Origin of the sequence: Dactylosporangium sp. NPDC005572, from assembly GCF_040605515.1 — a bacterium.
Classification (GTDB): domain Bacteria; phylum Actinomycetota; class Actinomycetes; order Mycobacteriales; family Micromonosporaceae; genus Dactylosporangium.
Window position 1 is genome coordinate 1 of sequence record NZ_JBEXCY010000084.1, and the last position, 45,586, is coordinate 45,586.

The window sequence follows — 45,586 nt, forward strand, 5'->3', positions numbered from 1 at the left end:
GGATGCTTCCCGCCAGGGCGGTTGCGGGCAGTGTCGTGTCGGTCACTTGTTCTCATGTCGCGGGCCAGCTCGGCGGCCCTGCCGTCGTTGCCCAGGCGCAGGTGGGCCTCGGCCAGCCCGAGCCGCCACGGCACCAGCTCCGGCAGGTCCAGTTCCCAGGTGGCCAGGGTGTCGGCGCAGACCTGGAAGTCGTGCAACGCGTTCTGGAGCCGGTTGGTGGCCAGGTAGTGGTGGCCGCGGGCGAGCACGTAGTTCAGCCCGGCCGGCGAGGCGAACAGGCCCGGCGGCGCCGCCTCGGGCAGCGCGAGCACCGCGGCCGCCGCCTGGTGGTTGTCGAGCTGGGTCAGGGTGCGCACCAGCGTCGCCAGGGGCCAGCCGAGGGCCACGCCCCAGCCGTTGGGCTCCAGCAGGGTCAGCGCCTGCCCGGCGTCGGTCACCGCCCGCTCGAGGTCGCCGCGGCGCAGCGCCAGCTCGGCGCGGACCGCCGCGGCGAACGCCGGCCAGATGTGCGGGCAGTGCCGTCGCAGCCGGTCCTGTGTCCACTGTGGATCGTCGCCGAGCCGGTCGGCGAAGGCGGCGGTCAGCAGGGCCGTGACGCTGAGCGCGGGCGGCTCCTCGTCGGGGCAGCGCGCGAGCGCCGTCAGGGCGGCCGTGGCCGGGTCGGCGCCGTGGCCGTGCACCGGGTACAGGTACGCCAGCGACGTCCCGGCCGCGTGCACGAGGGCCTCGGCGTCCGGGTCGGCGAGCGCGGCCAGCCGCGCGGCCGGCAGCAGGTCGAGGGCCTCCTCGGCGCGGCCGTGCCAGAGCAGGTACGCCACCACCGCGGCGGCGTCGCGCCCGTCGAGCCGCCCGGCCTGCAACGCCGCGGTGAGCTCCGGCAGGTGGCGGCGCACGTCGGCCGGGTTCGCCGACCACTTGGCCCGGGCCAGCGTCGCGGCCAGCCCGGCGCGCTGGATGTCGTCGGCCGGCACGGCGTGCGCGGCCCGCACGTAGCTGTGCGCGTGTTCGAGCCGCCCGGCCCGCACGGCCTGCTCGGCCGCGTCGCGCAGGGTGGGCCCGGCCCAGGCGGCGTCGACGATGCCGGCCTCGACGAGGTGCGGGGCGATCGCGGTGGCCGACCGGCCGTCGCGCCACCACTGCTCGGCGACGTCGCGGTGCAGCCCGGCCCGCGCGTGCGGGCTCATCGTCGCGAGCGCGGCCAGGCGGGCCTGCTCGTGACGGAACCAGCCGTGGTGCAGCAGCCCGCCGCGCTCCAGCAGGTGGGCGGCGCGGGCGACCAGGGTCCCGGGCAGGTGCAGGACCCGGGAGATGTCGGGCAGCGCCGCCGGGTCGCCGAGCACCGCCAGGGCCCGGGCGACGCGGCGGGTGTTCTCGTCGCAGCGGTACAGGAACCCCACCACGGCCTCGATGAACGCGTCGCCGACGACCGGGCGGTCCGCCTCGGCGCCCCCGGCCAGCCGGGTGTCCTCGATGAGGGCGTGCAGCAGCAGCGGGTTGCCGCCGGACAGCGCGTGGTAGTGCGCCGCGGACGGCAGCGCCGGCTCGCCGGTGGACCGGGCGAGGACCTCGGCGACGCCGGCCGGGGTGAGCGTCTCGACCGGGATGCGGCAGATCCGCCCGAGGTGGCCCTTGGGCGTCGGCAGCGGCACGCCGAGCACGGTGTCCGACGGCACCAGGGGCATGCTCTCGCTGAGCAGGACGAGCAGCGGGTGGGCCGCGGCGTGCCCGGCGAGGTACCGCAGGCAGCGCAGCGACGCGTCGTCAGTCACCTGGGCGTCGTCGACGGCCACCACGAGCGGCTCGGACCCGGCCGCACCGAGCAGCGCGTCGCCGACCCGCCGGGCCGCGGCCTCGGCCATCTCCTCGTCGGTACTCCACGCGCCCCGCACGCGGGCCACGACGTCGGTGACCTCGCCGGCGACGGCGGGCGACACCCCGGGGCTGGCGACCAGCCGCTCGAGGACGCCGAGGGGCAGGTGGCGCTCCGGCTCGGCGCCGTGCGCGCTGAGCACGAGCGCGCCGCGGTCCCCGGCCATCATCAGGAACGTCTGCAGCAGTTCGGTCTTGCCGGTGGTGGCCGCGCCGCACACCACCCCTATCCAGCCCGCCCGGCGGGCCGAGCTGGAATATAAACCGTCGAGTAACTTGAGTTGTCGGTCCCGTCCGGCCAGTCGTGCACGCGCCGAGAGCATCCGAGGTTCCCCCGTCTGTGGCAGAAACGTCGTGCAAGCCCGATGCATCCGACGCCGGATGATGGGCGTTGATCGATCTGCGACTACCGCGGGAAATTATTCAGGAGCGATCTCGCTTCTTTCATCAAGACTTCGTCAAATTCTGTTTTCCAACACCCGACCGGACGGCGCGTGCCCCGGGGCCAGGGGCTCCCGGGGCACGTCGGTCCTGCTCAGGAGGTCGTGACCGGCCCGACGTGGACATTGCTCTGCGTGGTGACGCGCGTCACCGGCGTGTTGTAGCAGTCGCCGGCGTCGATGGAGAGGACCTGGGCGGTGCCCTGCATGTCGCCGGTGATGCCGCCCTGGCTGACGTACGAGCCGATCACCAAGGCGATGCCGCCCGCGATCGGCACCCGGACCGCGAAGTAGCCCGTGCCGTACAGCACGGTGCAGCTCGCCGTCTCCGTGGCGTGCAGGCCGACGACGCCCGGGCCGGTGACCCGCCGGCCGTTGACGGTGCCCGTGCACGTGGCCGTGCCGGTCAGGCCGCCGGAGTCGAACGTGCTCACGGTCAGGGTCGGCGTGATGCCCGGCGTGATGTTGCTGGTCACGACGAACACGCACTGCATGTTGACGCCACCGCCGCCGGCGTCGGTGGTCGCGGCGGCGGCGGGCGTGGCCGGCAGTACCGCCGCCACCGGGGCCAGGAATGCGCCGGCGAGCGCGGCGCGGCGTGCTAATTTATTGCGCACGGTTCCTCCGAACTGGACGGGAATAATTGTGCGGCGCCTATTCCTGCCGCATTCGTTCGTTTCCCAACGTTAATGACGTACAGTTCGTAGGGGGTACCCCTAACCGTTACGCGCGAGTGGATGGTCCGATTCGGGGTCGGTATGTCGACATTCCCGGCTGCTACCGATATCCGGTGATCATGCGGTTTTCCGCACGTCGGCGGCATCTGTTCGAGGTCGGCGCACCGCAGGTCCGGCGCCGAGTCGTCGCCACTGGTTGCTGCCGCTTCGTTGCTCTCAGCGAAGGCGCGACGGCTGCCTTTGTCGCCGCCGAGTTGTCGGCATCCCTTGAGGTGCCCATTGTCGACGGCACACCGAAAGAGGCAGCGCACCGCGGCGACGCGGTTATCCTCCGTCATCTGCGGGATATCCGGCGCATCGCAGAAGGGGTGTAGTCGGGGACTGTCTATGTGCCGTCGCGCAGGGAACGGATCATCCTCTTCAGGGTCCGGAATGCGTCTGACTGCTCGGTCTCGGTCAGGCCGGCCAGCATTCTCACCTCGACGGACCGGACCGCTGCGGACGCCTTCTCGAGGCTCCGTTGGCCGCGCGGCGTGAGCCGCGTGGGAAGCACCTTCCCGATGGGTGCCTCCGCGGGCCGGGTCACGTAACCGTCTCGTTCCAGGGCCTGGAGCAGCACGTTCATCGACTGCCGGGTCACGAACGCGCCCCGCGCGAGCTCGGAGTTCGACAGGCCCGGTCGTTGAGCCAGCAGCTCGAGGCAGGAGTAGTGCGTCACGCTCATCCCGAGCGGCCGCAGCACCTCCTCCATGGCTACCCGCAGGGCGCTCGACGCCTCTTTCAGCAGGTAGCCCAGTGACGTCTCCAGGTCGACGCCGGCACCGTCTTGACTCATGTCAGCATTCTGACATAGGTTGACTCGTGTCAGAAAACTGACACGAACGGAAGGAGCATCATCATGCCCGCCACTGGCCCCGACTTCATCTCGCTCCAAACCCGCGACCTCGACGCTGCGCAGGCGTTCTACGAGCGGTACCTCGGCCTCGTCCGGTCGCCGGCCGGACCCCCGCACGCCGTCGTCTTCGACACCAAGCCGATCGCGTTCGCACTCCGCGACATCGTTCCCGGCACCGACCTCGCATCCGTTGCCCAGCCCGGCATCGGTGCCGCGATCTGGCTCCACGCCACCGACGTCCAGGCCATTCACGACGTTCTCGCCGCCGACGGTCACACCATCGTCGCCGCACCGATCGACGGCCCCTTCGGCCGGACATTCACCTTCGCCGACCTCGACGGCTACCAGATCACGCTCCACGACCGCGCCTGACCCAGGCAACGTTGCACCGTCCGACAGGTGAGCGCCAACCGTTGCAATCGGTCACGTGCGGGGTCGGCCGGTGATGCCGTCCAGGACGGTGATCAGGTTGTGGTTGAAGGTCTCCTCCGCATTGAGATGGGCGCCGTCGATGACGAGCCGGGCGACGGTGGGGTACCGGCCGGTGTTCAACATGCGGGTGAGGTAGGGGCCGAGGCTGGCCTGAAAGGCGGCTTCATCGGTGCCGGTGGAACGGGCGGTGCGCCGCTCGGTGATCTCTCTGCGGAGCGCTCCGACGATGAAGGCGTTGAGGGCGCCCAGGGCCCGCTGGAGCTCGTCGATGTCGCGCACGCCGGGGGACTGGCTCAGCGCCGCCGCGGTCGTTTCGCCCACGGCGAGCGCGTGCGGTCCCAGGTGTGGCCTGCCGCCGAGCAGGTCGGAGAACCACTCATGGTCGAGGGCGGCGTCGCGGGTCGCGCGGGCGACCGCCAGCACCGTGGCGCGCCACCCGGACTGCTGGCCGACCTCGGCGATCCGGGCGTAGACGACGTCGACCATCAGGTCGAGCAGTTCGGACCTGTTGGTCACGTAGTCGTAGAGCCGCATCGGGCCGACGCCGAGCTCTTTGGCGATCTTGCGAAGCGACAGGCCGTCGAGGCCGTGCGCGTCGGCAAGCCGGATCGCCGCAGCGGCGATCTTCTCGCGGCTCAACGGCACCGGCGCCGCCCGGGGCAGAGGTTCGGGCCGTTCCCAAACGGGCAGCGGTTCGCTACCGTACGGTGTATCCACAAATACAGTGTACGGTAACGGGGTGAACATGCGCATCGCGATCGCCGGTGGTGGTCTTGGCGGGCTGACGCTGGCACGGGTCCTGCATCGGCACGGCATCGATGCGGTGGTGTACGAGCGCGAGGCGAGCCGATCCGCGCGGACCCAGGGCGGCTCGCTCGACCTGCACCCGGAGTCCGGCCAGCACGCCCTGGCCGAGGCGGGTCTCGCCGGCCGGTTCCGGTCGCAGGCGCGGCCCGAGGGCGAGGAGCATCGCATCGTCGACCCGGCCGGACGGACCCTGGTCCACCATGAGCCGCAACCCGGCTCGTTCTCCGGACGTCCCGAGATCGACCGGAGCGCACTGCGTGATCTTCTGCTCGACTCCCTCCCCGGCGACACGGTTGTCTGGCGGCACCGGCTGGTCGCGGCGACCCCACGACCCGACGGCGGCTGGGAGCTGACGTTCGACGGCGGCCACCGAACCGGCTGCGACATCCTCGTCGGCGCGGACGGTGCGCGCTCATTCGTCCGGTCGCTGCTGACCGACGTCCAGCTGTCCTACGTGGCCACCGTCGTCGAGCTGAACATCAAAGACGTCGACCGGCGCCATCCCGGTCTCGCCGAGCTGGTCGGCCCCGGGAACCTGTGGTGCGTCGGCGTGAACCAGATCCTGGCGGCGCAGCGCCTCGGCGACGGCAGCCTCCGGGTCGGGATCTCGCTGCGCGCAGACGATCGCCCCATCGACACGTACCGGAGCAAGCGCGCGCTGCTGGACATGTTCAGCGGCTGGGACCCGCGGCTCACCGCACTCATCGAGGCCGGCGACGGCGTGCCGTTGCCGCGGCTGATCGAGACGATGCCCATCGGTACGCGCTGGGCCGGCCGGCCGGGCATCACCCTCATCGGCGACGCCGCGCACCTCATGCCGCCGGTCGGCGAGGGCGCGAACCAGGCCATGCTCGACGCCGCCGAACTCGCCGTCCGGCTCGCAGCGAGCCCCGCCGACCCGGACTCGGCGATCCGCACGTACGAGGAGGCGATGTTCGCCAGGACGCACCCGATCGCCGAGATGTCCGCACGGGTCCAGGCGATGATGCTGTCCCCGACGGCGGCGGAGGACATCGTCCGCTTCTTCACGCCCCGGCCCGCCGAACCGGCACCCGCAGACTGAGCACGCGCCGGCGCCGAGCGGCGGAGGTTTCGGGAAAAATCTTCCGGCGTACCGTCGGATCCGGGGCGAGTCGTTCGTAGCACGGGTCAGAGGCGGCCGGGGAGGCCGCCGGGACGAGGGAGTGATGGGATGCCGCGGCCGACGTCCTCCACTTGCGTCCTGTCGCGCTAGCTTCTCTGGGCGAGGCGCTGGGCTTGCCCGTTGTGCACGTCGCTCACCCACTCCCAGCCGGGCTTGGCGGATGGGCCGACCCGGGGGTCGCCGGGGTCGTGGCCGTCGCGCAGGGCGAGCACGTACGCCCGGTCCTGGTCGATCCGTGCGGGTACCTGATCGGCTGCGCCGACGGACCCGTGGCCGGGGACGACGACACCGACATCGTCGGCCACGCCGGCGAGCAGTTGCAGCGCGGCGAGGTAGTGCTCGATCGGGTCGGCGGTGCCGTTGAGGTCGAGCATCGGGATCAGGACATCGGACAGCATGTCGCCGGCGACGAGAACGCCGCGCTCCGCAACCAGCAGCGCCGCATGGCCCGGGGCGTGCGCCTGATGTTCGATGATCCGGACCTCAGGGCCGTCCCACGGGATGCGGGCAGCATCCGCGGGCAGGCCGGTGATGAGGCCGAGCAGGTCCAGTGGTACCTCGTCGGGGATGCCGAACCGGCGTGCATCGATCCCGTTCGACAGTCGGTCCCTGGCGGTGTCCGCGCAGCGGGCCGTGCCGTAGCGGGGCGCCTCGCCGAGCCCGGGGTGCCACAGCAGGTGATCCCAGTGCGGATGGGTCGAGAAGCCCATCACGACGGTCTGGCCCGAGCCGGACAGGTCGTTCGCGAGGCAGGCCAGTTCGTCGCCGTGCACCCCGGCGTCGATGAGCAACACGCCGTCGCCGCCTTGCACGACAACGGCGTTGCTCTGGCAGAACCCGCTCTCGTGGACCAGCACACCGTCCGCGATCCGCCTCAGCACGAGCTCGCCTCCCTTACGTCCTGGATGGCGTAACGGTGCAGCGTGACGCCCTGCTTGAACGAACGCTGCTCGAGCAGGTCGAGGTCGATCGGCATGTCGTAGTCGTCGAACAGCGGCCGGCCGAAGCCGAGGATCGCGGGGTGGGTCCAGACCATCAGCTCGTCGAGCAGCCCCGCCCGGAGCAGCTGCGTCGCGAGCGCCGCGCCGCCCACGCTGATGCTGCCGTCGGTCTGGGCCCGCAGGGCGGCGAGCTGCTCGATCGCGTCGTCGCTGCCGATGATCCGGGTGTTGTGGTCGGCGTCGTGGCGGGTGCGGGAGACGAGCACCTTGGGCTTGGAAGTCCAGATCTCGGCGTACTCACGCATGTAGTCCGGCAGCGACGCGTCCTCGCGCGCCCGTGGCCAGTACTCCTCCATGACCTCGTAGATGACCCGGCCATGGACCATGAGCGCGAGCGTCCGCGTACGCGCGTTGGCCTCGCGGTGCACTTCCTCGTCGATGCGCAGCCACTCGCCCGCGCCGTTGTCCCCGGGAACTTGCTCGATCAGCAGGTCGAGGGACACGTTCATCGAGTAAACGAAGCGGCCCATCCTCTTCCCATCCCATAGTGGTTGCGTTCTGCAATCACTATATTGAGGGCGAAGTACCTGTCAAGGAGGAGTCGTGGAACCACGGTCCGGGTGTCCGATCAACGCCGCCGTCGAGGCGCTCGGCGATCGCTGGTCGCTGCTCGTCCTGCGCGACATCATCTTCGGCGACCGCCGCTACTTCCGGGCGCTGCTCACCGGGTCGATCGAGGGCATCGCCTCGAACATCCTCGCCGACCGCCTGGTGCGGCTCGTCGAGGCGGGGATCCTCACCCGCGGCACCGCCGCCCGGGGCCAGCGTGCCCGCTACAGCCTCACTGAAGCCGGCATCCAGACGCTGCCGATCATCTACGCCCTCGGCAACTGGGGCCTCGACTGGCGCCCCGGCAGCGACGAGCTCCGGAGCCGGCAGCAGCTCATGCGCGACGAGGGTCCGGCGTTCGTCGAGGAGCTCATGGACGAACTCCGCGTCCGCCACCTCGGCGCCCCGCCGAAGCCGCACGACGGCCCGGGCCCGTTCGAGCGCCTCGATGCCGCCTACACCGCAGCCGCCGAGCAGGCACACGCCGACTAGGTAGGACAGCTCGCGGTAGAGCGCCTGCTTGGACCCGGTTTCGCGGCGCCGGCTCGGCATTGTCGATGACGCAAGTCGCTGGTTGGCGGGGGCTACGCTGTCGCGGGGAGGGGCAGGGCCTGGGTTTCCGGGGTGCGACTGTCCAGTTTGTACATCCGCGTGTTCATGGCCACCCGGGCTGCCCAGGGGAGTCTGGTCATCACGTTGTCGATGAAGTTGGCGTCGGCGCCGAGGTAGTTCTTGTATCGCGGTTTGGGCTTTTCGACGATGCGGTGGAGCTTGCGGGCGAGCTGCTCCGGGCGGGCGAGCATGGAGTTCGACGCCGAACTCGCGCCCAGGTTCGCGTAGTGATCGAGGAGGTTCTGGTATCGCGCCCGGCCGGCCTCGGGCATGGCGCTGAGGGTTGCGGTCAGGTCGCCGGTGGTTTTGGCCAGCAGCGGTGTCTTCGTGAGCCCGGGGATCGCGAGGACTGTATGGATGTCAAGGAGTCGCAGGTCGTAGAACATCGACTCGGTCAGGCCGATCAGGGCGAACTTCGATGCGTTGTAGAAGCCGATGAACGGGGCTGACATCAGGCCGGCCCACGACGCGATGTTCACGACCCGCGCCTTCACCTTGTTGTCACGGTTGTGCGCGACGAGCAGCGGGATGAACTTCTGGGTGATGCGGTACGGGGCCATCAGGTTGACCTCCATGACCTGCCTCGCGCGCTGTTCGTCGGCGAACTCGAACGGTGCCGAGTAGGTGGTCCCAGCGTTGTTGAGCACGGCGTAGAGTCCGCGTGCTCCCACCTTCGCGGCGACTGTGGCGTATGCCCGGTCGAGGTCGGCCGGGACCGTCACGTCCATCTGGATCGGATGAACGTTGGCGATGGCCTCCAGTGTGTGCCGGTCGGTTTCCGATCGGTAGGTGGCGAACACATCGTAGTCGTGCGAGGCGAACTCAACCGTTGCCGCGCGTCCAATGCCGGACGTGGCACCGGTGATGAAGACCGACTTTTTCATGGCCTGTTTCCTTCTCGTTGGTAGGGCTCGGTCAGGGGTTGCAGACGAACCGGATGACCTGGCGCATCTGGTCGAGGTATTCGGGCATGGACGAGACAAGGTGCTTGAGTCCCGCAGAGGTGGCATAGAGCATCGTCGCCACCGATTCCGCGCTGTCCCCGTTGCGCCGCCACGGGCTCGAACGTTCCGTCTGGTTGAGAGCCGCCGCGAACTCGGCGATGATCATCCCCTCGAGTTCCTTCGCCGGCCGCCCGGTGAGCCGCTCCGCGATCTCAAGGACTTCGTCCAACCGCGATGCGAGCGTCTCGCCGGCCATCGATGCGAATGCGTTCAGAATCCGCTCCTCCAGCGGGACTCCAGCCGCGACCAGCGCGGCGCGGGACGAGGCGACGCTGGTGGTGAGCAGATGATCGATCGTCGCGGTGAACAGCGCCTCCTTGGTCGGGAAGTGCAGGTAGAGGCCCGCCCTTGAGATCTCGGCCAAGCGTGCGACCTCGTCCACCGATGCCTTCCGGTATCCGAATCGCAGCAGGGTCGCCGCCGCCGCGCCGAGGATCATCGACCGGCGATCGCGGCCCGTTCCTGTTGCACCATCGTCTTCGCTCACATCTACAAGGTAGACAATATGTGCCGACACTGTCAAGTATGACGAGGAGTGGACTGCTACTGGAGGTGGTGAGCCCAGAGGCGGTTGACCTACGTCTCCGCAGGTCGACCGCGCCACAAGACGGATCGGATCGCGTGCGGCGCGGTGCTACCGGCACCGCGCTGCACGCACGCGTGAACACACCCGGCTGACAGGTGCCTCGACAGCGGGTCCGACCTTGACTGCCCGGTCCAGCGGACGAAGCGGCGGCGTCGGGGACGAGGCGGATGCCGACACCGTGGGAGGCGCCGAGCTGGTGCCGGGACCGTAGCCGGATGTCGTGTACGTGGGAGAGGTCGGTATCCGGACAGGGCAGCGGTCGAGCGTCAGGAGATGCCGGCAACGAAGAGCAGTCCGGCGGCGACGAGACCGGCTTCGACCAGGATGACGAACGCGCGGTCGCTGACGCGGCCGACGATCTTCTTGCCGGCCCAACTGCCGGCGAGTGTGGCAGGGGTCAGAGCGGCCCCATACAGCAGCACTCGCGTGGTGAGCAGGTCACCGGTCCCGTATGCCGCAGTCTTGGTCAGGTGCATGGTGACCGCGGCGGCTGCCTCGGTGCCGATGTAGGCGGCCCGGGTAAGGCCGTAGGCGAGGAAGAACGGTGCGGTCAGCGGGCCGACCGAGCCCAGGAGTGCGGATCCGAAGCCCGAGGCCGCGCCGACCCAGACGAATGCGTGGTCGCGGGGCGCGCCGGGTCGCCGGTGGAGGCGACGCCAGACGACGACGCCGATCAGGAAGAGCCCGAGGATGCGTTTGAGCGGGCTCAGCGGAGCGTGTGCCAGGAGCAGTGCGCCGGCCACGGCGGATGCCGTCGCGTTCACTGGCGGGACCTGTCCGAGTAGCGCGGTGGCGAGACCGGCCGCGGTTCGTGTACGGCGAGCCCCACCGCCGCGCCCCCGCTTTGCGGTCTATACCCCCGGGGGGTATGGTGGGACTGAGTGAAGGGAGGGCGCCATGTCCGACGCGACCAGCAGGACGCACGTGCACAGCGGCCATCACGACCATGGATCGCCGCCAGACGCCCACGCCGGCCATGCGGTCCACCACGGTGGGCACCAAGGGCACGACAAGCATGCCGGGCACGACCCGGAGATGTTCCGGCGCAAGTTCTGGCTGAGCCTGGCGCTCACCGTGCCGGTGGTGCTGACCAGCGAGATGGTCATGGACTGGTTCGGCTACCGGCTCGACTTCCCCGGCGTCACCTGGGTCGGACCGCTGCTCGGCTCGGTCGTCTTCCTCTACGGCGGATGGCCGTTCCTGGTCGGCGGCGTCCGCGAGGTCCGCGACCGGGCGCCGGGCATGATGCTGCTGATCTCGATGGCGATCACCGTCGCCTACGTCGCCTCGGTGGCCACCAGCGTCGGCCTGTTCGACCTCGACTTCTGGTGGGAGCTCGCCGCCCTCGTCACGATCATGCTACTCGGGCACTGGCAGGAGATGAAGGCGATCGGCCAGGCCCAGGGCGCGCTCGCCGCGCTCGCGGCCCTGCTGCCCGACGAGGCCGAGGTCGTCGCCGCGGACGGCACCGTCGCGGCGGTGCCGGTGGCGCACCTGCGCGTCGATGACGTGGTCCTGGTCCGCTCCGGCGCCCGCGTCCCCGCGGACGGCCGGGTCGTCGACGGCGAGGCCGACCTGGACGAGTCGATGATCACCGGCGAGTCCCGGCCGGTGCGCCGCGGCCCCGGAGACCGCGTGGTCGCCGGCACCGTGGCGACCGACTCCGCGCTGCGGGTGCGGGTCGATGCGGTCGGCGATGACACCGCCCTCGCCGGGATCGGCCGTCTGGTCGCGCAGGCGCAGGAGTCCTCCGGGCGGGCCCAGGTCCTGGCCGACCGGTTCGCCGCGGTGCTCTTCTACGTCGCGACCGCCGCCGCGGCGGCGACATTTGCGGTCTGGTGGGCGCTCGGCAACCTTGACCAGTCGGTGGTCCGCACCGTGACGGTGCTGGTGATCGCCTGCCCGCACGCGCTCGGCCTGGCCATCCCGCTGGTGATCGCGCTGTCCACGGCGGTCTCCGCCAAGGCCGGCATCCTGGTCAAGGACCGCCTCGCCCTGGAGCGGATGCGCACGGTCGACGCGGTGCTGTTCGACAAGACCGGCACGCTCACCCGGGGCGCGCACGTGGTCGCCGGTGTCGCCGCCGCCCCGGGCGTGCCCGAGGACGAGGTGCTGCGGCTGGCCGGCGCCGTCGAGGCCGACAGTGAGCACCCCCTGGCCAGGGCGATCGTCTCGGCCGCAGGCGACCGCGCGGCCCGGGCCGCGGAGTTCCGCTCCCTGACCGGGCGCGGCGTGCAGGCCACCGTCGACGGGACCCGCTACGCGGTCGGCGGCCCCGCCCTGCTGCGCGAGCTCGGCGCCGAGGTGCCCGGCGAGCTCGTCGAGCAGACCGCCGCGTGGTCGGCGCGCGGCGCCGCGGTGCTGCACCTGCTGCGCGTCGGTGACACCGGCGCCGAGGTGCTCGGTGCGCTGGGACTCGAGGACGAGGTACGTCCGGAGGCCCGGCAGGCCATCGCCGAGCTCCGCGCGCAGGGCGTCGGCAGACTGGTCATGATCACCGGGGACGCCCGGCCGGTCGCCGAGGCGGTCGCCGCCGACCTCGGCCTGGACGAGGTGTTCGCCGAGGTGCTGCCCGCCGACAAGGACCAGGCCGTCGCCCAGTTGCAGGCCCGTGGGCTCACCGTGGCGATGGTCGGTGACGGGGTCAACGACGCACCGGCCCTGGCCCGCGCCGACGTCGGCATCGCCATCGGCGCCGGCACCGACGTGGCCATCGAGTCCGCCGGCGTGGTGCTGGCCTCCTCCGACCCGCGCGGCGTCACCGGGGTGATCCGCCTGTCCCGCGCCTCCTACCGCAAGATGATCCAGAACCTCGCCTGGGCGGCGGGGTACAACATCGTCGCGATCCCGCTCGCGGCAGGAACGCTGGCCTGGGCGGGCATCACCCTCAGCCCCGCGATCGGGGCGGTGCTGATGTCCGCGTCCACGATCGTCGTCGCCCTCAACGCCCAGCTGCTGCGCCGGGTCCGGCTGACGCCCGACCTGACGTAGTCCGCGACTCTCTGGTGGTGCCAGCGCCGCGAGGCCCTCGATGGGGCCCCGCGGCGCTCGGCGTTGACGGCGGCGTGGCGGGCGGCCATTTCCGAGCGGTTACCGAAATGTGTCCTTGACCTTGGGAGACCCGCGTGGGACTTTGTATCGCAACTTAATGAAGTAGGTGGACGAAGTGCCGTTAGCGAAGCATGGGGCCGGGCGGGACCTCTCCCGGTCGGCGGTGCTCGCGCTCCTCGGGAGCCGAGGGCCGATGTCCCGCGCGGACATCGCGCGTGAGCTCGGGCTCAGTCCCACCGCTGTGTCGCAGATCATGCGCCGGCTGCTGGAGCAGCGGATGGTCGAGGAGGTCGCGCAGGCGCCGTCCAGCGGTGGGCGGCCCGGGTCGCTCATCGGCCTCGTGGGCGGGGCCGGCCGGGCGCTCGGGGTCAAGGTCGCGGCCGACCACCTCGTGATCGTCAACGTCCGGCTCGACGGGCAGATGCTCAGCAGTACCACCCTGGCGTTCGACGCGATGGCCCCCGACGCACTCGCCAGGCTCGCCGCCGAGCTGGCGCCGCACACGCTCCTCGACCCCGGGCTGCCCAAGCTTCTCGGCGTCGGCGTGGCGGTGCCGGGCGTCGTGCCGCAGCCCGACAAGGGCATCGTCGACGCCGACGTGCTGCAGTGGCGCCGGCTGCCGGTCGGCCGGCACCTGCGCGGTGCGCTCGGGCTGCCGGTCGTGGTGGAGAACGACGTCAACGCCCTCGCCGTCGCCGAGGTGCTCTACGGCCACGGCCGCGAGGCGGACGACTTCCTCGTGCTGACCATCGGCCGCGGCATCGGCCTGAGCATCGTCGCCGACCGCTCGGTGTACCGGGGCGGCAAGGGCGGCGCCGGTGAGTTCGGGCACGTGCCGATGGACGACCAGGGGCCGCTGTGCCAGTGCGGCCGGCACGGCTGCCTGGAGGCGTGGCTCGGCGAGCCGGCGCTGGAGCGCATCGCCCGCGCCGGTGGCGTGATCGGCCCGCGCCAGGGGTTCGCCGCGCTCGTCGCGGCCGCCGACCGCGGTGACGGGCCCGCCGTCGAGATCTTCGCCGACGCCGGCCGGCTGCTCGGCCGGGCGGTCGCCGGCGCCGCGAACATGCTCGACCCGGCGCGGATCGTCCTCGCCGGCGAGGGAGTCGCGCACTGGATCCACTGGGACGCGACGTTCCGCGCCGAGTTCGCCCGCCGCCAGGTCCGCGGCGGCGACGGGATCGACGTGGTGGTGCACGACTGGGACGACAGCAGCTGGGCGCAGGGCGCGGCGGCGCTGGTGCTCGCCGCGCCGTTCGACCTCGACGGGTTCGGCGGCGAACAGGCGAACCTCGTCGTCGCCCGCCTGCACGGCTCCGGCGGCGCCGACGGGACGGTGGAGTGATGGTCGGCCCGCGCGGGGTGCGCAAGGCCGCCGTCGTCGCGCTGTTCCTGCTGCCGAGCGCCGTCCCGCTGCTGCTGTTCACGATCGCGCCGATGTTCGGCGCGGCGTGGATCAGCCTGCACGACTGGAACCTGCAGTCGCCGATGCGGTGGACCGGCCTGGACAACTACACCCGGCTGCTCGGCGACGCCGCCACCCGCGACGCGCTGCTGCACACGCTGTACTTCCTGGGCTTGTACCTGCCCCTGGTCTACGTGCTGGGCCTGGCGCTCGCCGTCGGGCTCAACCGCCGGTTCCCCGGGCGGAGCCTGGTGCGCTCGATGTACTTCCTGCCGGTCGTCACCAGCTGGGTCGTCGTCGCGCTGACCTGGAAGTGGCTGCTGAACCCGGCCAACGGCCTGGTCAACCACGCCCTGGAGGCAGTCGGCATCCCCGGGCCGGGCTGGTGGGCGTCGGCGGGCTGGGCGATCCCGTCCGCGGTCGTCGCGTCGGTGTGGAAGGACGCCGGGTTCGTCATGGTCATCCTGCTGGCCGGCCTGCAGAGCATCCCGGAGGAGTACCTCGAGGCCGCCCGCCTCGACGGCGCCTCGGCGTGGCAGACCTTCTGGCGCGTCACGTTCCCGCTGCTGACCCCGTCGAGCTACTTCGTGGTGGTGATCTCGCTGATCAGCGGGTTCCAGGTCTTCGACCAGATCTACGTCATGACCGGCGGCGGGCCGGCCGGCGCCTCCCGGCCGCTGGTCCAGCAGATCTACGACCTGACGTTCCGCTACGGCGACGCCGGCGGCGCGTCGGCCCTGAGCCTGCTGCTGTTCGCGCTGATCCTGGTGGTCACCGTCGTCCAGCAGCGCCTGCTGCGCCGGTGGGTGACCTATGTCTAGGCGCCTGCTCGCCGCGGTGCTCGCCGTCGGCGCACTGCTCATGATCTTCCCGTTCGTCTGGACCTTCGTCACCTCGATCACCGCCGGCGGCGACGTGCTCACCACGCCCCGCCTGATCCCCGAGCAGGCCGGCCTCGACGGGTACCGCAAACTCTTCGAGGTCCTGCCGTTCTGGCGGATCACGGTGAACAGCCTCGTGCTGGCCGTGGTCTCCACCGCGCTGCTGCTCATCACCAGCTCCACGGCGGCCTATGCCTTCGCGCGGCTCGACTTCCCCGGCAAGAACGTCGTCTTCGTCGCGTACCTCGCGACGCTGATGATCCCCATGCAGGTGCTCGTCGTGCCGCTGTTCATCGAGGTCCGCGCGTTCGACCTGGTCGACACGTACGCCTCGCTCATCGTCCCGACGATCGCCTCCGCGTTCGGTGTGTTCCTGCTGCGCCAGTCCGTCGCCGTGCTGCCCAGGGAGCTCGACGAGGCGGCGTTCGTCGACGGGGCCGGGCACATCCGCATCTTCCTGCGGATCACGCTGCCGCTGATCCGCCCCGCCCTGGTGACCTACGGCCTGTTCGCGTTCATGTCCAGCTGGAACGCGTTCCTGTGGCCGCTCGTCGTCATCCGCTCCCGCGAGTTTATGACCCTGCCACTGGGCCTGGCCAGCCTCAGCGGCGAGTACACCGTCCAGTGGAACGCGATCATGGCCGGCTCGGTGGTGAGCATCGTTCCCATCCTCGCCCTCTACGCCGTGGCGCAGCAGCACATCGTGCAGAGCGTCGCCCAGGCCGGTCTCAAGTAACCAGACACCCCGCACACCCCGCACACCCCCCGATTGTGAGGACCAGCATGTCCGCTCGACCCTGGCTCCGGTTACACCGGGCCGCCGCCCTGATCGCCGTCGCCGCGCTCGCCCTCGCCGGATGCTCGAAGGGCTCCGCCACGAAGGACACCTCCGAGGGCGGCGTCACCACGGTCCGCTACCTGACGTTCTCCGCGGCGCCGGACCACCTCGACGACCTCAACGGCATCGTCGCCGCGTTCGAGAAGGCCAACCCCGACGTCAAGATCTCCGTGCAGACCGCGCCGTACAAGGACTACTTCACCCAGCTGCAGACCTCGATCGCCGGCGGTACCGCGCCCGACGCCTTCGAGCTGGACTACCAGAACTTCGTCACCTACGCCCAGGCCGGCTCCCTCGCCGACCTCGCCGGCCCGGCCGCCAACGACAAGACGTGGCAGCCGTCGGTGCTCTCGCCGGCCGCGCTCGACGCGTTCAAGCACGGCGGCAAGCAGTACGGGCTGCCCGAGTCCTTCTCGACCGTCGTGCTCATCTACAACAAGGCGCTGTTCGACGCCGCCGGCGTGGCCTACCCGACGGCCGACTGGAAGTGGTCGGACGAGACGGCCGCCGCGCAGAAGCTCACCGACAAGGCCAAGGGCGTCTACGGCGACTACCAGCCGGTCAGCTTCTACGAGTTCTACAAGGCCGTGAACCAGGCCGGCGGCACGTTCCTCAGCGCCGACGGCAAGTCGGCCACGTTCAACAGCCCGCAGGGCGTCGCGGCGGCGAAATGGCTCATCGGCAAGCCCGGCGCGACGATGCCGACGCTGACCGAGATCGGCAACACCCCGGACTTCGACACCAACCTGTTCAAGGCCGGCAAGCTCGCGATGTGGCACAACGGGAACTGGCAGTTCGACACGCTCAAGAGCGTGCCGTTCGGCTGGGACGTGGTGGTCGAGCCCGGCGACGCGCAGAAGGCCAGCGCCGTGTTCCAGAACGGCGTCGCGGTGTCGGCGAAGAGCAGCCACCAGGACGCCGCGTTCCGCTGGCTGAACTTCCTCACCACCTCCGAGCAGACCGTCACCGCGCGGATCAACTCGTCGTGGGAGCTGCCGCCGCTCGCCGACGCCTCGAAGCTGTCCGGCTACCTCGACAAGACGCCGCCGTCGAACCGCAAGGCGGTCATGGACGCGCTGGGCAAGCAGTCGCTGCTGCCGGTCATCGCCAAGGAGCAGCAGATGCAGGACATCGTCAACGACGCCCTGACCAAGGCGGCCGGCGGCGCGGACCTGCAGAAGACCCTCGACGACGCGGCCAAGCAGGTCACGGCCCTGCTCTGACGCCCCTCCTCTAGCAGCGTAAGGGACAGCACATGCGCGACCTGGTCGAGCACAGCATCAAGGTGATCACCCGCGAGCAGGCGCCGAGCGGCGCCTACCCCGCCTGTTCGAACTTCCCCGTGTACGGCTACGCGTGGCTGCGCGACGGCGCGTTCGTCGCCGACGGTCTGCGGGCGCACGGCATCGTCGACGGGCCGCGGGCCTTCCACGAGTGGACGGCCCGGGTCGTCGGCGAGCGCGCGGGGCGGATCGAGGCGGTCGTCGCGGCGCTCGCCGCCGGTGAGGACGTCGACCAGGCGCGTTTCCTGCCCACCCGCTACACCCTCGACGGCGCGGACGGGTCGGAGTCCTGGTGGGACTTCCAGCTCGACGGCTACGGCACCTGGCTGTGGGCGCTGGAGCGGCACCTCGCCGGCGCCTCCGACCGGGCGTTCGCCGAGGCGGTCGCCCTCACGGTGCGCTACCTCTGCGCCGCGTGGCGGCTGCCCTGCTACGACTGGTGGGAGGAGCACGCCGAGCGGGTGCACGTCGCCACGCTCGCCTCGGTCGAGGCCGGGCTGCGCGCGGCGACGCGCACCGGGCTGCTCGGCGACGCCGACGCCGGCGCGGCGCTGTCCGCCGCCGGCGAGATCGCCGCGGTCATCGCCGGGGAGGGCAGCGTCGACGGGCGGCTGCGCAAGTGGCTCGGCTCCGACGCCGTCGACGGCAGCCTCCTCGCCGCCGTCGCGCCGTTGCGGGTCGTGGACGACGCCACGGCGGCGCGCACGGTCGCCGCCGTGGAGCGCGACCTGCTCGACGACGGCGGCGTGCACCGGTTCCGGGCCGACGTGTTCTACGGCGGCGGGCGGTGGCCGGTCCTGGCCGGGCTGCTCGGGCAGGCGTACCTGCGGCTCGGCCGGCCCGGCGACGCCGGCCGCCAGCTCGCCTGGATCGCCGGCACCGCCGCGGCCGACGGTGACCTGCCGGAGCAGGTCAGCGACCGGCTGCTGCACCCGGAGCACCGCCGGGAGTGGCTCGACCGGTGGGGTCCGGTCGCGACCCCGCTGCTGTGGTCGCACGGCGCGTTCCTGTCCCTCGCCGCCGAACTGGAGGTAACCCTGTGATCCGGCACCGGCCCTTCGGCTCCGGCCACGTCTACCAGCCGTCCATCGACCAGCGACTGCCGGTGCGGCCCCTCGCGGGCGAGCCGGTGAACCTCGGCGTCGCCGCCGCCGCGTCCGTCGCCTCGGTGCGCTGCGAGTGGGACGGCGGCGGGTTCGACCTGCACCGCGAGGGCGCGCCGACCGGGCCGACGGCCGGGGCCGAGGGGCACCTCGCCACGGCCGCCGCCGGGCAGCGGGGCCGCAGCGTCCGCTGGGCCGCCGACAGCCCGCCGCTGCCCGCCGGCCGGCGGGTCCGGTACCGGTTCGTCGCCACCGACGGCGCCCGCACCCGCCGCACCCGGTGGTTCGAGGTGGGCGGCGCCGCCTGGTCGCCGGCCGGGGGCACGCTCACCACCCACGGAACGAGCCGCCTCGTGCCGGACAGCACCTCGTGGCTCGTCGGCCCCGACGGGGTCCACAAGGTGCGGTTCGCGCTGCGGCTGACCGCCGGCGAGCACCTGGTCGGGTTCGGGGAGCGCTTCGACCGGCTCGACCAGCGCGGGCACGCGCTCGACGCGACGGTCTTCGAGCAGTACAAGGGCCAGGGCACCGCCGGGCGCACCTACCTGCCGATGCCGTTCGCGCACGTCCTCGGCGGTTCCGGGTGGGCGTTCCACGTCGACACCGCCGAGCGGACCTGGTTCGACGCCGGCGCGGACCTGTGGGTCGAGGCCGACGTGGTGGGCGGGCGCCTGGACGTCCGCTTCTACGACGGCACCCCCGGCGAGATCCTGCACCGGTGGCTCGGCGAGGTCGGCCGGCCGCAGCCGCTGCCCGACTGGGTGTTCCGGCTGTGGGCCAGCGGCAACGAGTGGAACACCCAGGAGCGGGTGAGCACCGAGATGGCGCTGCACCGCAAGCACGACATCCCGGTCGGGGTCGTGGTCGTCGAGGCGTGGAGCGACGAGTCGACGTTCGTGGCGTTCCGCGACGCGCGGTACGAGGTCCACGACGACGGCCGCCCGCACCGCCTGGCCGACTTCACCTTCCCGCCGGACGGCGCCTGGCCGGACCCGAAGGGCATGGTCGACGACCTGCACGCCGACGGCGTCAAGGTCGTGCTGTGGCAGATTCCGCTGCACAAGATGCGCCCCCAGCCGACCGGCCAGGCCGCCGCCGACGCCGCCACCATGGTGGCCCGCGGCTACGGGGTGCGTGAGGGCGACGGCCGGCCGTACCGCAACCGTGGCTGGTGGTTCCCGACCGCGCTCATGCCGGACCTCACCGGCGCCGAGGCGCGTGACTGGTGGCTGGCGAAGCGACGGTACCTCGTGGAGGACGTCGGCATCGACGGGTTCAAGACCGACGGTGGCGAGCACGCGTGGGGCCACGACCTGCGCTACGCCGACGGCTCGGTCGGCGTGACCGGCAACAACCGCTTCCCGGTGCACTACGCCGCCGCGTACGGTGACCTGCTGCGCTCCTGCGGCAAGGCGCCGGTCACGTTCAGCCGGGCGGGCTTCACCGGCTCGCAGGCGCACGGCGTGTTCTGGGCCGGCGACGAGGACTCCACGTGGGAGGCGATGCGGTCCTCGCTGCGGGCCGGGCTCACCGCGGCGGCGTGCGGGATCGTCTACTGGGGCTGGGACCTGGCCGGGTTCTCCGGGCCGGTCCCCTCGGCCGAGCTGTACCTGCGGGCCACGGCGATGTCGGCGTTCCTGCCGATCATGCAGTACCACTCGGAGTACAACCATCACCGCAGCCCGTCACGCGACCGAACCCCGTGGAACATCGCCGCGCAGACGGGCGACCCCGAGGTGCTGCGGGTGTTCCGCCGGTACGCCCACCTGCGGGAGCGGCTGGTGCCGTACCTCGCCTCCTCGGCGGCCGGGGCGGTCGGGACCGGCTGGCCCATGCTGCGGTCGGTGTGCCTGGTCGCGCCGGACGACCCCGGCGCCTGGCAGCACCCGTACGACTACCTGCTCGGCGACGACCTGCTGGTCGCGCCGGTGGTCGCGGAGGGTGCCACGACCCGGTCGGCCTACCTGCCGCACGGACGGTGGCTGGACCTGCGCACCCACGAGGTGCTGGACGGCGGCCGCGTGGTGGAGGTCCCGGCCCCGGTCGACGAGATCCCGGTCTGGTGCCGCCTGGAGTCGGCGGACCGCCACCGCGACCTCTTCACCGCCGGCTGACCGGGCAACCGCTCAGTGGACGTCAGTGGATGTCAGGTGGGCCGGGGTGCCGGAGATCTTGCGGCTCCGGCTCGGCCGGGCTGTACATCGCCGGTGCGGCACCGTCGGCGAGGGCGGCCGGCGAGTCCGACAGCCGGAACCGGTTCCTGACCCGCCCGAGGAACTCGTGCTCCGCCAGGCGCAGGAGCTTGGCCCGTCGGGGCCCGGCGTAGACGGAGAACCAGTCGCCGGGGTCCAGCACGCCGCGGAGCTGGCCGTCGAGGGTGACGGCCACCTGCCCGGACCGCTCGAGGACCCGGACGCCGACGCGCTGGTCCCGCGCGGCGAGGACGAGGCTGCGGTTGAAGACCATGTGCGGGGCGACCGGCGTGAAGACCAACGCGTCGAGGTGCGGTGACACGATCGGGCCGCCGGCGGCGAAGCTGTACGCGGTCGATCCGGTCGAGGTCGCGATGATCAGCGCGTCGGCAGAGTAGGAGGCGAAGAGCCGGCCGTTGACGTAGACGGCGAGGCTGGCCTGGCGATCCCGGACGAGTTTCTCGAAGACCACGTCGTTGAGCGCGACCACGTCGAGCGGCACGCCCCAGCCCACCTGCATCGGATCGCTCGGACGAACCTGTGGCGGTGGCAGGGCCGGGCCCCGGCCGTATCGCAGCAGCACCTGCATGTCAGCGGGGATCTCCAGCGGGCGCGAGGCCCGCATGGTCAGGGTCAGCCGGGCGTCGACGCTGAACCGCCCGGTGTGCACGGCGTCGAGCGCCGCGGCGACGTCGCTCGCCTCCACCTCCGTGAGGAATCCCACCCGACCGACGTCGACGCCCAGGACCGTCGCGTCGATGGCGGCCGCGACCCGGATGCCCCGCAGGAACGTGCCGTCGCCGCCGACGGTGACGATGAGACTCGGGTCGCCGGCACGCGCGGCCTCCTCCTCCGGACTGAGGCGGCCGGCCTCGGGCGCTGAGCTCCACACGTCGATGTCGGCACACGGGATGGCCCGTTCGCCGGCCCAGCGACGGACGTCCCCCGCGGCCGAAACCGCTGCCGGCCGGCCGCCGTGCACCACCAGCCCGATCCGATCGATCATCGACGCTCATTCCCCTGCTCGTCGCGGTGAGCAAGGAGAAGTACCCGTTCCGGCCGAGCTCATCCGTGGCATCCCAGAGTCGATGCGCCTCGGGACATCCGGCCTTTCGCCGCGACCAAGAACGACACCGGCCGGTGTGTCCCCCGTCACGGTGTGCCGACGGCCGGAATCGGTCGGGGATCGGCGAGGTTCGCGCTGACATGACGACGATCGGACTCATCGGTAGCGGCAACATCGGCAGCACAGTGGCGCGGCTGGCGGTCGCCGCCGGTCACGACGTGGTGCTGAGCAACTCGCGTGGCCCGCAGACCCTCCAGGACCTGGTGTCCGAGCTGGGGCCGAAGGCGCGCGCCGCGACCCCCGCGGAGGCGGCCGCGGCCGGCGACATCGTGGTGGTGACCGTGCCGCTGCGGGCGTACCGGGACGTCCCGGCGGAGCCCCTCGCGGGCAAGGTGGTCATCGACACCAACAACTACTACCCGGAGCGCGACGGCGTCTTCGACGAGCTGGAGGACGGCTCCAGCACCACCGGTGAGCTGCTGCAGCAGCACCTCGCGGAAGCCCGGGTGGTGAAGGGGTTCAACAACATCTGGTCCGAGCACCTGCGGACCCTGGTGCGCCCGGCGGGCAGCGCGGACCGCTCGGCGCTGCCGATCGCCGGTGACGACGCAGCCGCCAAGCAGGCGGTCACCGAGTTCTTCGACAGCCTCGGCTTCGACACCGTGGACGCCGGCCCGCTCGCCGAGAACTGGCGTGCACAGCGGGACACCCCGGTCTACGTGCGTCCCTACGGCGCTTTCGGGGCAGTTCCCGGCACACCGGCGAGCGCGCAGGTCGTCCGCGAGGCGCTCGCCGCGGCGAAGCGCACCGCGGCCTGAGGCGTTCCTCCGGCCGCGGCCCGGTGCGCGTCGGCTACATCTCCTTCACGCGGTCGGCCGTGCGCTGCAGGTGCTCGCGCATGATCGACAAGGCCCGCTCGGCGTCGCGGGCCTCGATCGCGTCGACGAACTCGACATGCTCCGCCGTGCCGCGCCGGCCCATCGTCGGGGCCACCACCTGCGCCTCGATCAGGGACATGAGCAGCGGGCCGTGGAAGGAGTGGACCAGCATCTCGATCGCCGGGTTGTGTGTGCAGGCGGCGACCCGCACGTGGAAGTCCGCGGACAACGACATGTCGTACTCGCCGCGTTCGAGGGCGGCGCGGTGCAGTTCGAGCATGCCGCGCAGGGCCGCGATGTCCTCATCGGTGGCCCGCTCGACCACGAGGGGCACGATGCTCAGCTCAAAGATCTGACGGGCCTCGGTCACCTGCGGCGCGGACATCGGCGAGAGGCTCATCAGATCGGCGAGCCCCTCGCCGATCTGCTGTGACGTGGGGGAGGTGACGAACGCGCCGCCGCGTGCGCCGACGCGGATCTCGATGAGGCCGCTCGCCTCGAGGACGCGCAGCGCCTCGCGGACGGTCACCCGGCTGACGCCGAACCGTTCGCACAGCTCGCGTTCGCTGGGCAGGCGGTCGCCGGGCTTCAGCCGACCCTGCCGCAGCAGCAGCTTGATCTGGTCGATGATCGACTGTGAGACACGGTTGACCGACACCGCCTTGAACATGTCCGCGTCGCCGGCACCGACGGTCTGGGTCTTCGCGGCTGCCATTAGCGCTCATCTCTCGTCGTTGCGCAACATTCGTCACGCAAGCGGATGGTGGCCTAACCAGAATACGGCCTAAAAGAATGACGTCATACCGAGGCCTGTCTTCGATGGTCGGCTCGTGCTGCCCGGAGTACCCGGGCCGAAAGTCCCGAACTCGCGTGCCGTCCGACTCGGTGCCGGGGGAGCGGCCGCCGCTTCCGCGCGTTGCCTGCTAACCCTTGCAATGGTATGATGGTTTGCACTTAAGAGGTGAGTGGTTGCCCGGGAGGACGCCTCGATGCTCAGACCAGAGCTCAACGAGCTGTTGACGCAGACCGGTCCTGGAACGCCCACGGGTGAGCTGTTCCGGCAGTACTGGATCCCTGCCCTCCTGGCGGAGGAACTCCCCGAGGACGACTGCCCGCCGGTGCGGGTGAAGCTGCTCTCCGAGCGGTTGATCGCCTTCCGGGACAGCGACGGCCGCTACGGCCTCATGGACGAGTTCTGTGCCCACCGCGGTGCCTCGTTGTGGTTCGGCCGCAACGAGGAGGGCGGGCTGCGCTGCTCGTACCACGGCTGGAAGTACGACGTGACCGGCCAGTGCATCGAGGTCCCGTCCGAGCCGGACAACAGCAACTTCTGCACCAACGTCAAGCTCCGGGCGTACCCGCTGGTCAAGGTCGGCGACATCCTGTGGACGCACATGGGCGACCCCGCCAACCGTCCGGGACTGCCGGAGTTCGAGTTCGTCCACGTGCCGGCGGACCAGACGTACACCTCCAAGCGCTGGCAGGAGTGCAACTGGCTGCAGGCGCTGGAGGGCGGCATCGACTCCAGCCACGTCACGTGGCTGCACTCCGGTGCGCTCAAGAGCGACCCGCTGTTCAAGGGCGCCCGCGGCAACCAGTACAACGTCAATGACCTGAAGCCGTTCTTCGAGGTCGCGGAGGCCGACGGCGGCCTGTTCGTCGGCGCCCGGCGCAACGCCGAGGAAGGTCAGTACTACTGGCGCATCACGCCGTGGATCATGCCGAGCTTCACGATGGTGCCCCCGCGCGGCGACCACCCGGTCCACGGGCACTTCTGGGTGCCGATCGACGACGAGAACTGCTGGGTGTACACGTTCGACTACCACCCGGTGCGCGCGCTGACCGACGCCGAACTGCAGAACATGAAGGCCGGGTTCGGCGTGCACAGCGAGAACATCCCCGGCACGTACCGCCCGGTGCGCAACAAGGACAACGACTACCTGATGGACCGCGCGGCGCAGAAGCGCGGCGAGCACTACTCCGGCGTGACCGGCATCGCCATCCAGGACGCCTCGCTGCAGGAGAGCATGGGGCCGATCGTCGACCGCACCAAGGAGCGGCTGGTCCCCGCGGACAGCGGCATCATCAAGGCCCGGCAGAAGCTGCGCAAGGCCGCCCTGGCGCTGCGGGACGAGGGCGTCACACCGCCCGGTGCCGACCCCGCGCACCACCGCGTGCGGTCCGCCGCGATCGTCCTGCCGCAGGAGGAGTCGTTCCTCGACGCGTGCCGCGACGCGGTGACGGCGACGCCCGGCGTCCCGCAGACCTCGGTGTGACCGCCGGCATGACCATGCGTCCGATCCTGCTCAACAGCTGCGCCCGGGCCGCGACCGCGGCCGAGGCGAGGTACCGCATCGACGCGCCGATCGCGCCATCGCGTGGGACGCGGGTCGTGGCGCTGGACGACGGCGCGGCCGCGGTCGTGCGCCGCGCCGCCCAGCAGCACCACGGCGGCGCGCATTTCCTGTCGTGCCGGTCGGTGGAGATGCCGGCCGACGGCGACCTGGCCGGCATCGCCGACGTCCTGCTGGTGCGCGACGACGGGTCTGAGGCCCGGCTGAGCGCGGAGCTGGCCGGCGCCGACGCGGCCGTCATGGTGGCCACGACGGACGAGGCGGCCGCGGCGGCGCGCGCCATCGGCGACGCCTGCACCCTGCAGGGCATCATGACCGCCGGGCTGGTCCTCGCGGGGCAGGACACCAGGGTCACCGTGTCGGCGCTGCGGCCGCACGCGCGTGTGCTGATGGTGACGCACGACGAGCAGGACCTGACCGAACTGCTCACGGCGCTGCGGGCCTAGACGATGGCGAAGGTCACCCTTGCCGGACTGCAGGCGATGAAGCGCGAACAGCGCAAGATCGTCGGCGTGGTGGTCTGGGACTACCAGATGGCGCGCATCGTCGACCAGGTCGGCGTGGACATTGTCTCGGTCGGCGACACCGTCGGCGTCAACCTGTGGGGCCGGACGAACCCGTTCGAGATCGACCTCGACGAGATGATCGTCGTCGCCCGGGCGGTCCGCCGCGGCGTGCGGCACGCGCTGCTCAGCTGCGACTTCCCGTACGGTCCGCTCCAGGAAGGCCCGGACAGCGCCGTGCGCGCCGCGATCCGGCTGGTCAAGGAGGCCGGCGTCGACCTGGTGAAACTCGACGGCGCGGCCGACCATCTGCCGGCCGTCACCGCCGTGCACCGGGCGGGCATCCCGGTGTTCGCCCAGTTCGGCATCACGCCCCAGACCGCGCTGCGCCACGGCGTCGAGTACCGGGCCGATCCGGGCGCCGACGCGGCGGTACCGCTGCGGATGCGCGACGAGATGGTCGCCGAGGCCCAGCGGCTGGAGGCCGCCGGTGCGGCCCTGCTGAACTTCACCAACTCCGGCCCGGTCATCGGCGCCGAGGTGACCCGCGCGGTGTCGATCCCCGTCGTCGGCGGACACGGCGGCGGGCCGTGGCTCGACGGGCGGATCCGGATGGCGACCGCCGCCATCGGCTACGCCGCCTCGGCACTCGACGACCCGCCGGACACCTACGCCAACGTGGCGCGGATCAGCTTCGACGCGATCACGGCCTACGCCGGGGACGTGCGCGCCGGACGCCAGATCAAGGGCGGCAAGTCCACATAGCAGCGCACGAACGGAGGGGCGCCGTGCCCACCGCCATCATCGACGGCATCGCCACCTACTACGAGACGGCCGGCTCCGGGCCGCCGCTGCTCATGTTCTCGCCCGGCGGGTTCAACGCGACGCTGGACAACTGGCGCACGCAGGGGCAGTACCGCCGGCTCAACCTGCTGGGGCAGCTCACCGAGCGGTACACCTGCATCACGTTCGACCGTCGTGAGTCGGGCCGCTCGGGCGGGCGGGTCGAACGGCTCGGCTGGAGCGACTACGCCGCACAGGGGCGGGGCCTGCTCGACGAACTGGGCATCGAACGCGCCCACCTGATGGGCGGCTGCGTTGGCTGCTCGATCGTGACGACCTTCGCCGTGGCGTATCCGGACACGGCGGCCGGCATGGTGCTGTTCTCGCCGGCGGGCGGTCCGCGGTACCGCATGCTGCAGCAGGACCGGTTCGCCCGGCATCTGGCCCATGTCGCCGAGCATGGCCTGGCGCAGGTGGTCGCGCTGGCCCAGGCCGTGGACAAGAGCTTCAGCCAGGACCCGCGGGTCGGCCCGTGGAGCACCGTCATCCGGCGCGACCCGGAGTTTGCGCAGCGGTACGCGCAATGGGATCCGCGCCGTTACACCGCCGTGGTGACCGGCATGTCGCGGGTGCTCTTCGACCGGGACACGGTGCCGGGCGCGGAGCCGGAGGACCTGATGCTGCTGAACATCCCGTCGCTCATCGTGCCCGGGCAGGACGCCTCCCACGCGACGTCGGCGGCGCGCTACCTGCAGGAGTGCCTGCCCGGCAACGAGTACTGGGACGTCCCGGTGAGCGGGCAGACCGAGGACACCGCCGCCGGGCGCGTGCTGACGTTCCTCGACGCCATCGCGTTCTAGGAACTCCAGGGCAGCGGCTCGCCGCGTTCGAGCGCGGCGATCTGGTCCAGGCGGTGCTGGTGCCGTTCGCCCTTGAACGGCGTGGTGAGCCAGATCGAGGTGATCTGGACGGCTTCCTCCGGCGTGATCACCTTCGCGCCGAGGACCAGGACGTTGGTCTTGTTGTGCGCGCTGGAGATCTCGGCGAGGAACGGCGTGTGGCACAGTCCGGCGCGGATGCCGCGGATCTTGTTGCAGGCGATCGCCTCGCCGCCGCCCGTTCCGCCGATCACGATGCCGCGCTCGGCCGCGCCGGACAGCACCTGTTTCGCCAGGTCGGCGCAGAGCGGTGGGTAGTCCACCACGGCGCCGGCGTCGTGCGCCCCGCGGTCGTCGGCCTGGTGGCCCTGGCTGGTCAGCCACTCGATGAGCCCGGACTTCATCGGAATGCCGTTGTGGTCGGCGGCGATCGCGATCCGCATGGTGGTGTCCTTACGCGCTGAGTTCGTGGGTGGTGGGGTGGAACAGGTCCTCGACGGCGGGCGGCCGGTCGAGGATGTGCTGGCGTACCGCGTGGCCGATGAGCTGCTCGAGCATCGCGCGGTTCGGGGCGATGCCGTACGGCAGCGGATCCGCACCGGTGATCTGCATGACCTGCCGGTACATCAGGTCGGTCGCGGTCGGTGCCACGATCGCGCCGGTCGCGAGCCGGTCGACGTAGCGCCGCTTCGCGGCGGCGAACGCGTCGAAGACCGCGACCGCCAGCCCCGGGTCCGCGCGCAGCAGCTCGTCCTTGACGACCACGAGGTGGTTGATGGGGTACAGGCCGCGCTCGCGCAACGCCGCGAAGCCCGCCTCCTCGGGGTCCGGGATCAGCGGTTCGAGCGCGGGGTGGGTCGCCTCGATCCCGACCGCGGCGTCGATCCGGCCGTCGGCGAGCGCGGTGTCGAGGCCCGCGTCGAGCGGCGTCACGTTCGCCGGCGGGCGGTACTCCGCCACGTGCTCGTCACCGGTCGGCAGCCAGGTCACGCGGTCCGGGTCGACGCCGTACTCGTCCTGCAGGATGCCGCGGGCCCAGACGCCGGTCGTGACCGTGTACCCCCGGTTGACCCCGACCCGGCGGCCTTCCAGCCCGTCAGGCGTGACGCCGGAGCCGGTGGCCCGCACGAGGGCGCCGTGGTGGAAGCCGCGCACGAGGAACACCGGCAGGGCGGTGAAGGCTTTGCCGTGGGCCCTGGCGCACAGGTACGTCGTGACCGCCATCTCGCACACGTCGAACTCCAGGTCGCGCACCATCTGCCGGAACGCCGTGACGAGGACGGGGACCTCGGTGAACACGAACTCGTGACCGTCGGGCCGCACGCTGCCGTCCTTGAGCGCCTCGTTGTTGCCCTGGGTGCGTGTCACGGTCCTGAGCTGCATTGCCCCGCCCTCTCTGGTGCCGACCAAGCCCGGTGTGTTAATTATTAGACCATAAGACCAAGGCGAGGGAAGGGCAGCGGATGAGGGAACAGGTCCTGGCGGCCGTGCGGACCGGTCCGGGCACGACGGAGCTGCGTGAGTATCCGATGCCGGACGTCCCGGACGACGGTGCGCTGCTCAAGGTGGAGGTCGCCGGCATCTGCGGCACCGACGTCAAGATGTACGCCAAGCCGGTCGTGCCGGGCCCCGTCATCATGGGTCACGAGAACGTCGGCGTCATCGTCAAGGCCGGCCGGGTGTTCCGGGAGCGGCAGGGATTCGTCGAGGGCGACCGGGTCTTCGTCGAGCACTACGTGCCGTGCCGGCGCTGTGAGTGGTGCCACCTCGGCGAGTACCGCCACTGCGAGGCCACCGACTGGCGCACCAACACCGATGCCCGCCGGTACGGCTACACCTCGGCCGACAACCAGTTCCACCTCTGGGGCGGGTTCGCCGGCTACCTGTACCTGCCGTGGAACGCCGTGGTGCACAAGGTGCCCGACGGTGTGTCGGCGGAGCTGGCCGGCATCGTCACGCCGATGTCCAACGGGATCGAGTGGGCCCTGTTCGACGCCGGCGTCGGCTACGAGTCCACGGTCCTCATCCAGGGCCCCGGCCAGCAGGGGCTCGCGCAGACGGTCGCGTGCAAGCAGGCCGGCGCCTCGCTGATCATCGTCACCGGCACCACCCGCGACGCCGCCCGGCTGGAGCTGGCGAGGCAGCTCGGTGCCGACCACGTCATCGACGTCCAGCGCGAGGACGCCCTCGAGCGGATCATGGAGATCACCGGCGGCAAGGGCGTCGACGTCGTGCTCGACTGCACCGCCGGTGCCGGCGTCACGCCCGTGCTGCTCGGCATCGACGCGCTCAAGCGCCGCGCCGGCACCCTGCTCATCCAGGGCGAGATGGCGGCCTTCCCGGACTTCCCGGTGAAGCAGGTGACCGAGAAGGCGATCACCATCAAGAGCGCCCGCGGCCACAGCTACCGGTCGTGCGAGCTCGCCCTCGCGCAGCTCGCCTCCGGCCGCTTCCCGCTGGACCGGCTGACCACCCACACGTTCGGCCTGCACGACGTCGACCGCGCGATCCGGGCCGTCGGCGGCCAGAGCGGCGACGAGGGCGTCATCCACGTCTCGCTGCTGCCGTGGAAGTGAGGAGCCGGCCATGAGCGGCGTTGTCGTGCGCAACATCCGTCGCACCGACCGGTCGACCGTCGACGCGTTCGCGGGGTTCAGCGTGGCCACCGTCCACGAGGCCCAGGGCCGCACCGGCCTCATGGACGTGCGGCTGCGGCCGGTGTATCCCGGCGCGTACCTGTACGGCACCGCCGTCACGGTGAGTGTGCCGCCGGCCGACAACTGGATGATCCATGTCGCCGTCGAGCAGTGTCAGGAGGGTGACGTCCTGGTCGTGGCGCCGACGTCGCCGTCCGACGCCGGCTACTTCGGCGACCTGCTCGCCACCTCGCTGCACGCCCGCGGGGTGCGGGGACTCGTCATCGACGCCGGCTGCCGCGACGTCGCGGAGCTGACCCGGATGCGGTTCCCGGTCTGGTCCAGCTGCGTGTCGGCGACCGGCACCGTCAAGGAGACGCTCGGCGACGTCAACGTCCCGGTCGTCTGCGCCGGCCGGCTGGTGCGGCCCGGCGACGTGATCGTCGCCGACGACGACGGCGTGGTGGTGGTGTCCCGCCGCAGCGCCGCCGACGTCATCGAGGCGGCGAAACTGCGGGAGAAGCGCGAGGCGGTCTCCCGGGCCCGGTACGAGGCCGGCGAGCTCGGCCTCGACGTCAACGACATGCGCGAGCGACTGGCCCGCAAGGGGCTGCGGTACGTCGACCAGGCCCCGGAGGACTGATGATCATCGACTGTCATGGCCACTACACGACGGCGCCGGCCGCCCACCAGGCGTTCCGTGACGCGCAGCTGGCCGGTCTCGCCGGCCCGCGCCGGCCGGCGCCGGAGCCTGCCCGCATCAGCGACGACGAGATCCGCGAGAGCATCGAGACCACCCAGCTCAAGCTGTTGCGCGAGCGCGGGGTGGACCTGATGATCTTCTCGCCGCAGGCGTCCGCGATGGCGCACCACGTGCCCGACCCGGCGACGGCGGTGGCCTGGTCGCGGGCCTGCAACGACCTGGTCCACCGGGTGACGGAGCTGTTCCCGCGGCGCTTCGCGGGCGCGTGCCAGCTGCCGCAGACGCCGGGCGGCACCCTCGACGACGCGATCGGCGAGCTGCGCAGGTGCGTGACGCAGCTCGGGTTCGTCGGTTGCAACCTCAACCCGGACCCGTCGGGCGGGCACTGGACGGCCAAGCCGTTGACGGACCGGTTCTGGTACCCCATGTATGAAGCGCTGGTCGAGCTCGACGTCCCCGCCATGATCCACGTGTCGGCGTCGTGCAACCCCAACTTCCACGCGCTCGGCGCGCACTACCTCAACGCCGACACCACCGCGTTCATGCAGCTGGTGCAGGGCGACCTGTTCGCCGACTTCCCGACCCTGCGCCTCGTGATCCCGCACGGCGGCGGCGCGGTGCCCTACCACTGGGGCCGGTACCGCGGGCTCGCCGACCGGCTCGGCCGGCCGCCGCTGGGGGAGCACGTGATGCGCAACGTCTTCTTCGACACCTGCGTCTACCACCAGGCGGGCATCGACCTGCTGTACCGCGTCGTCGACGTCGACAACATCCTGTTCGCGTCGGAGCTGCACGGTGCCGTGCGCGGTGTCGACCCGGAGACCGGGCACCACTGGGACGACACCAAGCGCTACGTCGACAACGTCGGACTGGGCCCGGAAGCGCTGGCCAGGACCTACGAGCTGAACGCCCGGCGGGTGTACCCGCGCCTGAACGCTATCGCACCAGCAGTTCCTTGAGCGACACGTCGCCGGCAGCGGCCCGGTCGGCGGCGAGCGACGTGCCGTCGGTCAGCGCCCGGCGGACCGCGAGGTAGTCGGCCGGGCGGTTGACCGCGTTCACCGCGAGCAGCCGCCCCTGCCGGTAGTACAGGACGGAGAACCGCTCGGTGGCCGGATCGCCGCGGACCACCAGCTGGTCGTAGCCGTCGGCGAGCCCGGCGATCTGCAGCTTCAGGTCGTACTGGTCGGACCAGAACCAGGGCACCTCCGTGTACGGCCGGAGGCTGCCGAGCAGCGTCGCAGCGGCCACCCGGGCCTGCGCGACGGCGTTGGGCACCGACTCCAGCCGCAGCGGTCCCACGCCGGTCGCCGGGTTGTGCAGCACCGTGCAGTCGCCGGCCGCGACGACCGACGGCTCGCTCGTGCGGGCGAACTCGTCGACGACGATCCCGCGGTCGCAGGCGAGGCCGAGCTGTTCGGCCAGCTCGGTGCGCGGCTCCACGCCGACCCCGACGACGACGAGATCGGCGGGCAGGCGGGTGCCGTCCGCGAGCAGCACGCCGGTCACCCGGCCGCCCTCGCCGTCGATCCGGGTGACGCCGGTGCCCAGCCGCACGGCGGTCCCGCGGCGCTCGTGCGCGCCGGCGTAGAAGCCGGAGATGACCGGAGCGACCGAGCGTGGGATCAGCCGGTCAGCCGCCTCGACGACGGTGACGTTCCGCCCGGCGGACCTCGCGACCGCGGCCGCCTCGAGGCCGATGAACCCGCCGCCGATCACGACCACGTCGCGGGCCGACGCGAGGCTGCCCCGCAGGCGGGTGGCATCGTCGACGTCGCGCAGGTAGCACACGCCGTCCAGGTCCGCCCCGGCGAGCCGCAGGCGGCGGGGCCGCGCGCCGACGGTCAGGGCGAGCCGGTCGAACCGCAGCCGGCGCCCCGTGTCGGTGACCGCGACGCCCCCGCCGGCCGGCGTGAGGTCCAGGCGCACGACCCGTTGCGCCGCGGCGACCTCGATGCGCCGGTCCGCGTAGAACGCGGGGGTCCGCAGCGCGAGCTTGTCGAGATCGGCGGCGCCGGCGAGGAACTCCTTGGACAGCGGGGGGCGCTGGTACGGCTGGTGCCGCTCGGCGCCGACCAGAGTGATCGGCCCGTGGTGGCCGAGATCGCGCAGCGACGCCGCCAGCTGAACCCCGGCCTGGCCGGCCCCGACGACGAGCACCTGCGCGGTCACGGCTGGTCCTGGGGGATCTCGACGGTCAGCCCGTCCACCGCGTCGGTCATCTTGATCTGGCAGGACAGCCGGCTGGTCGCCCGCCGGTCGGACACCGCGAGGTCGAGCATGTCGTCCTCCATGTCGCCGGGCGGGCCGACGCGGGAGGCGAAGTCGTCGTCGACGTACACGTGGCAGGTCGCGCACGAGACGTTGCCCCCGCACTCGCCGATGATCCCGGGCACACCGTTGCGCACGGCCGTGGCCATGACCGAGTCACCGGCAGTGGCGTCGATCGTCCGCCGCGATCCGTCCAGGGCGACGAAGGTGACCTTGGGCATTGGCGGCTCCTCCAGCTGTACAGCGGGCGTCTAATGGACTAACCATACAACCTTCACTGCCACCGGTATAGCCCGGCGATGGTTGAACGGTAGAACCAATGGTCCTATTGTGGCGATCGTGGCGAACGCATCGTCAAGCCCCGCCGTGCCGCGCCGGACCGTCGCCCTCGGCTGTCGCATCCTGGCCAACGCCGGTCTCGCCGAGGACGTGCTCGGCCACGTGAGCGTGCGGACCGCCCCCGACCGGATGCTCGTGCGGTGCCGCGGGCCGCGCGAGGAAGGGCTGCTCTTCACCGTCGACGCGGACGTGCACGAGGTCGACCTGGACGGGCGCGGTGACCTGCCGGAGGGCTGGAGCGCCCCGAACGAGCTGCCGATCCACGCCGAGCTGCTGCGGGCAAGGCCCGACATCGACGCGGTCGTGCACTGCCACCCACCCGCCGTGCTCGTGGCCGGGCTGGAGGAGGTGCCGCTGCGGCCGGTCTTCGGGGCGTACCACATCCCGGCCGCCCGGCTCGCCCTCGCCGGGGTGCCGGTGTACCCGCGCTCGGCCCTCGTGCGCCGGGCCGAGCTCGGCCGGGAGCTCGTCGCCGCGATGGGCCCGGCCGACGTGTGCATCCTGAAGGGTCACGGCATCGCCACCGTCGGATCCGGGCCCCACGCCGTCGAGCAGGCCGTCGTGCGGGCGCTCAGCCTCGACGTGCTCGCCCGCGTCAGCGTCGAGCGTGCCCGGCTGGGTGACCGGGCCGCCCCGCTGGCGCCCGACGATGTGGCCGAGCTGCCCGACCTCGGCGCGTCGTTCAACGACCTCAACGTGTGGCGCCACCACGTCGCGCGGCTGCGTCTGGCCGGCCTGGGCCTGGACTGAGCGCTACGCTTCCGCGAGCCGGCGGGCCCTGCGCAGGTTGGGCAGGACGGCCAGCGCGGCCGCCCCCGCCGACAGCCCGGCCAGCAGCAGGCCCGCCCGCGCGCCCCACTGTTCGCAGACCCACCCGGTGATCGGTCCGCCGATCGGGGTGCTGCCGAGGAACACGATGCTGTGCAGGGCGATGACCCGGCCCTGCATCGCCGGGTCCGCACCGAGCTGCAGCAGCGTGCGGGCGAGGGTGTTGAAGCTGATGTTCGCCACGCCGACGCCCACCATCGCGGCGAGCGCGACGAGCAGCACCGGTGCGGCCGCGGCGCCGACGTTGACCGCGGCGAACACGCCCGTCCAGATCAGCAGCGACCAGGCCGTGACGCTGGTGCGGGACGCGCTGGCCAGGGCGCCGATCACGGCGCCGACGCCGAGCGCCGAGGTCAGCCAGCCGTACAGCTGCGGCCCGCCGTGGAAGGTGTCCCGGGCCAGCACCGGCAGGACCACGCGGAAGTTCTGGCCCAGCAGGGCGACCACCGCCACCAGGACCATGCACGCGCGCAGCTCCGGGTGGTGCCAGACGTAGCGCAGACCCTCCCTGGCCTGCCCGGGCACGCGTGGCGCGGCCGGTGGGCGCCGCAGCCGGCTGCGGTCCATCCGGGCGAGGCTCAGCAGGACCGCGGCGAAGGACAGCGCGTTGAGCGCGAACGCCGCCCCGACGTCGACGGTCGCGATGAGCACGCCGGCCAGGGCCGGGCCGACCAGGCGCCCGGCGTTGTGGATCGTCGAGTTGAGCGCCTGCGCGTTGACGTAGTCCTCCGGCTCGACCATCTCGGTGATGAACGAGTGCCGCGCGGGCACGTCGATGACCGTCACGAGACCGAGGGCGAGCGCCAGCGCGTACACCATCCACAGCGACACGGCGTCGGTGAGCACGAGCGCCGCCAGCGCCGCGGCGAGCACGGCGCTCACCGCCTGGGTGGCCATGATCGCCCGGCGCCGGTCGACCCGGTCGACGATGACCCCGCCGTACAGGCCGAGGAGCAGTGTCGGCAGGAACTGCAGGGCGGTCGCCACACCGATCGCGACCGCCGAGTCGGTCAGCTCGAGCACCAGCCAGTCCTGGGCCACCCGCTGCATCCAGGTGCCGATCACGCTCACCGCGTGCCCGGCGAAGAACCGCCGGTAGTTGGGCACCCGCAGCGAACGGAAGGTGCGGCGCGACGCGGCGCCGAGGCGCTGCGCTCCCGATGCCCAGAGTCCCCGCAACGCACCCTCCCGAGATTGGGCCAATGGTATTACGTTAGACCCTACGGTTGATTGATCTCCACGTCGAGAAGGGAGAGCAATGCAGGACGGAAGTGTTGCGATCATCGGGCTCGGGGCGATGGGGCTGCCCGTCGTCCGCCATCTGCGGGCCGCCGGGATCGAAGTAGCGGTGTACGACCTTGACGCGAGGGCCGTGCAGACCGCCGTCGCGCTCGGCGCGGTCGCCGCCGGCTCGGGCGCGGCGGCAGCCCGGCGGGCGCAGGTGGTCGCGGTCTTCGTGCCGACCGACGACGACGTCCACGCGGCGTGTCTGGCCGGTGACGGCGTCCTGGCCGGTATGGCCGCGGGAGCTGTCCTGCTGCTGTGCTCGTCGGTGCGGCCGGAGACCTGCGCGGCGGTCGCGGCGCAGGCACCGGCAGGCGTCGAGGTGCTCGACGCGGCGCTCACCGGCGGCGTGCGTGGCGCGGAGGCCGGCCAGGTGAACCTCCTCGTCGGTGGCGACGCCGCCACACTCGAACGCATCCGGCCCCTGCTGCGGCCGTGGACGGACGCGGTGCACCATCTCGGGCCGCTCGGGGCCGGCCAGATCGGCAAGACCGCGAACAACCTCGTGCACTGGGCGCAGATCTGCGCGATCACCGAGGCGCTGGAGCTGGCCCGCCGAGCCGGGGTGGCGGTGCCCGCGCTGCGGCGGGCGCTCATGGACGGCCCGGTCGACTCGCGGACCCTGCGCGAGCTCCAGCACATGCGCCTGACCTGGCACGCGAAGGACCTCGCGAATGCGGCCGTGCTCGCGGAGCAGGTCGAACTGGCCCTTCCGGTGGCGGAGACGGCGCGGGCCGTCATGCGCGGTATCAGCGTGGAAGACGTGCACCGCTTGTTATCAGGAGGGCCGCTGCATCCCTTGCCCTCGCTGTAACCTTCCGGTAAAACCGAGGGTACAAAGGTTAGTCCCTTAGACCAGTGACCATCGCGCTTGATCATCGGTGAAACCAGGAGGAACTGTGCGTGACGACTACCTACCCGGCGTGATCGCCAATGAGAAGCGCAACCGAGACGCCTCGGAGATCGCGGCCCGCGACGAGTTCAACCGCAAGCATCCGCCGATCAAGGGCCTTGTGGTACCCCATGACCTGCGGAAAATGGAGTTGCCCGAGCGGCCGTGGCGCAACAACCGTGGCCACTGGTTCGACCTGGCCGACTACGAGATCCTCAACGCCCACCTGGCGGAGCTCAAACCGGGCAGTGCCTCCGTGCGGCACCGCCACACCACCGAGGCCTATCTCTACATCGTGAAGGGCCACGGTTTCTCGCTGATCAACTACGACGACGACCCGGTGGAGGTCGTCGAATGGTCCGAGGGCACCCTCTTCGCACCCCCGCGCTGGGCCTGGCACCAGCACTTCAACCTCGACCAGGACGACACCTCCCGATACCTCGCGATCCAGGACACCGGGCTGCTGCGCACGATGCGGCTGCACAACATCGAACGCCACGGCGTCCAGCTTTCCCCCGAGCAGGGCGCTGAACTGTTGCGGGCGGCGATCGAGCAGGGCGCCGTGCACGGCGCCCACTCCCACGAGCACGCCTCGATCGTCGAGCCGGTCCAGGACCCCCAGGACCCCGACAACATCTGAACCCGCCCCGCACGGGGACGCCTTTGTCACGTCGCCGGACCCGGCGACGCCCCGCCCACCTCACACCCCCCGCGGGAGCAACCGTGCGACCTCGAAGACTCCTCCGACAGGCGGCCGTCGCGGCCGCCGCCCTCCTCCTTGTCACCGCATGCGGATCGTCGCCCACCGCCACCGGCGGTGCTCAAGACGGCGCCGCCACGGACGCCGCGGCGAAGGCCCAGCAGGTGTACGACCGCCTCAGCGGTCTCACCGGCGACGAACGTCAGAAGACGCTCGTCGAGCTGGCCGAGAAGGAGGGCAAGCTGTCGGTCTACACCTCGAACACCGACATCGACAAGCTCGTCGAGCAGTTCCAGAAAACCTACAAGATCGAAGTGAGTGTGTACCGCGGCAACTCCGAATCGGTGCTGCAGCGGATTCTGCAGGAGCAGAAGGCGAACTACCTCGGCGTCGACTTCATCGACACCAACGCCGGCGAGCTCAACGTCCTCAACGCGGAGCAGGTGCTCTACCCGTACAAGAGCGAGCTGCGCGACAAGGTCCGAAAAGAGGGCCTGGCGGAGGGCTGGACCGCCCACCGGTTCAACGTCTTCGTCATCGGCTGGAACACCGACAAGGTGAAGCCCGGCGAGGAGCCGAAGTCGTTCGAGGACCTGGCCGACCCGAAGTGGAAGGGCCGGGTGTCGATGGAGGTCGGCGACGTCGACTGGTTCTCCGCCCTCTACAAGTACTACCTGGATCAGGGCAAGTCCGACGCCGAGGTCCGTGACCTCTTCACCCGCGTCGCCGCCAACTCGAAGGTCGCCAAGGGGCACACCACCCAGGGTGAGCTGCTCTCGGCGGGCCAGTTCGCGATCACCGTCTCCTCCTACAGCCACACCATCGACAAAGCGTCCGCCAAGGGCGCCCCGGTGAGCTGGCACCCGGCCTCCGGCGCTCCCCTGCAGCCGGTCGTCCTGCGGCCCAACGGGATGGGGCTGATGAAGACGGCGAAGAACCCCGCCGCCGCGGTGCTGTTCTCCGACTTCCAGCTCACCAAGGGCCAGGCGATCCTCGGCGAGTCGTACCGCATCGGCTCGATCCCGCAGGCGAAGGACCCCCTTGCCGGGCTCAAGGTGATCACCGTGCCCGAGCAGGAACTGCTCAACGACCCGAAGAAGTGGGACAACCTCTACGCCGACATTCTCCGCTCCGGGCAGGAGGTCAAATGAACGCGCGGCCCTTCCCGCGGCGTCCCCTGGCCCGGGCGCTCGCCGCGGCCGTCGTGGTGATCATCTCCGTGGCCGGCTGCGGCGGGTCGCCGACGGCCAGCAACAAGCAGGCCGACAGCGGCCCGACCGCCGCGGAGAAGCTCTACGCCGAGATCGGGGCGCTGTCCGGCAAGGAACGGCGCGACAAGCTGGTCCAGCTCGCTGAGAAAGAAGGCACGCTCGACCTCTACACGTCCATGACCAGCGATGTGGCCGACGCCGTGGAGGCGGCGTTCACCGACGAGTTCAAGGTGGACGTCAACGTCTACCGCGCCGGGTCGGAGACCGTCCTGCAGCGCATCCTGCAGGAGCACGGCGCCAGCTTCCAGGGCAATGACGTGGTCGAGACCAACGCCAACGAGCTCTTCGCACTCAACACCGAGAAGCTGCTCGCCACCTACACCGGCAAGCAACGCGACGCGGTCCCGGAGGCCGGCCGGTTCGACGGCTGGACCGCCACCCGGTTCAACCTCTTCGCGCCGAGCTGGAACACCAAGCTCGTGCCCGCCGGGCAGCAGCCGAAGACCTGGGAGGAACTCGCCGACCCCAAGTGGGACGGCAAGCTCTCCCTGGAGGTGGGCGACTACGACTGGTACCTGACCCTCTACGGCTACTGGAAGCAGCAGGGCAAGTCCGACCAGGAGATCGACAAGATCTTCACCGGCATGGCCAAAGGTGCCAAGATCGCCAAGGGGCACACGGTGCAGGGCGAGTTGCTCTCGGCCGGCCAGTTCTCCGTCGTCGCCTCGAACTACTCGTACATCGTCGAACGCGCCAAAGCCAAGGGCGCGCCCGTCGACTATCTGCCGTTCGTCCAGCCGGTCATCGCCCGGCCCAACGGCTTCGGCCTGATGAAGAACGCCAAGCACCCCGCGGCGGCCATGCTCTTCGCCGACTGGTTGCTGGAGGAGGGCCAGAAGGTCCTCATCGAGAACGGCCTCACCCCGGCCATCGCCCCCGACAACGACCCGCTCAAGGGCGTGCAGATCATCCCGATCGACGTGAAGACGCTGATCGAGCACGGTGACGAGTGGAGCAAGAAGTACAACGCTGTCGTGGCCGGCGGCGAGAAGGTCGAAAGCAAGTAACACCCTCAGGAGACACCCCTGAGCCACCCTGACACCCCGACCGCGGGGCGCCGTCGTGCGGCGGCGCCCCGTTCCCGCCCCGTTCCAAGGGGGCGGCTGCCGGCGAAAGGTGCAAACATGACCACCGTTGCGCCGCCCGTGGTACCGGTCACCGAACCGGTCGCGGCCGGACCGAGACGCCGATGGTGGCCGAGCCCGAAGCTCGTCATCATCGTGGCTGTCGCGGGCGTCATCGGCTATCTCGCCCTGGTTCCTCTCTACTACCTCATCTGGGGCACCTTCTTCGACGACCACGGGTTCACCCTCGGCGGCTTCGCCCGGGCCTACAACGACAGCCAGATCGGCAGCCTGATCGGCAACTCGGTGTGGTTCGCCGGCGGCTCCGCGGTGCTGTCCCTCAGCGTCGGCACCGTCCTGGCCTACCTCAACGTGCGCACCGACGTGCCGTTCAAGGCGCTGTTCTTCGCCGCGTCGATCATTCCGCTGGTCATTCCCGGCATCCTCTACACGATCGCCTGGATCTTCCTGGCCAGCCCCGACATCGGCCTGCTCAACAAGGCCGTCGAACCGATCGTCGGCGAGGGCTTCTTCAACGTGTTCTCGATCTGGGGCATGATCTGGGTCGAGGGCCTGCACCTGTCGCCGATCGTCTTCCTGCTCATGGTCGCCGCGTTCCGCTCGATGGACCCGTCGCTGGAGGAGTCGGCGTTCATGTGCGGGGCGACCCGCCTGCAGGTGTTCCGGCTGGTCACGATCCCGCTCATCCGCCCCGCGATCGTCGCCGCAGTGCTGATCATGGCCGTCCGCGGCCTGGAGAGCTTCGAGGTCCCGGCGCTGCTCGGCCTGCAGGACGGCACGTACGTGTTCACCAGCCGGATCTACTTCGTCCTGCGGACCTACCCGCCGGACCTCGCCGCCGCCGGCGCGCTCGCGCTGGGCCTGCTGGTGCTCGCGATGATCGGCGTGGCCGTATCCAACATCGCCGGCCGGTCCGGCAAGTCGTTCCAGACGGTGACCGGCAAGGGCTTCCGGCCCCGGCCGATGGAGCTCGGCAGGTGGCGCCCGATCGTCGGCGCCGGGATCCTGCTGTACTTCTTCTTCACCGTCGTCGCACCGCTGTGCGTCCTGCTGTACACCTCGCTGCTGAAGTTCTACCAGCCGCCGTCGCTGGAGGCCTTCAGGTCGATGACCCTGGACAACTACCAGGAGCTGATGCACCTGTCGCAGGCGATGACGGCGTTGAAGAACTCGCTGTTCCTCGGCATCGCGTCGGCCACGATCGTGATGGCCGGCATGGCGGTCGCGGCCTGGGTCGTCGTGCGCTCCCGCATTCCCGGCCGGCAGCTCATCGACCAGTTCGCGTTCGTGCCGCTGGTCATCCCCGGCCTGGTCCTGGGGCTCGCGCTGTCGTTCGTGTACCTGCGCAGCCCGATCCCCATCTACGGCACGATCTTCATCCTCCTGATCGCCTACTGCACCCGGTACATGCCGTACGGCATGCGCTACGCGGTCACCTCGATGCACCAGATCTCCGCGGAGCTCGAGGAGTCGGCACACGTCAGCGGGGCCAGTTGGTGGCAGTCGTTCCGGCGGGTGCTGCTGCCGTTGCTGTCGCCCGGCCTGCTCGCCGGCTGGATCTACATCCTGGTGGTCTCGTTCCGCGAGCTGTCGAGCTCGATCCTGCTCTACAGCCCCGGCAACGAGGTCCTGTCCATCCTCATCTTCGAACAGTACGAGAACGGTCAGTTCACCGTCTTGTCGGCGCTCGGCGTCGTCATGGTGCTCACGCTCGTCGTCCTCGTCACCGTCGCGTACAAGCTCGGCGCCAAGGTCGGGCTCAAACAGGACTGAGCGTACGGAGGCCAATATGTTGCGCATCAACAACCTGGTGAAGAGCTACGACGGCGAGCAGCGCCGGCGGTCGCGGACCGCCAGAGCCGAGCCGGACCGGGTCTACGCCGTCAACGACGTCACCTTCGACGTCGCCGACGGTGAGCTCTTCACCCTGCTGGGGCCGTCCGGCTGTGGCAAGACCACGACCCTGCGCTCGATCGCCGGGCTGGAACGGCCGGACTCCGGCACCATCGAGGTCGGCGGCCGGGTGCTCTTCGCCGGCCGGGGGCCGGGCAAGGAGCCGGGCAAAGGGCCGGGCAGGCCCGTCAACGTGCCGGCGAACGAGCGCGGGCTCGGCATGGTCTTCCAGTCGTATGCGATCTGGCCGCACATGACCGTCTTCGACAACGTCGCGTTCCCACTGCAGGTTCGCCGGCGCGCCACCCGCCCCGGCAAGAAGGAGATCAACCAGAAGGTCATGCAGGTGCTCGCCACGATGGAACTGGCCGACCTCGCCGGACGGCAGGCGACCAAGCTCTCCGGCGGCCAGCAGCAGCGGCTCGCCCTCGCCCGGGCGCTCGTCATCGAGCCGCCCCTGCTGCTGCTCGACGAGCCGCTGTCGAACCTGGACGCCAAGCTGCGCGAGTCGCTGCGGTACGAGCTGAAGCGGCTCCAGCGCGAGCTGGGCATCACCTCCGTGTACGTCACGCACGACCAGACCGAGGCGCTCGTGCTGAGCACGTCGATCGCGGTCATGCGTGGGGGCAACGTGGTACAGCTGGGCCGCCCGCGGGAGATCTACGAGAACCCGAACTCGAGATTCGTCGCGGAGTTCATCGGCACGTCGAACTTCATCTCCGGTGTCGTCGAGGCGAAGGACGGGAGCTCGTACTCCATCCGCACCGACGACGGCCCGCTCGTCCTCGACGCGTCCTCCGACATCCCCGTCGGCGGCGAGGTGGTGGTGTCCATCCGGCCGGAGGCGGTCGAGGTCGGCCTCACCTCCCGGGCGGGCGAGGTGCCCAACGAGTGGACCGGCAAGGTCCTGACCCGGGCCTTCCTCGGCGAGGCCGTCGACCACGTGGTCACCGTCGGCCGGCACGAGATCCGGGCCCGTGGCAACCCGTCGGTGTCGATCGCCGCCGACACCGAGGTCTACGTGCGGCTGGACCCCGCCAAGCTGGCTCTGGTGCCGGTTGACTGAGCCGGGCCCGGGGGCGGGCCGATGAGCCTGCCCCCGGTCCTGCGCCACCGCGACTTCAACCTCTACTGGGCCGGGGTCATCCTGTCGCAGATCGGTACCCGCGGTACCGTCGCCGCGAACTTCTACCAGGTCTACGACCTCACCGGCTCCATCGCCTACACCGGGCTGGTCGGCGCCGCCCAGGCGGTGGCCCTGCTCGTGCTCAGCCCGTTCGGCGGTGCCCTCGCAGACCGGCTCGACCGCCGGCGGCTGCTGCAGGCGGCCCAGTTCGTCGCGTTGCTCGTCGCCGCGGCGCTGGCCTGGCTCACCCTTGCCGGGCAGGCACAGGCGTGGCACGTGGTGCTGTCGGTCGTGCTCACCACCGCCGCCGCGACCTTCGACCAGCCGGCCCGCCAGGCGCTGATCCCGGCCATGGTGCCGAAGGCGGAGATCGGCCAGGCCATCGCGCTGCTCAACCCGTCGCGGGAACTGGCCATCCTCGTCGGGCCGCTCATGGCCGGGCTGCTCATCACCGCCGGTGGTCCGGGCCTCATGTACGCGGTCGACGCCGTCACCTACGGCCTGCTCGTCGCTGTGCTGGCCGTCCTGCGGACCCCGGCGGCGACCCGACCGGCGGGGGAGCGGCGCTCGGTGCTGGGGTCCATTGTGGACGGAGCCCGGTACGTGGCGCACCGCCCGCTCATCTACAGCCTCATGGGCCTGGACCTGTCGGCAACGCTCTTCAGCGCCTACCGCGTCCTGCTGCCCGCGCTCGCGGTCGACGTCCTGCACGTCGGCTCCACCGGCTACGGCCTGCTGTCCAGCGCGCCGTCGGCGGGGGCGCTGCTGGCCACGTACTCGGTGTTCCGCACCGTCCAGCGCAGCCGCCGGCAGGGCCGGGTGCTGCTGGTGTCCACGGCGTTGTACGGCTGCGCGGCACTCTTCCTGGCCCACGCGCCGGTCCTCGCCGTCGCGCTCGTCGCCGCCGGCCTGCTCGGCGCGTTCGACGCGATGGCCACCACGATCCGCCACGCCGCCGTCCAGATCGACACGCCCGACGAACTGCGCGGCCGGGTCACCGCGTTCTACCAGATGTCGTCCCGCGGTGGGCCCGCGCTCGGCGACGTCGTGGTCGGCGCGTTCGCCGGTGCGGTTGGGCCGGTGGTGGCGCTGACCGTGGGCGCGTTCGGCCCGATCCTCGTCGCGGCCTCGTTCTGGGCGCGGGAGAACGTCGTCCGCTCGTACACCGGCATCGTCGAGCCGGCCGTCGAACCCGCCCCGGCCACCGACGCACCCGCCGGCTGATGCCGCGCAGCCCGGATCGTTCCCGGTCCGGGCTGCGCGCGGTACCCGTGTCCGCCCCGGCCTATCCGGTCGCGACGCCCTCGACGGCGGCGATCAGGTCCCGTGCGGTGAGGCGCCCGGGATCTTCTGCCAGGCCGGGATCCCGGGCCACGGCGGTGAGGATCGTCTTGCGCATCCGCCGCCCGTCCAGCCCCGGGCAGCGCCCGGCCAGCTCGGCGTGCAGCGGACCGTCCTCGGCGAGCGGCCGCAGGGCCGGCCAGAGCACGGCAAGCTCGGCCAATGACGAACCGACGATGCGGGCCAGGACGCCGGGGTCCGGCAGCGCGAGCTCCAGCAGCAGGTCAGCGCGGGAGAGCACGGCCTCGTCCACGGCGGCCGTGAAGTTCGTCGTCGTGAGCAGCAGCAGGTGCGGGCAGGCGGCCCGTACCGCGTCGAGCCCGGCGAGCACGGCGTCGGTCGCCCGGTGCACGTCCACCGGATTGGTCTCGAACGACGCCGTGCCGCGGCGGACCGCGAGGGACTCCACCTCGTCGATGAGGACGATGGTGTGCGGGCGCCGGGCGGCGAGCTCCGGCAGCGTCTCGGCGAAGAACCGGCGCACGTTGCGCTGTGACTCGCCGAGCAGCTCACTGGGGAACGCGTGCGGGTCGACCTCGACGAACGTGGTCGCGCCCCGGTCCGCGACCGCTGTGGCGGCGGCCTGCGCCAGCCCTTGGCACAGCGTCGTCTTGCCGGTGCCCGGAGGTCCGGAGAGCACCACCAGGCCGTGCGGCGGGCCGGACAGCGACCGCAGGGCCCGGCCGTGCCGCAGCACGAGCACGGCCGTGCCGAGCAGCCGCTCCTTCGTCCCCGGCGGCACGATGATCGAGTCCCAGGACCCGTCGTGGTGGTCGGCGGGCAGCACGTGGATGCCGCTGACCCCGGGTGGCAGGCGCCCCTCCACCGTCGTCGCCCGTCCGGTCCGCGGTCAGGGCCAGGTGGGGCGGGTGAGTTCCGGCCATTCGATCATGGTCGGGTCGCCGGCCTGCCGATCGCGGATCGCGGTCGGCGGCTCCTCGAAGAGCACCAGCGGGTCGCACAGCGCCCGCATCGTCTCCAGCAGGCTGTCGAACATGTGGATGCGGACCACCTTCGTGGTCCGCTCGGGGTGGTCGTTGAAGTGCTGGTGCCACAGAAAGTGGTCGACGACGATGAGGTCGCCCTTCTTCCACCGGTGCGTGCTGCCGCCCTCCGGCTCGGTGCCGAGGTACGTGTGCCCCTCGCCCTCGACGACGTACAGCCACGCCTCGCCCGGATGGCGGTGCATCGACTGCCCCCGGCCCGGCCCGATCTCGAACATCGCCATCGTGATCCCGGAGGCCTGGTACCCGATGGCCCGGTCGAGCAGGAACGTCGTGCGGGTGCCCCGCGGGGTGTTGACCAGTTCGAGGTCGTCCCAGCTGGTGTGCACCCGCCCGGTGCGGCGGCTGCGCTGTTCGCGGCCGAGGCGGCGGATCCTCCGCGCGTACGGGTCGTCACCGTCCTGGTGCTCGGTGAACGCCGGTCGTGCGGGCAGTTCGGTCGCCGGCGTGTGGCCGGCGTCCTCCAGGACGGCCATGCCCATCGTGTGGAGCATCGGCTCGCTGGAGAACGTCAGGTACCGGGCCGTCTCGCCGGCGTCGTTGCCGGAGCGGTGCCACGACCAGGCCGGCAGGTGCAGCGAGTCGCCGGGCCCCCACGACACCCGTTCGCCGTCGATCTCGGTCCAGCCCCAGCCCGCGACGACGAACACCATCGCGTCCCATGAGTGCCGGTGCAGCGTGGTCACCGTGCCCGGATCGAACTCGTGGACCAGGGCGTCCATGGTCCGGGTGGGCCGGTCCCCGTCGGCGCCGACGTAGACGCCGACCCGGCTGCCGCGCCCGCTCGGCGCCAGGACGACGTCCTGCGCCGTCACGACGTCACGGTGGTTCAGCCGCCAGTCCTCGATGAACTTCGCCCGGCGGCTCTTCTGGACGTGGTAGTGGCTCACGCCGGTGGTGGTCCGTGTCGTCACCGTCGACCTCCAGTGGGATCGTCGAGTTCGGGCCGGGCCGCCGCGGCCGCCGGCCGCGGCGCCGCGGGCCC

The 45,586-nt window shown here is 71.3% G+C and carries 45 protein-coding genes and 1 pseudogene; 28 read left to right on the forward strand and 18 right to left on the reverse strand.

Going from position 1 to position 45,586, the window contains the following annotated elements:
- A partial coding sequence (locus ABZS66_RS32395; RefSeq protein ID WP_354764350.1) for an AAA family ATPase occupies positions 1-2,240 on the reverse strand: 2,240 nt, incomplete at its 3' end.
- 164 nt (positions 2,241-2,404) lie between these two features.
- Complete coding sequence (locus tag ABZS66_RS32400) at positions 2,405-2,926, reverse strand: hypothetical protein (RefSeq protein ID WP_354764352.1); 522 nt, start codon at positions 2,924-2,926, stop codon at positions 2,405-2,407.
- 173 nt (positions 2,927-3,099) lie between these two features.
- On the opposite strand from ABZS66_RS32400, the gene ABZS66_RS32405 reads away from it, so the two are divergent.
- A complete protein-coding gene (locus ABZS66_RS32405; RefSeq protein WP_354764354.1) occupies positions 3,100-3,360 on the forward strand; it encodes a hypothetical protein in 261 nt (86 codons plus the stop codon).
- Between the two features lie 11 nt (positions 3,361-3,371).
- Here the strand turns inward: ABZS66_RS32405 and ABZS66_RS32410 are convergent, their stop codons facing one another.
- Positions 3,372-3,821 carry a MarR family transcriptional regulator gene (locus tag ABZS66_RS32410; protein ID WP_354764356.1) on the reverse strand — a complete coding sequence of 150 codons (450 nt, stop codon included), beginning with the start codon at positions 3,819-3,821 and terminating at the stop codon, positions 3,372-3,374.
- Positions 3,822-3,884: 63 nt separating this feature from the next.
- On the opposite strand from ABZS66_RS32410, the gene ABZS66_RS32415 reads away from it, so the two are divergent.
- Positions 3,885-4,253 (forward strand): VOC family protein, encoded by a 369-nt coding sequence (locus tag ABZS66_RS32415; RefSeq protein ID WP_354764358.1) that lies wholly within the window; start codon positions 3,885-3,887, stop codon positions 4,251-4,253.
- Positions 4,254-4,304: 51 nt separating this feature from the next.
- On the opposite strand, the gene ABZS66_RS32420 is transcribed toward ABZS66_RS32415, so the two are convergent.
- The gene (locus ABZS66_RS32420) at positions 4,305-5,030 is read right to left on the reverse strand and encodes a TetR/AcrR family transcriptional regulator C-terminal domain-containing protein (protein WP_354764360.1); all 726 of its coding nucleotides are present in this window, start codon (positions 5,028-5,030) and stop codon (positions 4,305-4,307) included.
- 28 nt (positions 5,031-5,058) lie between these two features.
- On the opposite strand from ABZS66_RS32420, the gene ABZS66_RS32425 reads away from it, so the two are divergent.
- Positions 5,059-6,183 (forward strand): NAD(P)/FAD-dependent oxidoreductase, encoded by a 1,125-nt coding sequence (locus ABZS66_RS32425; protein ID WP_354764431.1) that lies wholly within the window; start codon positions 5,059-5,061, stop codon positions 6,181-6,183.
- Positions 6,184-6,350: 167 nt separating this feature from the next.
- On the opposite strand, the gene ABZS66_RS32430 is transcribed toward ABZS66_RS32425, so the two are convergent.
- Together ABZS66_RS32430 and ABZS66_RS32435 are read right to left on the reverse strand one after the other, a co-directional pair.
- Entirely contained in the window at positions 6,351-7,145 is a 795-nt protein-coding gene (locus ABZS66_RS32430) for an MBL fold metallo-hydrolase (RefSeq protein WP_354764362.1), read from the reverse strand.
- On the reverse strand, positions 7,139-7,735 hold the full coding sequence (locus ABZS66_RS32435) for a dihydrofolate reductase family protein (protein WP_354764363.1): 597 nt from the start codon (positions 7,733-7,735) through the stop codon (positions 7,139-7,141). The genes ABZS66_RS32430 and ABZS66_RS32435 overlap by 7 nt, the downstream gene beginning before the upstream one ends.
- A 73-nt stretch (positions 7,736-7,808) precedes the next feature.
- On the opposite strand from ABZS66_RS32435, the gene ABZS66_RS32440 reads away from it, so the two are divergent.
- Positions 7,809-8,306, forward strand: coding sequence for a helix-turn-helix domain-containing protein (locus ABZS66_RS32440; protein ID WP_354764364.1), 498 nt, complete (start codon positions 7,809-7,811; stop codon positions 8,304-8,306).
- 92 nt (positions 8,307-8,398) lie between these two features.
- On the opposite strand, the gene ABZS66_RS32445 is transcribed toward ABZS66_RS32440, so the two are convergent.
- The 3 genes from ABZS66_RS32445 to ABZS66_RS32455 form a co-directional block, all read right to left on the reverse strand.
- Positions 8,399-9,310, reverse strand: a complete 912-nt coding sequence (locus tag ABZS66_RS32445; protein WP_354764365.1) for an SDR family NAD(P)-dependent oxidoreductase — start codon at positions 9,308-9,310, stop codon at positions 8,399-8,401.
- Positions 9,311-9,341: 31 nt separating this feature from the next.
- Complete coding sequence (locus ABZS66_RS32450) at positions 9,342-9,917, reverse strand: TetR/AcrR family transcriptional regulator (protein WP_354764367.1); 576 nt, start codon at positions 9,915-9,917, stop codon at positions 9,342-9,344.
- A gap of 365 nt (positions 9,918-10,282) precedes the next feature.
- Positions 10,283-10,780 (reverse strand): sulfite exporter TauE/SafE family protein, encoded by a 498-nt coding sequence (locus tag ABZS66_RS32455; RefSeq protein WP_354764369.1) that lies wholly within the window; start codon positions 10,778-10,780, stop codon positions 10,283-10,285.
- Between the two features lie 271 nt (positions 10,781-11,051).
- On the opposite strand from ABZS66_RS32455, the gene ABZS66_RS32460 reads away from it, so the two are divergent.
- From ABZS66_RS32460 to ABZS66_RS32490, 7 genes are all read left to right on the forward strand, one after another.
- On the forward strand, positions 11,052-13,007 hold the full coding sequence (locus ABZS66_RS32460) for a heavy metal translocating P-type ATPase (protein WP_354764433.1): 1,956 nt from the start codon (positions 11,052-11,054) through the stop codon (positions 13,005-13,007).
- Between the two features lie 175 nt (positions 13,008-13,182).
- Positions 13,183-14,409, forward strand: coding sequence for an ROK family transcriptional regulator (locus ABZS66_RS32465; RefSeq protein WP_354764371.1), 1,227 nt, complete (start codon positions 13,183-13,185; stop codon positions 14,407-14,409).
- Entirely contained in the window at positions 14,409-15,290 is an 882-nt protein-coding gene (locus ABZS66_RS32470) for a sugar ABC transporter permease (protein ID WP_354764373.1), read from the forward strand. The genes ABZS66_RS32465 and ABZS66_RS32470 overlap by 1 nt, the downstream gene beginning before the upstream one ends.
- Positions 15,283-16,086, forward strand: coding sequence for a carbohydrate ABC transporter permease (locus ABZS66_RS32475; RefSeq protein ID WP_354764375.1), 804 nt, complete (start codon positions 15,283-15,285; stop codon positions 16,084-16,086). The genes ABZS66_RS32470 and ABZS66_RS32475 overlap by 8 nt, the downstream gene beginning before the upstream one ends.
- A 47-nt stretch (positions 16,087-16,133) precedes the next feature.
- On the forward strand, positions 16,134-17,411 hold the full coding sequence (locus ABZS66_RS32480) for a sugar ABC transporter substrate-binding protein (RefSeq protein WP_354764377.1): 1,278 nt from the start codon (positions 16,134-16,136) through the stop codon (positions 17,409-17,411).
- A 32-nt stretch (positions 17,412-17,443) separates the two neighbouring features.
- Positions 17,444-18,514, forward strand: a complete 1,071-nt coding sequence (locus tag ABZS66_RS32485; RefSeq protein WP_354764379.1) for a glycoside hydrolase family 15 protein — start codon at positions 17,444-17,446, stop codon at positions 18,512-18,514.
- Positions 18,511-20,688, forward strand: a complete 2,178-nt coding sequence (locus ABZS66_RS32490) for a TIM-barrel domain-containing protein (protein ID WP_354764381.1) — start codon at positions 18,511-18,513, stop codon at positions 20,686-20,688. The genes ABZS66_RS32485 and ABZS66_RS32490 overlap by 4 nt, the downstream gene beginning before the upstream one ends.
- Positions 20,689-20,710: 22 nt before the next feature.
- On the opposite strand, the gene ABZS66_RS32495 is transcribed toward ABZS66_RS32490, so the two are convergent.
- The gene (locus ABZS66_RS32495) at positions 20,711-21,772 is read right to left on the reverse strand and encodes an NAD(+)/NADH kinase (RefSeq protein ID WP_354764383.1); all 1,062 of its coding nucleotides are present in this window, start codon (positions 21,770-21,772) and stop codon (positions 20,711-20,713) included.
- Positions 21,773-21,972: 200 nt separating this feature from the next.
- Between ABZS66_RS32495 and ABZS66_RS32500 the strand changes: the two genes are divergently transcribed.
- On the forward strand, positions 21,973-22,650 hold the full coding sequence (locus ABZS66_RS32500; protein ID WP_354764385.1) for an NADPH-dependent F420 reductase: 678 nt from the start codon (positions 21,973-21,975) through the stop codon (positions 22,648-22,650).
- A 34-nt stretch (positions 22,651-22,684) separates the two neighbouring features.
- On the opposite strand, the gene ABZS66_RS32505 is transcribed toward ABZS66_RS32500, so the two are convergent.
- Positions 22,685-23,425: a FadR/GntR family transcriptional regulator gene (locus ABZS66_RS32505; RefSeq protein ID WP_354764387.1), complete on the reverse strand. Its 741-nt coding sequence runs from the start codon at positions 23,423-23,425 to the stop codon at positions 22,685-22,687.
- Positions 23,426-23,699: 274 nt separating this feature from the next.
- Between ABZS66_RS32505 and ABZS66_RS32510 the strand changes: the two genes are divergently transcribed.
- The 4 genes from ABZS66_RS32510 to ABZS66_RS32525 are packed head-to-tail and all read left to right on the forward strand — an operon-like array spanning position 23,700 to position 27,210.
- A complete protein-coding gene (locus ABZS66_RS32510; protein WP_354764389.1) occupies positions 23,700-24,986 on the forward strand; it encodes an aromatic ring-hydroxylating dioxygenase subunit alpha in 1,287 nt (428 codons plus the stop codon).
- Between the two features lie 8 nt (positions 24,987-24,994).
- Positions 24,995-25,510 (forward strand): hypothetical protein, encoded by a 516-nt coding sequence (locus ABZS66_RS32515; protein ID WP_354764391.1) that lies wholly within the window; start codon positions 24,995-24,997, stop codon positions 25,508-25,510.
- A 3-nt stretch (positions 25,511-25,513) separates the two neighbouring features.
- Positions 25,514-26,332, forward strand: a complete 819-nt coding sequence (locus ABZS66_RS32520) for a 3-methyl-2-oxobutanoate hydroxymethyltransferase (RefSeq protein ID WP_354764393.1) — start codon at positions 25,514-25,516, stop codon at positions 26,330-26,332.
- Positions 26,333-26,355: 23 nt separating this feature from the next.
- The gene (locus tag ABZS66_RS32525) at positions 26,356-27,210 is read left to right on the forward strand and encodes an alpha/beta hydrolase (protein ID WP_354764395.1); all 855 of its coding nucleotides are present in this window, start codon (positions 26,356-26,358) and stop codon (positions 27,208-27,210) included.
- Here ABZS66_RS32525 and ABZS66_RS32530 read toward each other — a convergent pair.
- Both ABZS66_RS32530 and ABZS66_RS32535 read right to left on the reverse strand, forming a co-directional pair.
- Positions 27,207-27,671 (reverse strand): RpiB/LacA/LacB family sugar-phosphate isomerase, encoded by a 465-nt coding sequence (locus ABZS66_RS32530; RefSeq protein ID WP_354764397.1) that lies wholly within the window; start codon positions 27,669-27,671, stop codon positions 27,207-27,209. The genes ABZS66_RS32525 and ABZS66_RS32530 overlap by 4 nt on opposite strands.
- Positions 27,672-27,681: 10 nt before the next feature.
- Entirely contained in the window at positions 27,682-28,596 is a 915-nt protein-coding gene (locus ABZS66_RS32535) for an ABC transporter substrate-binding protein (protein ID WP_354764399.1), read from the reverse strand.
- Positions 28,597-28,691: 95 nt separating this feature from the next.
- Between ABZS66_RS32535 and ABZS66_RS32540 the strand changes: the two genes are divergently transcribed.
- The 3 genes from ABZS66_RS32540 to ABZS66_RS32550 are packed head-to-tail and all read left to right on the forward strand — an operon-like array spanning position 28,692 to position 31,526.
- Positions 28,692-29,804, forward strand: a complete 1,113-nt coding sequence (locus tag ABZS66_RS32540) for a zinc-binding dehydrogenase (protein ID WP_354764401.1) — start codon at positions 28,692-28,694, stop codon at positions 29,802-29,804.
- Between the two features lie 10 nt (positions 29,805-29,814).
- Positions 29,815-30,507, forward strand: coding sequence for a 4-carboxy-4-hydroxy-2-oxoadipate aldolase/oxaloacetate decarboxylase (locus ABZS66_RS32545; RefSeq protein ID WP_354764403.1), 693 nt, complete (start codon positions 29,815-29,817; stop codon positions 30,505-30,507).
- The gene (locus ABZS66_RS32550) at positions 30,507-31,526 is read left to right on the forward strand and encodes an amidohydrolase family protein (RefSeq protein WP_354764405.1); all 1,020 of its coding nucleotides are present in this window, start codon (positions 30,507-30,509) and stop codon (positions 31,524-31,526) included. Before ABZS66_RS32545 ends, ABZS66_RS32550 begins: the two co-directional genes overlap by 1 nt.
- Here the strand turns inward: ABZS66_RS32550 and ABZS66_RS32555 are convergent.
- Entirely contained in the window at positions 31,504-32,739 is a 1,236-nt protein-coding gene (locus tag ABZS66_RS32555; RefSeq protein ID WP_354764407.1) for an FAD-dependent oxidoreductase, read from the reverse strand. The genes ABZS66_RS32550 and ABZS66_RS32555 overlap by 23 nt on opposite strands.
- Positions 32,736-33,059: a 2Fe-2S iron-sulfur cluster-binding protein gene (locus ABZS66_RS32560; protein ID WP_354764409.1), complete on the reverse strand. Its 324-nt coding sequence runs from the start codon at positions 33,057-33,059 to the stop codon at positions 32,736-32,738. Before ABZS66_RS32560 ends, ABZS66_RS32555 begins: the two co-directional genes overlap by 4 nt.
- Positions 33,060-33,177: 118 nt before the next feature.
- Between ABZS66_RS32560 and ABZS66_RS32565 the strand changes: the two genes are divergently transcribed.
- The gene (locus tag ABZS66_RS32565) at positions 33,178-33,927 is read left to right on the forward strand and encodes a class II aldolase/adducin family protein (protein ID WP_354764411.1); all 750 of its coding nucleotides are present in this window, start codon (positions 33,178-33,180) and stop codon (positions 33,925-33,927) included.
- Positions 33,928-33,930: 3 nt separating this feature from the next.
- Here the strand turns inward: ABZS66_RS32565 and ABZS66_RS32570 are convergent, their stop codons facing one another.
- Entirely contained in the window at positions 33,931-35,184 is a 1,254-nt protein-coding gene (locus tag ABZS66_RS32570; protein WP_354764413.1) for an MFS transporter, read from the reverse strand.
- Positions 35,185-35,260: 76 nt separating this feature from the next.
- On the opposite strand from ABZS66_RS32570, the pseudogene ABZS66_RS32575 reads away from it, so the two are divergent.
- The 8 genes and pseudogenes from ABZS66_RS32575 to ABZS66_RS32610 all read left to right on the forward strand — a co-directional run.
- Positions 35,261-35,740: pseudogene (locus tag ABZS66_RS32575) on the forward strand (NAD(P)-binding domain-containing protein); the annotation flags it as partial.
- Positions 35,738-36,103, forward strand: a complete 366-nt coding sequence (locus ABZS66_RS32580) for an NAD-binding protein (protein WP_354764435.1) — start codon at positions 35,738-35,740, stop codon at positions 36,101-36,103. The pseudogene ABZS66_RS32575 and the gene ABZS66_RS32580, both read left to right, overlap by 3 nt.
- 85 nt (positions 36,104-36,188) lie before the next feature.
- Positions 36,189-36,821 carry a cupin domain-containing protein gene (locus tag ABZS66_RS32585; protein WP_354764415.1) on the forward strand — a complete coding sequence of 211 codons (633 nt, stop codon included), beginning with the start codon at positions 36,189-36,191 and terminating at the stop codon, positions 36,819-36,821.
- Between the two features lie 83 nt (positions 36,822-36,904).
- The gene (locus ABZS66_RS32590) at positions 36,905-38,032 is read left to right on the forward strand and encodes an extracellular solute-binding protein (RefSeq protein ID WP_354764417.1); all 1,128 of its coding nucleotides are present in this window, start codon (positions 36,905-36,907) and stop codon (positions 38,030-38,032) included.
- Positions 38,029-39,159 carry an extracellular solute-binding protein gene (locus ABZS66_RS32595; protein WP_354764419.1) on the forward strand — a complete coding sequence of 377 codons (1,131 nt, stop codon included), beginning with the start codon at positions 38,029-38,031 and terminating at the stop codon, positions 39,157-39,159. Before ABZS66_RS32590 ends, ABZS66_RS32595 begins: the two co-directional genes overlap by 4 nt.
- A 117-nt stretch (positions 39,160-39,276) precedes the next feature.
- Positions 39,277-41,010: an iron ABC transporter permease gene (locus ABZS66_RS32600; RefSeq protein WP_354764421.1), complete on the forward strand. Its 1,734-nt coding sequence runs from the start codon at positions 39,277-39,279 to the stop codon at positions 41,008-41,010.
- A gap of 16 nt (positions 41,011-41,026) precedes the next feature.
- Entirely contained in the window at positions 41,027-42,196 is a 1,170-nt protein-coding gene (locus ABZS66_RS32605; protein ID WP_354764423.1) for an ABC transporter ATP-binding protein, read from the forward strand.
- 21 nt (positions 42,197-42,217) lie between these two features.
- Positions 42,218-43,480: an MFS transporter gene (locus ABZS66_RS32610; protein ID WP_354764425.1), complete on the forward strand. Its 1,263-nt coding sequence runs from the start codon at positions 42,218-42,220 to the stop codon at positions 43,478-43,480.
- Between the two features lie 61 nt (positions 43,481-43,541).
- Here ABZS66_RS32610 and ABZS66_RS32615 read toward each other — a convergent pair whose 3' ends face one another.
- Both ABZS66_RS32615 and ABZS66_RS32620 read right to left on the reverse strand, forming a co-directional pair.
- Positions 43,542-44,423 carry an AAA family ATPase gene (locus tag ABZS66_RS32615; RefSeq protein WP_354764427.1) on the reverse strand — a complete coding sequence of 294 codons (882 nt, stop codon included), beginning with the start codon at positions 44,421-44,423 and terminating at the stop codon, positions 43,542-43,544.
- A 24-nt stretch (positions 44,424-44,447) separates the two neighbouring features.
- Positions 44,448-45,515: a cupin domain-containing protein gene (locus ABZS66_RS32620; protein ID WP_354764429.1), complete on the reverse strand. Its 1,068-nt coding sequence runs from the start codon at positions 45,513-45,515 to the stop codon at positions 44,448-44,450.
- Positions 45,516-45,586 lie beyond the last annotated feature (71 nt).

Coding starts and splice junctions, on each gene's coding strand:
- ABZS66_RS32410 (WP_354764356.1), bottom strand. CDS start 3,821: ATGAGTCAAGACGGTGCCGGCGTCGACCTGGAGACGTCACTGGGCTAC.
- ABZS66_RS32415 (WP_354764358.1), top strand. CDS start 3,885: ATGCCCGCCACTGGCCCCGACTTCATCTCGCTCCAAACCCGCGACCTC.
- ABZS66_RS32425 (WP_354764431.1), top strand. CDS start 5,059: ATGCGCATCGCGATCGCCGGTGGTGGTCTTGGCGGGCTGACGCTGGCA.
- ABZS66_RS32435 (WP_354764363.1), bottom strand. CDS start 7,735: ATGGGCCGCTTCGTTTACTCGATGAACGTGTCCCTCGACCTGCTGATC.
- ABZS66_RS32445 (WP_354764365.1), bottom strand. CDS start 9,310: ATGAAAAAGTCGGTCTTCATCACCGGTGCCACGTCCGGCATTGGACGC.
- ABZS66_RS32460 (WP_354764433.1), top strand. CDS start 11,052: ATGTTCCGGCGCAAGTTCTGGCTGAGCCTGGCGCTCACCGTGCCGGTG.
- ABZS66_RS32470 (WP_354764373.1), top strand. CDS start 14,409: ATGGTCGGCCCGCGCGGGGTGCGCAAGGCCGCCGTCGTCGCGCTGTTC.
- ABZS66_RS32475 (WP_354764375.1), top strand. CDS start 15,283: ATGTCTAGGCGCCTGCTCGCCGCGGTGCTCGCCGTCGGCGCACTGCTC.
- ABZS66_RS32480 (WP_354764377.1), top strand. CDS start 16,134: ATGTCCGCTCGACCCTGGCTCCGGTTACACCGGGCCGCCGCCCTGATC.
- ABZS66_RS32485 (WP_354764379.1), top strand. CDS start 17,444: ATGCGCGACCTGGTCGAGCACAGCATCAAGGTGATCACCCGCGAGCAG.
- ABZS66_RS32495 (WP_354764383.1), bottom strand. CDS start 21,772: ATGATCGATCGGATCGGGCTGGTGGTGCACGGCGGCCGGCCGGCAGCG.
- ABZS66_RS32500 (WP_354764385.1), top strand. CDS start 21,973: ATGACGACGATCGGACTCATCGGTAGCGGCAACATCGGCAGCACAGTG.
- ABZS66_RS32505 (WP_354764387.1), bottom strand. CDS start 23,425: ATGGCAGCCGCGAAGACCCAGACCGTCGGTGCCGGCGACGCGGACATG.
- ABZS66_RS32510 (WP_354764389.1), top strand. CDS start 23,700: ATGCTCAGACCAGAGCTCAACGAGCTGTTGACGCAGACCGGTCCTGGA.
- ABZS66_RS32515 (WP_354764391.1), top strand. CDS start 24,995: ATGACCATGCGTCCGATCCTGCTCAACAGCTGCGCCCGGGCCGCGACC.
- ABZS66_RS32520 (WP_354764393.1), top strand. CDS start 25,514: ATGGCGAAGGTCACCCTTGCCGGACTGCAGGCGATGAAGCGCGAACAG.
- ABZS66_RS32530 (WP_354764397.1), bottom strand. CDS start 27,671: ATGCGGATCGCGATCGCCGCCGACCACAACGGCATTCCGATGAAGTCC.
- ABZS66_RS32540 (WP_354764401.1), top strand. CDS start 28,692: ATGAGGGAACAGGTCCTGGCGGCCGTGCGGACCGGTCCGGGCACGACG.
- ABZS66_RS32545 (WP_354764403.1), top strand. CDS start 29,815: ATGAGCGGCGTTGTCGTGCGCAACATCCGTCGCACCGACCGGTCGACC.
- ABZS66_RS32550 (WP_354764405.1), top strand. CDS start 30,507: ATGATCATCGACTGTCATGGCCACTACACGACGGCGCCGGCCGCCCAC.
- ABZS66_RS32560 (WP_354764409.1), bottom strand. CDS start 33,059: ATGCCCAAGGTCACCTTCGTCGCCCTGGACGGATCGCGGCGGACGATC.
- ABZS66_RS32595 (WP_354764419.1), top strand. CDS start 38,029: ATGAACGCGCGGCCCTTCCCGCGGCGTCCCCTGGCCCGGGCGCTCGCC.
- ABZS66_RS32600 (WP_354764421.1), top strand. CDS start 39,277: ATGACCACCGTTGCGCCGCCCGTGGTACCGGTCACCGAACCGGTCGCG.
- ABZS66_RS32605 (WP_354764423.1), top strand. CDS start 41,027: ATGTTGCGCATCAACAACCTGGTGAAGAGCTACGACGGCGAGCAGCGC.
- ABZS66_RS32610 (WP_354764425.1), top strand. CDS start 42,218: ATGAGCCTGCCCCCGGTCCTGCGCCACCGCGACTTCAACCTCTACTGG.